Origin of the sequence: Ramlibacter sp. (assembly GCF_028291745.1) — a bacterium.
Lineage (GTDB): Bacteria > Pseudomonadota > Gammaproteobacteria > Burkholderiales > Burkholderiaceae_C > Ramlibacter.
Genome location: NZ_JAQGNQ010000028.1, coordinates 1 through 55,650, shown reverse-complemented (window position 1 = coordinate 55,650; position 55,650 = coordinate 1). Strand labels below are relative to the sequence as shown.

Sequence of the window (55,650 nt, the reverse complement as noted above, 5' to 3'; positions counted from 1 at the left end):
AAGGACCGCCCGAGGCCGAGGCGGTCCAGATACCACCCCAGCGTGGGCGCCTGCACCAGCAGGCTGAACATCACCACCGCATAGGTCCCCATCACCAGCGTGTCGCGCCCGGAGAATTCGGGCAGCGTCAGGGCCAGCGCCACCGAGATGCCGCCGCGCAGGCCGCCCCAGGTCAGCACCTTCACCGCATGGGGCGTGCGGCGTTTCAGCCAGGGACGCAGGGCGAGCGCGGGCACGCCCACGCTCAGGAAGCGCGCAAGCAGCACCACCGGCACGATGAGGGCCGCGGCCAGCCAGGCGACCTCGTCGCTGCTCCACGCGAGCAGTTGCAGGCCGACCAGTCCGAACAGCACCAGGTTCAGTATTTCGTCGACCAGGTCCCAGAAGGAGAACAGGTGCTCGCGCGTGCGCTCGCTCATCGCGCTGCGGGCGCCGTGGTTGCCGATCACCAGGCCGGCAACCACCACGGTGAGCGGCGCCGAGACATGCAGGTGTTCGGCGAGGCTGTAGCCGGCGGTCGCGAGCGCCAGCGTGATGATGATTTCCACCGGATAGCTGTCCACGCCCTTGAGCATGAAAAAGGCGACATAGCCCAGCGCCAGACCCAGCGCCAGGCCGCCCACGATCTGCACCAGCAGCAGCAGGCCGACCGCGGGCAGCGTCGGCTCGGCGCTGCCGGTGGCGATGCCAAGCAGCACCAGGAAGGCGACCACGCCGGTGCCGTCGTTGAACAGGCTCTCGCCGGCGATGTCCATCTCGAGGGCCTTGGGGACGCCGGCGGTCTTGAGCACGCCCAGCACGGCGATCGGGTCGGTCGGCGAGATCAGCGCCCCGAACAGCAGGCAGTGCTCCAGCCGCACGGGGACGTTCAGGGCCTGCAGCAGTGCATACGCGCCGGCGCCGACGAGCGCAGTGGACAGCACCACGCCGACCGTGGACAGCACCAGCACCGGCAGTTTCTGCCGCGCGAGTTCGGCGATGTTCACGTGCAGGCTGCCCGCGAACAGCAGCACGCTGAGCATGCCGTGCAGCACCAGGTCGGGGAAATCGAAGTGGTCGGCCAGTTCGCGCGCCCAGGCCGAAGCACCGGGCACGGCATTGCCGGCAAAGGCCAGCAGCACCGACACCAGCAGGCCCATCGCCGTGATGCCGACGGTGTCCGGCAGGCGCAGCACGCGATGGTTGAAATAGCCGAGGACCGCGACGGCCGTGAGCAGGATGCCGATGAGTTCGAGAAAGGACATGGCGTGCGCAACGAGGCCGCGCTACCTTAGCCGAATCGCGCCGCGGTCGGGGTACGGCAAGCGGCCCCTGTAGGCTGGGCTGCCGAAGGCACCCCAGCATTTGGTTGCGCGATCGCTGGGGTGTCTGCGGCAGCCCAGCCTACGAAAGCGCCCCAACTTCAGCGCGCCCGCAACTCCGCCCACGACACCAACTCCCCCGCCAACGCGCTCGCCATCACCGTCGCCGGGCTTGCCAGCCACACCTGGCCGGGCCCTGAGCGGCCGGGAAAGTTGCGGTTGATCGCGCTCACCGTGACCTGGCCAGCCGCACTCGAAGACCCCGGGCCGCAGTTCGCGCAGGCGCCGCACGAGGGCTGCAGGATGCGCGCGCCGGCCGCGGCGAAGGTGCGGTCGTAGCCCTGCGCGATGCAGTAGTCGCGCACCGCCGTCGTGCCGTACTGCAGGAACAGCTGCACGTGCGCTGGCACCCTCAGCCCCTGCGCCAGGCCCCAGGCCAGCACCGCGTGGTACTGGTCGAAGTCCTCGCGCTTGCCCGCAGTGCACGAGCCCCCGTAGGCGATGTCCACCGGCACGCGCTCGCGCAGCTCGGACAGCGGCACGCCATTGCCCGGGTCGCCGGGGCGGGCGACCATCGGCGACAGCGCCGCGCAATCCACGCGCAGCACTTCGCTGTAGCGGGCGCCGGCATCGCTCTTCATCCACGGCTCCAGCGTGAAGTCGACGCCGCGGCGCTCGCGCAGGAAGCGCACCGTCTCGGCATCGGGTTCGACGATGCCGGTCAGGCCACCGAGTTCCGCCGTCATGTTGGTGAGCGTCGCGCGTTCGTCGGTGGAGAGCGCGGCCAGCGCGCTGCCGGCAAACTCGAACACCTGGCCGACCCCGCCGCCGGCACGGATGGTGGGCAGCTGCAGCAGGTGCAGCGCGATGTCCTTGGCCGCGACCCCCGGCGGCAGCGTGCCATCGAGCTCGACCCGCAGCACGCGCGGCATCGTCAGGCGAACCGCGCCGGTGACGAACGCATTGGCCATGTCGGTGGTGCCCACCCCGAAGGCGACGCAGCCCAGCGCGCCGCTGTGCGGCGTGTGTGAATCGGTGCCGCAGACCAGTTGCCCGGGCAAGGCATAGTGCTCGGCCATCATCGCGTGCGAGATGCCGGCGCTGTTGCGGCCAGCGTCGCTGCGCGCCTCTTCCTCCGTCAGGGTCCGGTGGTGGCGCAGATCGTAATCAGCGACGAAGACGCGCTGCGCCTCGCACATGCGATGCATGTTGGGCAGCAGCGGCGAGCCGGCATGCGCGGGGCTTTCTTCCAGGTACGAGGTGTGGTCCTCGAACACGACGATCGAGTCCTGGTCGCGCAAGGGGATCGCCGGGCCGAAGGTGGCATGGAGCATGTGCACCGCCATGCCCGTGTAGTACTCATGGATGAAGCGCCAGTCGGCGCGCAAGAAACAGCCTTCGCCCGCCTGCGGAACATCGGGCGTCACCGGCGTGCGCAGCATGTGCCGCTGCACGATCTTCTCGAACAGCGTCAAGGGCCGACCCGCTGCCGGCGTGGCGACGGGCTGCGCGTCGCGCAGATGCTGTTGGCCGAAACGCAGCAGCCCGCCGCTGCGCAGGATCGCCGCGGCCAGCGCGTCGCGCCCGGCCACCAGCTCGGCGATGGGGATCGCCTCGCCGCGCTGCAGCCGCTCGACCAGGCCGAAGTCGGTGGTCGTGAACAGGCCGATGTTGTCGGCGTTCTGGCGGTAGATGCGCTCGAAGCTTTCGGCGATCACCAGCCGGATGCCGGCCAGTTTCTCCGCCGCCGGGCTGTGCTCGCGCGAGCTGCCCTTGCCGTAGCGGCGTCCGCTCACCGTGACCTGGAAGCCGGCGGCCGGCACGGCGCCGGCGGCAATCGGCGTCGCGCCATCGGCGGTGGTGAAGCCGGTGTAGGGAAAGCGCGCGAGGCTTTCGTCGTAGTGCGACATGATGCGCACCGGCGTGATCTCGTCGGTGCTGACGTCGTCACGCAGGGCGCCGGCCTGCGCGCGGGTGAGGCGCTCGCCGGCGAGTTGCGCGCGCATCGCCTCGCCGTCTTGCGACAGGAAGAGGATGCGCGGGGTGGCGCCAAGGTCCAGGGTGTCGTTCATGGTGGGGCCAGGGAGGCGAGATGGTCCACCAGCAGCTGCGCCGCCGGCGCCAGCGACTGGGCGTCGCGAAAGCAGAGGATGAAACGCCGCTCGGCCCAGGGCTCGGCCAGCGGCAGCAGGCGCAGCATGGCGAGCGCGGTGGGGGCTACCACCTCGCGCGGTACCACGCTGATGGCGAGGCCGGCGCGCACCACGCGCAGGGCCGCCTCGAAGTTGCTCACGACCACCCGGTGCTTCACGCTGCGCCCGCGCTGCACCGCCTGGCGCTGCAGCATCAGTTGCACGGCGCTGTTCACCGGCAGGCTCACGTGTTCGTAGTCCAACGTATCGGCGAAGCGCACGGCGCTGCGGCGCGCCAGCGGATGGCCCTTGGGCACGACCACGCACAGGGTGTCGCGGCGATAGGGGCGGGTCTGCAGTCCGGCGTGGTCGGTGGCGTCCCAGCACACGCCCAGAGAAGCCAGTCCTTCGCGGATGCCGCGCACGATCTCCGGGCTGACGCGCTCCTCCAGGTCGACGCGGATGCTGCGATGCGGGCCCTGGCGCAGGAACGTGGCCACGTCGTCGGCCAGCGACTCGGTCATGGCCGACACCGAGGCCAGGATGCGCACCTGGCCGCGGCCGCCCGCCACGTAGGCCTGCATGTCGCGCTCGATCCGCGCGGCGCCATCGAGCATGCCCCGCGCGTGTTCCAGCAGCGTCTGCCCGGCGGCAGTTGGCACCACGCCATGGCGCTTGCGCACCAGCAGCGGCGTGCCCACCTGCTCCTCCAGCCGGGCCAGCCGCTTGCTGATGGCGGAGCCGACGATGCTGGCCTTCTCGCCGGCGCGCGCGATGTTGCCCGTCTCGCAGACGGAGACGTACAGGCGCAGCGTGGTGAGGTCGAAATCGCGCAAGATGTTCCCGATCGGAACGCAGTCGTTCCGAATGGGAGGCAACGGCTCGTTCGGGAAATTCTAAACTTGCGGCATGAACGCTACCCCTTCTTCCGCGATGGCAGCCCTGCCGCGCCGCGTGGTCGTGCGCGAAGTGGGCCTGCGCGACGGCCTGCAGAGCGTCGCCACGATCGTGCCCACCGCCGCCAAGATCGAATGGATCCGCGACGCCTATGCCGCCGGCCAACGCGAGATCGAGGTCGGCTCCTTCGTGCCGCCCAGGCTGCTGCCGCAACTGGCCGACACGGCCGATGTGCTGGCCTTCGCGCAGACCCTGCCCGGCCTGCGCGCCACCGTGCTCGTCCCCAACCTCAAGGGCGCGCAGCGCGCGCTGGAAGCCAACGCGGAAATGATGCTGCTGCCGCTGTCGGCTAGCCACGCGCACAGCCTGGCGAACCTGCGCAAGGCACCCGACGACGTGCTGGCCGAGATCGCCAACATCCGCGCCGAGCGCGACGCCTCGGGCCGGCGCACGCAGATCGAGGTCGGCATCAGCACCGCCTTCGGCTGCACGATCCAGGGCGAGGTCAAACCGGAAGAAGTCGTGCGTCTGGTGCAGGCCGCGCTGGATGCCGGCGTCGATGCCGTGAGCCTGGCCGACACCGTGGGCTATGCCGACCCGGCGATGGTCTCGCGCCTGTTCGAGCGCGTGCTGAAGGTGGCCGGCGATCGCCTCGTCTGCGGCCACTTCCACGACACGCGTGGCCTGGGACTCGCCAACGTGTATGCCGCGCTGCAACTCGGGATCAGCCGCTTCGACGCCTGCACGGCGGGGATCGGCGGCTGCCCGCATGCGCCCGGCGCCAGCGGCAACGTGGCCACCGAAGACCTCACCTACATGCTGCACAGCATGGGAATCGAAACCGGCCTGGACTTCGACAGGCTGCTGGCGTTGCGGGCCAAGGTCGCGCACTGGCTGCAAGGCGAAGCCACCCACGGCACGATCTGGAAGACCGGATTGCCCCGGACCATGAAGAAGGAAGTTGCACATGCCTGAGAACCGCCCGGCCACGCTGCCCCTGCAAGGGCTGCGGGTCGTCGAATTCACCCACATGGTCATGGGCCCCACCTGCGGGATGGTGCTGGGCGACCTCGGCGCCGAAGTGATCAAGGTCGAACCGATAGCGGGCGATCGCACCCGCCGCCTGCTCGGTGCCGGCTCCGGTTTCTTCCCCCTGTTCAACCGCAACAAGAAGAGCATCGGCATCGACCTGCACGCGCCCGAAGGCGCGGAGCTCGCCCGCAAGCTGTGCGCCAGCGCCGACGTGGTGGCCGAGAACTTCAAGCCGGGCACGATGGAGAAGTACGGGCTGGACTACGCCTCGCTCAGCGCGGCGAATCCGAAGCTGATCTACGCCACGTGCAAGGGCTTCCTGCCCGGGCCCTACGACCATCGCACCGCGCTCGACGAAGTGGTGCAGATGATGGGCGGCCTGGCCTACATGACGGGCCGCCCCGGTGATCCACTGCGCGCCGGCACCAGCGTCAACGACATCATGGGCGGCATGTTCGCCGCCATCGGCGTGCTGGGCGCGCTGATCCAGCGCGGCATCACCGGCCGCGGCATGGAGGTGCAGTCGGCCCTGTACGAGAACAACGTGTTCCTGGTGGGCCAGCACATGCTGCAGTACGCGATGACCGGCAAGCCCGCCGCGCCCCTGCCGGCGCGCGACAACCCGTGGGCCGTGTACGACGTGTTCACCGTGGCCGAGGGTGAACAGATCTTCCTGGCGGCGGTGAGCGATGCGCAGTGGGAGAAGTTCTGCGACATCCTCGGCTTTGCCGACCTGAAGGGCGAGCCCGAGCTGGCCACCAACAACCTGCGCGTGGTGCAGCGCCCGCGGCTGCTGGCCACGCTGCGCGAACGGCTCGCACACCGCAAGGCGGCCGACCTGGCAGCGCTGATGGAACGCGCGGGTCTGCCCTTCGCGCCGATCCGGCGTCCGGAAGACCTGTTCGACGACGAGCACCTGCTGGCCACCGGCGGCCTCGCCGACGTCACGCTGCCCGACGGGCCCAGGGCGGGCGAGACCGTGAAGACCACGCTGCTGCCCTTCACGATGGCGGGCGAGCGCCTGGGCGTGCGGCTCCATCCGCCGAAGCTCGGGGCGCACACGCGCGAGCTGCTGCGCTCGCTGGGCGTGGCCGAGGCCGACATCGACGGCCTGACTTCGAGGGCCGTCGTGGCCTGAGACAATACGGCTTCCCAGGAGACATCGAAGTGCAATCGCAGCCACCCTTTTTCTCGCGCCGCAGCGTGCTGCTGGCCCTTGCCGCATCCGCCGCCGGCGCCAGCGCCCTGGCACAGTCCGGCACCGTCCGCTTCATCCTGCCCAATGCCACCGGCTCGGGCGTGGATGCCATCACGCGCGCGGCCAGCCCGGCGCTGTCCAAGGCGCTCGGCGCCAACGTCGTGGTCGACAACCAGCCGGGAGCCGGCGGCATCGTCGGCCTGCAGGCACTCGCGCGCTCGGCGCCCGATGGCAACACGCTGGCCGTGGTGTCGAACAACGTGGTGATCTTTCCGAGCGTCATCAAGTCGCTGCCCTTCGACATGCCGGGCGACTTCACGCCGATCGCGCTGGTCGGTTCCACGCCGATGGTGCTGGTGGTCAATCCGAACAAGTTGCCCGCCAGCAATGCGAAGGAATTCTTCGCGCTGCTCAAGGCCAAGCCGGGCCAGTACAACTTCGGCTCGGGTGGCAACGGCACGATCCTGCACCTGGCCAGCGAGATGGTGCTGGAGGCCGGCGGCGCGACCGCGCGCCACATCCCCTACAAGGGCGTGGGCCCGATGGTCACGGACCTGATGGGTGGCCAGATCGACTTCGCCACCGCCGCCCTGCCCAGCGTGCAAGGCCAGATCAAGAGCGGCGCGCTGCGCGCCATCGGCCTGCTGGCGCCGCAGCGCGTTGCGGCGGCGCCCGAGATCCAGCCGTTTTCCGAGCAGGGCCTGAAGGACTTCACGCTGGAAGCGTGGTTCGCGGTGATCGGCCCCAAGGGCATGAGCGCGGCCCACGTCAAGAAGGCGCACGAGGCGGTGGTCGCCGCCTTTGCCGATCCGGCCGTGAAGGAGACGATGGCCAGGCAGGGCAACACGATCCGCATCAGCAGCCCCGAGCAGGCGCAGACGGCCTTCCGCTCGGAAATGCAGAAATACGCGGCGCTGGTGAAGAAGGTGGGACTGGAGCCACAGTAACGCGGTGAAATAAGCCCGGCGACGCCGGGCTTGTTTTTTGGAAGACTGTGGTACGCACTTGCTGCTCGTTCCCACAGTTCCAACACCCGCGTCAATGAGCTACTCCGACCTGACATTCAAGGACAAAAACCCGATCAAGCGCTGGCTGCAGATGAGCCGCCTGCGCACCGCATTGAGGTTGGCAGGCGAGTTGCGATCCGACGCGACGATTTGCGACTTCGGCGCGGGTAGTGGCGAACTGTGCAAGGTCCTCGCCCCGAAATATCCCCAGGCCAGGATCATCTGCTACGAACCCACGCCATCGCTATTGGTGGAGGCGCAGCAGAATTTGCGCGGGCTCACGAACGTGGAGTTCGAGGGCGATCTCTCCTGCGTTCCGGAAGGAAGCATCGATGTCGTGTTCTGCCTGGAAGTTTTCGAGCATCTTCCACCCAGGGAGACGAGCGACGCACTGCGGCAGATCAAGGCTTTGCTGAACGACGGCGGCGTCGGGATCATCGGCGTTCCGAACGAAATCGGACTGCCGGCGCTCTACAAGGGACTGTTCCGCATGACGCGCCGCTATGGCAAGTTCGATGCGACGCCGAGGAACGTTTTCCTTTCCTTCCTCGGCATGCCGCCGACGGACCGTCCGGTCGCGGAAATCGCAAGCGGCATACAGTATCACTTCCATCACATGGGGTTCGACTACCGCCGGCTGCGCAAAAGGCTGGGAACCGAGTTCCACATGCGACACATCGCCGGCAGCCCGGTTCGCTTGCTCGGTTCCCTCTCGAACCCCGAAACCTACTTCGTGGTCAGCAAGGAGCCGTGGCTGGCAGCGGGGCCCTGAGCGGGCCACGCCCCCAATGACATCGGCGCTTATTGCGCCGTCGTGTTGCGGCCGGCAATCAGCGCAGCGCGTTCGGCTTGCGCACGCGCTGCCAAGTATTGCGACCCGCTGTCTTCCCGCGTCAGTGCGGCAACCTGCTGGCGCGAGGCCAGGTAGTCGGCGCGCACTTCCGCACGGGTCTTGCTCGACACGGCATGCGTGTTGTCGATGGTGATGTCGTCGGCGAGGGCGGCGCCGGCAAAGGCGATGGAGGCGACGGCGACGGTGGCGGCGAGGAGGCGGTTCATGGTGAGGTCCTTTCGGTGTTGATGGACTCGTTGTCCATGGCCTGAACTCTAGGCACCGGCCGACCAGCGCGATGTGCGCTTACGCACCTGGAATCGCGGATGTCGCATAGACCTTCAGCCGGCCCCGCCGGCCGCGCACATCGATGTCGTGCGCCACGCATTCCTTCGCCTGCCGCCCGGCGTGGCGCAGCACGTCCTCCGACAGCACCAGGCGGGTGCCGAAGCGCTTGGTCAATTCCTGCAGGCGGCTCGCCGTGTTGACCGCATCGCCGACGGCCGTGAGCGTGCGCGTCTCGCGATAGCCCACGGTGCCCACTGCGGCCATGCCCGCGTGGATGCCGATGCCGAACTCCAGGCGCTTGCCGAACTCCTGCTGCATGGTGTCGTTGAGGGCGTCCATCCGCTGCGCGATGCCCGCGGCCGCGGCCAGCGCCTGGCGCGAGGCAGTCGCCACGTCGGTGTCGGTGCCGAAGAGCGCCATCACGCTGTCGCCGATGAACTGGTTGGGGATGCCGCCCGCCTCGCGCACCGCGTCGCCCACCACCTCGAAGTAGCGATCGAGCATGTAGACCAGGTCGAAGGGCAGCTCCTCCTCCGACAGGCTGGTCCAGCGACGCAGGTCGGTGAACAGCACCACCACCTCGCGCTCCATGGCCGCACCCAGCGGCTCGAAGGCACGCTCGCCGCTGCGCACGCCCAGCAGCACGCGCACCTGCAGGTCACCCGCGGGCCGCAACTGGCACGCAAGCCGCACCGTCGGCAGTGCCGCGATGCGCGTCAGCGTGCGCTGTTCGATGGCCTCGGGTGGCGGCAGGGGCGCATCGCTGGCTTCGACGTCGATGCGGCAGGTGGAGCAGCGCGAGCGGCCGCCGCACACCGACAGGTGCGGGATGCCATTGGCGCGGCTGGCCTCCAGCACCGACCAGCCACGCGGCACATCGACCGTGCGGTCCGGATAGCGGATGCGCAGCAGCCCCTGCGTGCGCCGCACCCACGCGTTGCGTGCCCAGCGCGCCAGCAGCGTGGCGAGCAGCAGCGCGAGCGCCGTGGCGGTGATCGCGCTGGCCAGCGACTGCAGCAACGCAGCCTGCGCGGCGCTCGTGCGCTCCACGTAGGGCGGCAGCGACTGCAGCTCGCGCGCCATGGCGAGATAGCCGTTGGCGGCGAGCATCGGCAGCAGCGTCGCGCTGACGATGAACGAAGTCTGCAACTTGCGATAGGCCGGCCGATGGCGAAATGCGAAGTGCACGCCCAGGCACGCGTGCAGCCAGGCCACCGTGACGAGCGTCATCTGCGCGACGCTGGATCCGTCCGCCCAGATCAGCGAGACGTTGCGCCGGTAGTCGTCCTCGACGCCATACAGCGCATGCACCAGCCGCGTCTGCACGAAGTGCCCCGCCAGCAGGAAAGGGATGAGGAAGCCGAGCACCACGCGCAGCAGCTCGGTGAAGGTCATGAGCAGCGTGCGCCGCCCATACAGCGCCGCGAGCGCGAGCGAGAAATGCAACACGATGGCGCCGTAGAACACCACCGTCATCACGGGGTTGCGCCAGAACGCGACGAACACTTGGCGGCCGGCTTCGGCGGCGGCCAGCGAGACGAGGCCCAGTGCGTGATTCAGCAGGTGGGTGCCGACGTAGAACATCAGCACCATGCCGGAGGCAAGGCGCAGGCGGCGGGCACTAAGATGCGCCGCAGGGGGAGTCGCAAGCGATGGCAACAGTTCAACCGTCGACGTTCGGCCTGAAGAAGGTGCAGCTGCTGCAGGGCCTGTCGCAGGAGCGGCTGGAGCTGCTCGCCGCGCGCTGCAGCTGGCGCCGGGTCGAACCCGGGCAGCTGATTGTGGCCCGGAACAGTCCCGATCGCGACGTGCACTTTGTGGTGAGCGGCCGGGTACGCGTCACCAGCTTTTCGGCCGGTGGGCGGCAGGTGACCTTTCGCGACGAGGAGGCCGGCGACATGATCGGCGACCTCGCCGCCATCGACGGCCAGCCGCGTTCGGCCGACGTGCTGGCGCTGGAGGACGTGCTGGTCGCCTCCCTCACCCCCGAGCATTTCCGCGAGCTGATTGCGACCGAGCCGCTGGTGCGGGAACGCGTGCTGCAGCGGCTGGCGGGCCTGGTGCGCATGCTGTCGCAGCGCGTGATCGACCTGAGCACGCTGGGCGTGCAGAACCGCATCCACGCGGAGCTGCTGCGCCTGGCGCGCCAGAGCGGCGCCCCGGGCAACCGCGTGCGCCTGGAACCCGCGCCCAAGCACGCGGACATCGCGAGCCAGGTGAGCACGTACCGGGAACAGGTGACGCGGGAATTGTCGGCATTGACGCGGCAAGGCTTGCTGCAGAAGGAGGGGACCGGGTTGGTGTTGACGGATGTCGCGCGCCTGGAGCGGATCGTGGCGGAGGTGCGCCTGGAGGCCTGAGGGTTGCTGGGGTGCCTGCGGCAGCCCAGCCTACGAGGGCACCGCGCAGCAGGTAGGCTGGGCTGCCGCAGGCACCCCAGCATGCTGCCTTCCCCGGTGCGCAAACGCACATGCAGCGGGCTCGCCGCTCCCTAAAGTTCGGTCCATGGACAAAGCAGTCCATCCATCAACCGAAGGAAGCACCATGAACCGCAAGACCCTCACCGCCGCCCTCATCCTCGTTGCCGCCGCCGGCTCCGCGCTGGCCGACGACATCACCGTCGACACCACGCCGTTCGTGGGCAGCCGCACCCGCGCCGAAGTGCGGGCGGAACTGCAGCAGTACCAGCAGCAGGGCGTGAACCCGTGGGCGCGCGACTACAACCCGCTGCAGTTCTTCCACAGCGACAAGACCCGCGCGCAGGTCACCGCCGAATTCCTGGGCGACCGCGACGAAGTGGCCGCCAGCAACAGCGAAGACGGCGGTGCCGCCTGGCGCGCTGCCCACGCGGCGCGGCCGGTGAATCCGGTGCTGGCCGGCGAACCGGTCAACGCGCAGTAAGGGGAGCGATGACCTCCAGGAACTGGTCGAAGGCGCGCTGCAGGTGGTCCTGCAGCCGCCGCAGTTCCTCGAAAGGTGCGCTGGTCGCGCCCTCCTCCATCATCGCCGCGATCGCTGCATAGCGGTCCGCGGCGATCATCGAGCCGCCCCCCTTGGCCGAATGGGCGAGCAGCTGCACCTGCTTGCGGTTGCCGTCCTCCACCGCGGCGGCCAGCTTGGCGAGCAGCGGCGGGGTCGACTGCCGGAAGGTGGACAGCGCAATGTCCTTCAGCTCCTGGTCGCCGCCGAAGCGTGCATCCATCGCGTCGCCGTCGAACAGCGGCAGCTCCGCCAGCTGCGAGACCCGCGGCCCGGCCCAGCGCTCCAGCATCGCGCGCAATACCTTCAGGTCGATCGGCTTGGTGAGGTAGTCGTTCATGCCCGCCTCGAGGCAGCGCTCACGGTCCCCCTTAATCGCGTTGGCCGTCATCGCGACGATCGGCGCGGTGCAGCCGGAGGCCCGCAGCCGGCGCGTCGCTTCGTAGCCATCCATCTCCGGCATCTGGCAGTCCATCAGGATCAGGTCGTAGGGCTGCGCCCGCACCATGGCGCAGGCCTCGACGCCGTCGCTGGCGATGCTCACGTCCTGGTAGCCCAGCTTGCGCAGCATCCCGAAGGCCACCACCTGGTTGGTGGTGTTGTCCTCGGCGATCAGGATGCGCGCGCCACCTCTGGGAGCCGGCAGCTCCTGCCACACGGAAGCGGCGGGCGGCTCCTCGGCCGGCAGCACGGGCAGCGTCACCTTGAAGCGCGAGCCGCGCTGCGGCGAGCTGCTGACCGTCACCGCGCCCCCCATCAGGTCGACCAGCTGCAGCACGATGGCCAGGCCGAGGCCGGTGCCACCGAACTTGCGGGAGGTCGATGTGTCCGCCTGCATGAAGCGCGTGAACAGCTGCGGCTGCACGTCCGCGGGAATGCCGATGCCCGTGTCGGCGACGATGAATTCCAGCACGTAGGCCGCCTCTTCGCGCACCGCGCGCACGTGCAGCCCGATCCAGCCGGTGGCCGTGAACTTCAGCGCGTTGCCCAGCAGATTGACCAGCACCTGGCGCAGCCGCGTCGGATCGGCCACCACGTGCTGCGGCACCCCGGGATCGAGGCGGACGCGGAACAGCAGGCTCTTCTCGGTGGCGCGCAGGCGGTACAGCGTGGCGAGGTCCTGCACCAGCTGGTGCAGGTCGAAGGGCATGCGCTCGATGTCCATCTGCCCGGCCTCGATCTTCGAGACGTCGAGGATGTCGTTGACCAGCGAAAGCAGCGACTGCGCGCTGCGATCGATCAGGTCCGCGTTGCGGCGCACCTCCGGCGTCAGCTCCGAGTCCAGCAACAGCTTGGTCATGCCGATGATGCCGTTCAAAGGCGTGCGGATCTCGTGGCTCATGGTCGCCAGGAAATGGCTCTTGGCGCGGCTGGCCGCATCGGCCGCATCGCGCGCCACGCGCAGCTCGTGTTCGGTCGCCTTGGCGTGCGTGATGTCGCGGTTGGTGCCCACCATGCGCAGGGGCACGCCCTGCGGATCGCGCTCGGCCACCCGGCCCTCGCTGTGCAGCCACAGCAAGGTGCCGTCGTGGCGGCGCACGCGGTGCTCCACGCGGTACTGGCCGGCGTCCCCTCGCAGCACGGCGGCCAGCGCCTGCTGGATGTGCCCCAGGTCCTCGGGCGGCACCAGTTGCAGCAGTTCCTGCGCCGTGCACTCGGTCTGCTGGCGCACGCCGCCCATCATCAGCGACCAGGCTTCGGAGAGATAGATCTTCTCGTTGGGCACGTCCAGGTCCCACAAGGCCATGCCCGAGCCTTCCAGGGCGCGGTGCAGGCGCTCTTCGCTGCGCTCCAGCGCCGCGCGCGCGCGGTGGCTTTCGGTCACGTCCTGCAGGGCGCCGACCACCGCGCCGGGCTTGCCGTCGCGGCGCTCCACTTCGCCGATGGAGCGCAGCCACACGGAGCGGCCCTTGGCCGTGGTCATGGGCACCTGCACGTCCCACGGCTCGCCGTGCTCCATCGAGACGAGCGCGGTCTGGCGCATGCGCTCGCGGACGTCGGGCGCGAAGTAGCGCTCGTGCTCGTCGCCCACTGGCTGGTAGTCGGGCGGCAAGTCGAAGATGCGGCGGGTCTGGCTGGTCCAGCGCACCTCGCGCGTCTCCAGGTCGTAGCGCCAGCCGCCGACGCCGGCAATCTGCTCGGCGCGATCGAGGAAGTCGTTGGTGGCCCGAAGCTCGCGGTGCACCGCGACTTCCTGCGTGACGTCCTCGACCGTGCCCACGTAGCCGGCGGCGGACCCGTCGGGCAGCAGCACGGCCTGGCCACGCACCCGCACATGCGCTTCGGTGGCGTCGCCGCGCCGCACGCGGTGGGTGCGGTCGAACACCCGGCCGGCCGCGACGGCTTGCTGCCAGCTGCCGACGATCTCGGCGCGCTCCGACTCGTGCACGGACTCGACCCACTGGTCTCCCAGCAGCAGCGCGCGCGGCCGGCCATAGATGCGTGCGAGCTCGGGGTTGACGTAGATGACCTTCGCCTGCGCGTCGGAGTGGAAGATCCCCACCGGGCAGCTCTCGGAGAGCTCACGGAACATGCGCTCGCTCGACGACTGCAGCGTGCGGTGCGCAGCCTGGCGCAGCAGCAGCGCGTGCATCGCCGCACGCGCCAGCTCCTGCAGCGCCTGGCGCTGCGAGTCGGCCAGGCCGGCCCGCACCTGCGCGTCCAGCACGCACAGGGTGCCGACGATGTGCCCGTCGGGTGTGGCCAGTGGCGCACCGGCATAGAACGCCAGCGGGGGGGTGCCCGGCGGGGCCGACCGGCCCGCGAAGCGCGGGTCGGCCGTGATGTCCGGGATCTCGACATAGCTCCCGCTTGCCAGCACCGCGCTGCATGGCGAGTCAGCGCGTGGGAGCGACACCAGTCCGGGCAGGCCGACCTGCGCCTTGACCCACTGCCGGTCGCGGTCGATCAGGGTCAGCATCGCCATGGGTGCGGCACAGGCCGCCGCGGCGCTGCGGGTCAGGCTGTCGAGAAGCACTTCGGCGGGAGTGTGGAGGATGCCCAGGCCATGCACGGCGGCCAGGCGTCGCGCCTCATCGGTCTCGCTGCCGGTGTTGCGGGTCGGACGATTCACGCCCCCGACTCTACCGTGTTACCGGGACTACCGCGCCAGCGTGGACGCCCCGAACAGGCTCTGGATGAAATCGACGGCCAGTTCCGCCGTCCGGTTGCGCACGTCCAGCGCCGGGTTGATCTCCACCACGTCCAGCGAGCGCAGGCGGCCGGTGTCCGCGATCATCTCCATGCACAGCTGCATCTCGCGGTAGGTGGGGCCGCCGCGCACGCCCGTGCCCACGCCCGGCGCGTCGGCGGGATCGAGGCAGTCCAGGTCGAAGCTCACGTGGATGTGCGTGTCGTCACCCACGTCCTGCAGCACCTCGGTCATGGTGTTGCGCATGCCGTGCTCGTCGATGTGGCGCATGTCGAAGACCTGCAGGCCGAGTTGCCGGATCGCCTGCTTCTCGTCCGCGTCCACGCTGCGGATGCCGATGAAGTCGATGCTGCCCGCATGCAGGGCGGCGCGCTCGCCGCTCCAGCCCACCAGCTCCGACGGCCCATGCCCGAGCAGGCATGCCACCGGCATGCCGTGCAGGTTGCCGCTCGGACTGATAGCCGCCGTGTTGACGTCGGTGTGCGCGTCGAGCCAGATGACGCGCAGGTTGCGCCGCTCCTCGCGGCATTGCCGGGCCACCGCGCTGATCGAGCCGATGGCCAGGCAGTGGTCACCGCCCATGAGAAGCGGGACCTGGTTCATGGCCAGCGAGGTCTGTACCGCGTCGAACACGACGCGGTTCCAGGCGATCACTTCGTGCAGGTGGCGGATGCCGCTCTCGGCCGGATGCCAGGGGTTCGGTGGACCGGAGAGATTGCCGCGATCGATGACCTGCAGCTTGTGGGCCCGCAGGCACTCGGCAATGCCGGCCACGCGCAGCGCATCGGGCCCCATCCCGGCGCCGCGCACGCTGGCACCGACGTCGGTCGGCGCACCGATGAGACTCACTGTCGTCGTTTCCTGCACCAGGCATTGTGGCCGCGCAAATCGCTTCACCGGGGATCATTGATACAGGATGCATCCGCGATGACTAAGGCTCAGATCGCGTCGGGAGAATGATTCGCATCAACTCCAAGGAACAACGAAATGCTTGCGATGCAATACCGCGGACCTTACCGTGTCCGCGCCACGCACAAGTCCGAGCCGCACATCGAACATCCCAATGACGCGATCGTTCGCGTCACCCGCTCCTGCATCTGCGGATCGGACCTGCACCTCTATCACGGCATCGTTCCCGACACCCGCATCGGCCACACCTTCGGCCACGAATTCACCGGCATCGTCGAGGAGGTGGGCTCCTCCGTGCAGTCGCTGAAGAAGGGCGACCACGTGCTGGTGCCCTTCAACATCTTCTGCGGCTCCTGCTTCTTCTGCCGCAAGGAGCTCTACTCCAACTGCCACAACGTCAACCCCGAGGCCACGGCGGTCGGCGGCATCTACGGCTACTCGCACACCACCGGCGGCTACGACGGCGGCCAGGCCGAGTACGTGCGCGTGCCGATGGCCGACGTCGGCCCGCTCGTGCTGCCGCCGGACCTGAGCCTGGACGACGCCGTGCTGCTGACCGACGCCTGCCCCACCGGCTACCACGCCGCGGAGATGGGCGACATCGCCGAGGGCGACACGGTCGTCGTGTTCGGCTGCGGCCCGGTCGGCCTGTTCGCCGCCAAGTCCGCGTGGCTGATGGGTGCGGGGCGGGTCATCATGGTCGACCACATCGAGTACCGGCTGGAGTTCGCCAGGAAGTTCGCGCAGTGCGAGGTCGTCAACTTCAAGGAAGTGGGCGACATGGCGATCCACATCAAGAAGATGACCGACTGGCTGGGCGCCGACGTGTGCATCGATGCGGTCGGTTGCGAAGCGGCCGGCAACACGATGCAGCGCCTGACCGGCCTCAAGCTGAAGCTGCAGGCCGGCGCCGCCACGGTGCTGCACTGGGCGATCAACTCGGCGCGCAAAGGCGGCAACATCTCGGTGGTCGGCGTCTACGGGCCCACCTTCAATTTCGTGCCGATTGGCAATCTGGTCAACAAGGGGCTGACGATGCGCGGCAACCAGGCCGCCGTGAAGCGGCACCTGCCGCGCCTGATAGAACATATCCAGGCCGGGCGCCTGAAGCCCAGCGAGGTGATCACCCACCGCATTCCGCTGGAAGACGTGGCCGATGCGTATCACATCTTCTCGAGCAAGCTCGACAACTGCATCAAGCCGGTGCTGATCCCGCCCTCGGCGCGGCAACTGGAGCCGGCGCGGCCCGCGGTGGCGCAGTCGCAGTCGCAATCGCAGAACCACGTGCATTGAGCGGAGGCCCCATGAGCAACCACCCCGAAGACATGACCATCTACGTCGAGAAGACGGAGCCGCAGGACCACCTGCGCAAGCCGCCTCCCGGCATCCAGGGCTGGGGCGCGGACCTCGATCCTGCCGTGCGTCCGGCGTATCCGAAGGAGCGCACGCCACCGCGCTTCATCAACGTGCACTGGGACGATCTCGAGCACCAGCACGTGCATCCGGACGTGAAGGTCTTCCACTCCACCGAACGGCCCGGCCTCACCCCCGTCTTCGGCACCGTGCAGCCGCCCTCGGGCGTGTCCGGAATGATCCGCGCCGGCGCCTTCCACTTCAGCGAGAACGACATCCGCCACTGGCTGATGCTGCTGTTCGCCGACCGCGTGAACATGGTCGAGGGCATCCTCGACGACCTCGCCCACGGGCACGTGCCCAACCTGTTCAAGGAGATGGGTGGCCCGGCCGAATGGAAGCACAACCGCCACGGCTTCATGCGCAAGGCGTTCATCGCCGGCGGCATGGTCGGCGTGCTCCTGATCATGAACAGCCGGCGCAAGCGGCGGCGGTAACCCTGCGGCGCGGTTATGCCGTTGCGGCGCACTGATGCCGATGCGGGGTACTGATGCCATTGCGGGGTACTGGATGTCATTGCGGGCTTGACCCGCAATCCATGCGGCGGTGGATCAGGCGCCGCATGGATCCCGGGTCAAGCCCGGGATCACATCCATGGATGACATGCAACGGGCTCGCGGCCTGCGGGGAACGCATTTGGTTAGCATGCGTCCTTCGCCCACGCGCCCTTGCCCATGCTGGAAATCCTGAGCGTCCTCGCCGCCCTGCTCCTCGCCCTCCTGTACGTCAACCTGAATGCCGGCGAGCGGCGCGTCACCCACGAGATCCAGCACCTCTATCCGGTCGACGACCCGCAGTTCTTCCGCGCGATGGGGATGATGCTGGGGCCGGACATCGTCGGCGGCAATCGCGTCACGGCCCTGGACAACGGCGACCAGATCTTTCCGGCGATGCTCGAGGCGATCCGCGGCGCGCGCACGACGGTGCTGTTCGAGACCTTCATCTACTGGTCCGGCGAAATCGGCGAGGAATTCGCGCAGGCCCTGTCCGAGCGCGCCCGCGCCGGCTGCAAGGTCCACGTGCTGCTCGACTGGCTGGGATGCCTCAAGGTGGACGAGCACATGGTGGACACCATGAAGCGCGCCGGCGTGGAGGTGTTCCGCTTCCATCCGCTGCGCTGGTACAACCTGGGCCGCATCAACAACCGCACGCACCGCAAGCTGCTGATCGTGGATGGCCGCATCGGCTTCACCGGCGGCGTCGGCATCGCGCCGCCCTGGACCGGCCATGCGCAGGACGCGGACCACTGGCGCGATTCGCACTATCGCGTCGAGGGGCCCGTCGTCGCGCAGATGCAGAGCGTCATGCTCTCCAACTGGGGCAAGGCCAGCGGCCGTGTCCTGCATGGCGAGGATTATTTTCCGACACCCGTGGCAGCCGGCACCCAGCACGCGCAGATGTTCCACAGCTCGCCAAGCGGCGGCAGCGAAAGCATGGAGCTGATGTACCTGGTGGCGATCACCGCCGCCGTGAAGACCATCGACATCGCCAGCGCCTACTTCGTGCCCGATGCGATGGCGCGGCTGGCACTGGTGAAGGCGCTGCAGCGCGGCGTGCGCGTGCGCGTGATCACCCCCGGCCGCAAGATCGACACGCAGACCGTGCGCCACGCCTCGCGCGCGCTCTGGGGCGAGTTGCTGGAGGCAGGCCTGGAGATGTACGTCTACCACCCCACCATGTACCACTGCAAGATCGTGATCGTCGACAGCCTGCTGTCGTCGGTGGGCTCGACCAACTTCGACCCGCGTTCCTTCCACCTGAACGACGAGGCGAACCTGAACGTCTACGAGCCGGAGTTCGCCGCGCAGCTGACGCGCGGCTTCGAGGACGACCTGCGGCGCTGCCGGCGCTACACGCTGCAGGAGTGGCAGCGGCGACCGGCCTGGGAGAAGCTGTGCGAGCGCGTCACGGCCTGGCTGGCGCCCCTGTTGTAGCCAGCGTTCACTTGCTGGCCGCTGCCCGCGCCTTGCGCTGGAACAGCAGCGCCAGCATGAACAGCAGCAGTCCGAGTGCCAGCAGCGTGGGCGGTCGCGGCAGATGGCCGAACGCGCGGCTGTGCGCATAGCCAGCGAGGATCACGTAGACCTCCCAGCCGGCGGCGGCGACCCCGAGCCACCACGCCCAGACCTGCCGGTTCCACAAGCCCCAGGCGACCACGATGGCCACCAGCAGCAGCAGCCACAGCGACGGCCGGGCGAGTCCGTGCACGAAGGCAGGCAGGCTGCCGCTGCGTTGCAGGTGGTGCACGGTGCCGCTGACGGCAAGCGCCGCATAGGCAGCGGCGGAGAGGGAGGCCAGGCGAAGCTGAGTGGGTCCGGACATGCAAGGGAGGAAAGCGAGACGGTGCTCGATGCGGCGGACTCTAGCGGCGCGGCATGGCTTTGCAAGGGCGGGCGTTGGACAAAGGGGACAGCGCTGCCGTCGGTCCTGCCGCGGGATGCGCTTGTCCATGTCATACCGGCCTGGACGGCCCTCGTAGGCTGGGCTGCGGACGGCACCCCAGCGACCGCGCGATGTCGTGCTGGGGTGCCTGCGGCAGCCCAGCCTACTATTCCAGCAGCGCCACCGCCGCCGAAAACGTCACGAACGCCGCTGCCGTCGTCAGCAGGATGATCCGCGCGATGCGGCCGGTGTCCGCGCCGAAACGCTCGGCCAGCAGTGACACGTTGCTGGCGCTTGGCAAGGCCGCGACCAGCACCATCACCTTCAGCGTGAACGCATCCAGCGGCAAGCCGAGGGCGCGCACGCCCTGCCCCGCGCTCCACACGAGCAGCGGATGCAGCAGCAGCTTGGCCAGCGATACGGGCACGAAGTCGCGCGCCGGCAGCGGCCCGTGTTCGCCTCGCGCGCCCACGAACTGCGAGCGCGCCAGCACCGCGCCGATGGTGAACAGCGCCACCGGCGAGGCCGCGTCCGCCAGCAGCCCGATCGTGTTCAAGATCGGCCCCACCGGCTTCACCTGCAGCGCCGACGAGAAGCCCCCGAGCAGGATGGCCCACGGCATCGGATTGAGCGCCATGCCCTGCAGCGCCTTCTTCGCGGCCAGCGCGGCGCCGTGTTCGTCGGCGCCATCGAGCCGCGACAGCGCGATGCACAGTGAGCTGGTGACCACCAGGTCGATCAGGATGGTGAGGATCGCGGGCCCGGCGGCCTTGGCCCCGAGCAGTGCCACCACCAGCGGCACGCCCATGAAGCCGGTGTTGGGAAAGGCCGCGACCAGCGCGCCGAAGGAAGCGTCGTTCCAGCGGATGCGCGCGTTCAGGCTGCATTTCACGGTGCCCGCCACCATCAGCAGCGCGCAAGCGACCCACGTCAGGAGCGCACTCGGATCCAGCAACTGCGCGATCGGCGTGCCGGCGCCGAAGCGGTACAACAGGCAGGGCAGCGCGAAGAACAGCACGAAGGTGTTCAGCCCGGCGATCGCCTCGAAGGGCAGCAGGCGGCGGCGCGCCGCCAGGTAGCCGGCCAGCACCAGCGCGAAGAACGGGAAGGTGACGGCCAGGACGCTTAGCACGGGGCGTATTGTCGGCGCAAGCGATGGCAGGCACCGCGCGCGGGTTCCAGCGCGAAGCTGTCGCCCCCGCGGCCCGGCCCGTATGATGCGACGCTGTTCCCCCGCAGTACCCCCCCACCGATGTCCGGCCTGAACCTCGCCCAGCAAGAAGCCGTCAATTTCATGCATGGGCCCTGCCTGGTGCTGGCTGGCGCCGGCTCGGGCAAGACGCGCGTCATCACGCACAAGATCGCCCGCCTGATGCAAGGCGGCCTGGAGGCCAAGCGCATCGCCGCCATCACCTTCACCAACAAGGCCGCCGCCGAAATGCGCGAGCGCGCCAAGTCGCTGGTGGGGCGCCAGGCCAAGGACGTGCTGGTCTGCACCTTCCATGCGCTGGGCGTGCGCATGATGCGGCAGGACGGCAGCGTGCTGGGCTTGAAGCCGCAGTTCTCCATCCTCGACTCCGACGACGTGACCGGCATCCTCAAGGACGCCGGCGGCACCACCGACGCCGCCACGGCGCGCCAGTGGCAGTGGACGATCAGCGGCTGGAAGAACGGCGGCCTGAACGCGGCGCAGGCACTGGCCCAGGCGAAGGACGAGAACGAGCGCGTGATCGCCACCGTGATGGCGCGCTACGAGGAGCGCCTGACCGCCTACCAGAGCGTCGACTTCGACGACCTGATCGGCCTGCCCCTGAAGCTGCTGCGCGACTTTCCGGAAGTCCGCGAGAAGTGGCAGAAGGCCGTGGGCCACGTGCTGATCGACGAATACCAGGACACCAACGCCACGCAGTACGAGCTGCTCAAGCTGCTGGTGGGCGAGCACGGGCGCTTCACCGCGGTGGGTGACGACGACCAGTCGATCTACGGCTGGCGCGGCGCCACGCTGGACAACCTGCGCAGGCTCCCGGTCGACTATCCGACCCTGAAGGTCATCAAGCTGGAGCAGAACTACCGCTCCACCAGCGCCATCCTGCGCGCGGCCAACAACGTCATCCAGCCGAACCCCAAGCTGTTCCCCAAGACGCTGTTCTCGGAGCTCGGCGAAGGCGAGCCGGTGCGCGTGGTCGATTGCGACAGCGAGGAGCACGAGGCCGAGCGCATGGCCGCGCGCATCTTGTCGATCCGCGGCGGATCGGCAGCCGTCGCCAGCGGCGCGGGCGTGCACAAGGACTGGAAGGACTTCGCGATCCTGTACCGCGCCAACCACCAGTCCCGGACGATCGAACAGGCCATGCGCAAGGCGCAGATCCCGTACAAGGTCTCGGGCGGCCAGAGCTTCTTCGACCGCGCCGAGATCCGCGACCTGTGCGCGTGGCTGCGCCTGTGGGTGAACAACGACGACGACCCGGCCTTCCTGCGCTGCGTGACCACGCCCAAGCGCGGCATCGGCCACCAGACGCTGGGCTCGCTGGGCAGCTTCGCCAGCCAGTACAAGCTGTCGCTGTTCGAGGCGCTGTTCTCGCCCTCGCTGCCCAGCGTGCTGAATGCGCGGGCCCTGGGCAGCCTGCAGGAGTTCGGCCGCTACGTGAACGACCTGGAGTTCCGGGCGCGCCACACCGTCGGCGCCGAGGATGCCAGGACTTTCCTGGGCGAGTGGCTCAAGGAGATCGGCTACGAGAAGCACCTGTACGACGGCGAGGACAACGAGAAGGTGGCGGCCGCGCGCTGGACCAACGTGCTCGACTTCTGCGACTGGATGGCCAAGCGCTGCGGCGGCGAGATCGACGATGCCGCCGGCGTCGCGACCCAGAACGAGCGCAAGAACGTGCTGGAAGTGGCGCAGACCATCGCCCTGCTCTCCACCATCAGCGACCGCGAGAAGGACCGGGATGTCGTCACGCTGTCCACGCTGCATGCGTCCAAGGGCCTGGAGTGGCCGCACGTGGTGCTGGCCGGCTGCGTCGAGGGCATGCTGCCCTTCAAGCCGGAGGATGCCGAGGGCGGCGTGGTGAGCGAATCGTTCGCGCAGCGGCTGCAGGAGGAGCGGCGCCTGATGTACGTGGGCATCACGCGGGCGCAGCGCTCGCTGGTGGTGTCGTGGAGCAAGAAGCGCAAGAAGGGCCGCGAGCTGGTGCCCGCGATGCCGAGCCGCTTCATCGCCGAGATGGCGCTCGACACCAGGACGGCCAGGGAAGATCCGCGCGAAAAGCTCAAGGCCCTGCGCGCGGAATTCGCGCAGAAGAGCGCCGAGGCCGCAGCTGCGGCCGCCGCCGCCGCGACCCCGGGCGCGGCATGAAACGGATCGTCGCCTTGCTGCTGGCCGCGCTGGCGACCGCGGCGTTCGCCGAGCCCTGCCTGCGTGCCAGCGACGTGCAGCAGGCCGACATGCTCGGCCTGTGGCGCGCGGAGCTGGACGGCGTGGGCCACGTGGGAACGCTGCTGCTGCAAAAGCATGCGGAGTACCCCGAGAGCTTCAGCGGCTGGATCGACCGCAACGGCGAACGCCGCGAGCTGGCCGGCGACGTCGAGGACGGCGAGTTCACCCTGGAGGAATCCGCCGACGGCGTGCACATCGCCGCCAACTGGGTGGGCGAGCTGGTGGAGGGCTCGTGCGGCCGCGAAGCGCGCGGAGTCTGGACGATCGACGGGGCCAGGAGCGGCAAGCCGTTCGTATTGCGCAAGGATTAGGGCCTGTTCACAGGCTCCAGGGGCCCCACATCCCCGCTGCCCGGCTAGCATTCCGGCATGACAAGGACATCCGCCCGCCTGCTCGCGGCCGCCGCAACGCTGCTGACCTGGGGCGCGCACGCGCAAGCGCTGGACGCCCCCAACTGCGCCGGCATGGCCGACGACTCCCAGCGCCTGGCTTGCTACGACCGCTGGAGCGCGAGCCGCACCACCCCGGTTGCGCCCGCAACCATCCCGGCCACTATCCCTGCGGTGCCGGCGCCGGTGGTGCCCGCCGCTGCCGGCGGCGGCGGCGGCGGCCTGCGCTTCACCGAGAAGGAGGGCTGCCACGACCTCGCTTATTCCGAGCTCTCGCGCTTCTGGGAGCTGGAACCCGGCGCCGATTGCGGCACCTTCGGCCTGCGCGTGTTCCACCCGATGTCGGCGGATGTCGTGCACGCGAACACCGTGAACCGCGAGCCGACCTCCGGCAATCCGCTGAACAACGCCACCACCAGCCAGGACTTTCGCACGACCGAGGTGCGACTGCAGGTTTCGGTGCGCACGAAGATCGCCCAGAACCTGCTGCTGCGCAACCGGCCCGACGCGAGCGACTCGCTGTGGTTCGCGTATACCCAGCAGTCCTATTGGCAGATCTTCACCGCCGACCTGTCGCGCCCCTTCCGCAGCACCGACCACGAACCGGAATTCATCTACGTGCTGCCGCTGCAGTCGGCCGACCCGAGCCAGTGGCGCGTGCGCTTCGGCGGGCTGGGCGTCGTGCACCAGTCGAACGGCCAATCGCTGCCGCTGTCGCGCAGCTGGAACCGGGTGTACCTGATGGGCGGCGCCGAGAAGGGCCGGCTGCAGGTGCAGGCGCGCGTCTGGCAACGGCTGCACGAAAACCCGGCCACCGACGACAACCCGGACATCAGCGACTTCATCGGCCGGGGCGAGGCGCGCGTGATCTGGCACCAGAACCGCGCCAACCTGCTTGCCGTCACCGGCCGCAGCTCGCTGCACAGCAACAGCCGCGGCTCCGTGCGGCTGGAGTGGTTCCGCACGCTCGGCAACCAGGACGTGCACCCCACCGGCGGGCTGCAGTTGCACACGCAACTGTTCACCGGTTACGGCGACACGCTGCTGGACTTCAATCGCCGCCGCACGGTCTTCAGCGTCGGTCTCAGCTTGGTGGACTGGTAGCAGGCTGCCTGGTGGGGTGCGCTCCGCGCAACCCACCCTATAAGCGACTCCGTACGGTGGGATGCCGAAGGCACACCACCTTTCGGCCCTCATCAAGACAGCCGCGCGTCCACCGGCTCCAGCGGGGGTGGCAACTCGGTCTCGCCCAGGGCCTCCCGCAGGTTGATCTCGATCTCGCGACACAAGGCATCGAGCGCCAGGTGGTTCTCCGCGGTGCCGAAGGGCTCCTCGATCTCGTCGCCCAGCGCGTCCAGGCCGAAGAAGGTATAGGCCACGATCGCCACCACGAACGGGGTCATGAAGCGCACCGTATCCACCAGGCCGAAGGGCAGCAGGAAGCAATAGAGCCAGGCGGTGCGGTGCAGCAGCAGCGTGTAGGGGAAGGGGATGGGCGTGTTCCTGATGCGCTCGCAGCCGGCCGCCACCGCCGCCATGCCGGACAGGCTCTGGTCCATTTCGGCGGCCACGGGCGCGTCCACCCGCCCCGCGCGCAGGAGCGCGCCCAGCTCTTCGCCGTTGCGCCTGAGCAGCCAGTCGACCGGGCGGCGCGCGGCGGCGCAGGCCTGCGCCTCGTCGTGCGGCAGCAGGCGGGCGAGATCGGCGGCCGCATCGCTGCCGCGCAACTGGTGGCGCAGGCACGAGGAGAACGCCACCGTGCGCAGGATCATCAGGCGCCGCGGGTCACGCGCGTCGCCCGGCCCGACCGCGGCGTCGAAGCGCAGCAGCGTCTGCACCTGCCGCGCGAAACTGCGCGAGCGGTGCACCAGGTCGCCCCACAGCCGGCGCCCCTCCCAGTAGCGGTCATAGGCGGTGCTGTTGCGGAATCCCAGGAAGATCGCCAGCGCCAGGCCCATGAGCGAGAAGGGCACGGCGGTCAGCGTGATCTTCCACTGGTAGACGAACCCGTGCGTCAGCGTCACGAGCAGGGCGACCCCGGTGCAGGTGGCCAGTTCCGCGGCGATGCGCGGCAGGATCGAGCCGCGCAGGATGTAGAACAGCTGGAGGCCGCGCGGGCGGTCACGGACGATCACGCTGGCAGGCCTCGCTTCACCATGGCAGTACCATCGGTAGGTTTGAACAAATGCACCGGCAGGCCGACATGCACCCCGCGGAAGAAGTACACCCCCGGCAGCCCGATGTGCTGGCGGCCATCCGCGGCGACCTGGCCGATACCCGCGGCTGGCTGGCACGCGTGGTCGTGCTTGCTTTTGCCGCGCTGGCCGGGGCCAGCGTGGTGGCATTCACCGCCCTGTGCAACCTGGCGCTCGGCGGGTTCACCGGCGCGAGCCAGCGCTGGCCCTGGTTGCCCTTCCTGGCAACGCCGCTGCTCTGCGCGTCCATCGTCTGGTGCACCGTGCGATTCTTTCCCGGCGCCGCCGGTTCGGGGATCCCGCAAGTCATGGTCGCGCTACAGGACGGCGTCAGTCCCGCCGCGCGTCGAAGGTTCGTGTCGCTGCGATTGTCGCTCGCCAAGATCGTCCTGACGGCGGCCGGCCTGCTGGGCGGGCTGGCCATCGGCCGCGAGGGGCCGTCCGTGCAGGTTGCCGCGGGCGTGATGATGCATGCCCGGCGCTGGTTGCCGCGCAAGGCGGGCATCAACCCGAACGCGCTGCTCGTGGCGGGCGGTGCCGCCGGCATCGCGGCCGCCTTCAATGCGCCGCTCGCGGGCATCATGTTCGCGATCGAGGAACTGACGCGGCGCATCGAGACGCGCAGCAGCGGGCTGGTGATCGCGGCCATCGTGCTCGCTGGCGTGGTCGGCATCTCGGTCTTCGGCAACTCCGCGTATTTCGGCGTGATCCGGGTGCCGGCGCTGGAGGCGTCCTTCATTGGCCCGGCGCTGCTGGTGGTGCTGGCCAGCGGGCTGCTGGGCGGCTTCTTCTCGCGCCTGCTGTACGCCTCGCTGGCGGGCCGGGCGGATGCGGTGAGCCGCTGGCGGGCGCGTCATCCGGTGGCGTTCGCAGCCGCTTGCGGACTGGGCATCGCCGTGGTGGGTGCGGTCAGCGGCGGCACCACCTTCGGCAGCGGCTATGCCTCCACGCGCAGCCTGCTGGAGGGCCACGCGGACGTGCCCTTCCTGTACGTGACGCTGCGCCTGGTCGCCACCTGGCTGGCCCTCTGGTCGGGCGTGCCCGGCGGGCTGTTCGCTCCTTCGCTGGCGATCGGAGCCGGCATCGGCGCCGACATCGGCCTCTTCATGGGCTGGGATGCGCGCACGCCGGCGCTGATCGCGCTGGGCATGGCCGGATTCCTGGCGGCGGTGACGCAGGCGCCGATGACCGCCTTCATCATCGTCATGGAGATGGTGGACGGCCACGCGATGGTCCTGAGCCTGATGGCCGGCTCGCTCGGTGCCAGCGTGCTGGCGCGCTGGCTGGCGCATCCCCTGTATGGCGCGCTGGCCGCGGCGCAGCGCGCGCGGCTGGCGCAGCAGCCGCAACCGGCCGGCGCACCGGTCGCTGCCGGCGCGGCGCCGGCGCTTACAGCCCCAGGTCGTATTCCACCGTGATCGGGGCGTGGTCGGAAAAGCGCTGCTCCCGGTAGATCGCTTCGCTGCGGGCCAGGTGCGCGATGCCGGGGGTGGCCAGGTGGTAGTCCAGCCGCCAACCCACGTTCTTGGCATAGGCCTGGCCGCGGTTGCTCCACCACGTGTAGCAGGCCTCGGTGGTCTCGGGCTGCAGGTGACGATAAACGTCGACCAGGCCCGTTTCGGTCAACAGTTTTGTCATCCAGGCCCGCTCTTCGGGCAGGAAACCGCTGTTCTTGCGGTTGCCTTTCCAGTTCTTCAGGTCCTTTTCGTGGTGGGCGATGTTGATGTCGCCGCACAGGATGAACTCGCGCTGCGCCTTCAGCGCCACCAGGTGCGGATCGAGCGCGTCGAGGAAGCGGAACTTGGCCTGCTGGCGCTCCTCGCCGGAAGAGCCCGAGGGGAAATAGCAGCTGACGATCGACAGCTTGCGCTGTGGCGTGTCGAAGCGCAGCTCCACATAGCGGCCCTCGGCGTCGAATTCCGCGCAGCCGAAGCCGGCGACCACGTCGCTCGGTTCGTGCCGGCTGAAGGCGCCGACGCCCGAATAACCCTTTTTCTCGGCAAAGTGGAAGTGACCCTTGAGCCCCGCCAGGGCGTCGTATTTACCGTGGACGTCGGCGTGCTGGGCCTTGACTTCCTGCACGCAAATACAATCCGGACTGTGCCGGGCAAGCCAGGCTTCCACGCCCTTGCCGGCGGCGGAGCGGATCCCGTTGAGGTTGAGGCTGGTCAGTTTGAACAAGGACTTTCCCATGGCTACGAGCGACCCGCTGGCGCAGGACTTCGTGGAATTCGCGGTGCAATCCGGCGTGCTGCGCTTCGGCGAGTTCAAGACCAAGGCCGGGCGGCTGTCGCCGTATTTCTTCAATGCCGGCCTGTTCGACGATGGCGCGAAACTCGGGCGGCTGGCGCAATTCTATGCACAGCGCATCCTGGCCTCCGGCATCGCCTTCGACATGCTGTTCGGGCCGGCCTACAAGGGCATCCCGCTCGCGGCGGCGGTGGCCATCGAATTGGCGCGCCTGGGCCGCAACGTGCCTTATGCCTACAACCGCAAGGAAGCCAAGGATCACGGCGAAGGCGGCACGCTGGTGGGCGCGCCGGTGCGCGGGCGCGTGCTGATCGTCGACGACGTGATGTCGGCGGGCACCGCGGCCCGCGAATCGATCGCGCTGATCCAGGCCGCGGGGGCGACGCCGCAGGCGGTGGCCATCGCTCTGGACCGGCAGGAGAAGGCCACCGAGGGCGGGCAGGACGTCGCGTGGAGCGCCGTGCAATTTGTCCGTGACAAAGTGGGCCTGCAGGTGTGCGCGATCGCGCAGTTGGCAGACCTCTTGCTGTACCTTGGCGAGCATGCCGGCGACGAGCTCGGTCGGCACCACTCCAAGGTGCTGGCCTATCGCGATCGCTACGGCGCCGGCTGAAAGGAAAGAGCTTCGATGTTGCGTGTCCTGCATTGCCTGGCCCTCGCCGCGCTGGTGGCTGCGGCGGTGGGCGCGCGCGCGCAGATGGCACCCGGCGGGATCTACGCCTGCGTGGATGCGCAGGGGCGGCACATCACCGCGGACCGGCCGATCGCCGAATGCATGGACCGCGAGCAGAAGCTGCTGAATGGCAGCGGCACGGTGCGCCGCACGGTGCCGCCGTCGCTGACGGCCAGCGAGCGGGCCGAGCGGGACGAGCGCGAGCGCCGCCGCGCCGAGGAAGAGCTGCGCCGCATCGAGGAGCGCCGGCTCGACCGCGCGCTGCTGGGGCGCTATCCCGGCCAGGAGGCGCACGATGCCGAACGCGCCAAGGCGCTGCAGGCGGTGCAGAACGCCATCGACAGCGGCCACCGGCGCACCGCGGAGTTGCGGGAGCAGCGCCGCCGGCTGGACCAGGAGACCGAGTTCTACAAGAGCCCGGCGAAGTGGCCGGCGGGGCTGAAGCACCGGGTCGAGGAAAACCAGCAGCAGATCGAAGCGCAGGAGCGCTTCATCGCTGGGCAGGACGAGGAGCGCCGGCGCGTGAACGCGCGCTTCGACGAGGAGCTCGCGCGGCTGAAGTCGCTGTGGGCGCAGCGGGCGGCGGCAGCTGCGGCGGCGGGAGGGCCGGCGGCTCCTTCGAGGTGAGAAAGCGGGTCCGGCGGCGCGGCAGGGTGGCCTGCCGCCTCGCCCCGGATCACACCCCCAGCTTCTTGCGCAACAAGTCGCCCACCTGCTGCGGGTTCGCCTTGCCCTTGCTCGCCTTCATCGCCTGGCCCACCAGCGCGTTGAAGGCCTTGTCCTTGCCGGCGCGGATCTGTTCGACGTTCGCCGGGTTGGCGGCGATCACCTCGTCGACGATGCCTTCCAGCGCGCCGGCGTCGTTCATCTGCTTGAAGCCCTTGGCCTCGATCACCGCATCCACCTCGCGGCCTTCGCCCGTCCACAGCACGTCGAACACCTGCCGCGCCGCATTGTTGGAAACCGTGCCGTCCTGGATCCGCTTGATCAGCGCAGCCAGCGTGCCTGCGGCCACCGGTGCCTGATCGATCGCGATCTCCTGCGCATTCAACCGCCGTGAGACCTCGCCCATGATCCAGTTGCTGGCCAGTTTCGGCTGGCCGCTTGCCTTGGCCGCTTGCTCGAAGTAGGCCGCCATCGCCTTGCTTTGCGTGACCGTGGTCGCGTCGTACTCCGGCAGCCCGTAGTCGGCCACGAAGCGCGCCGCCATCACGCGCGGCAGCTCGGGCAGCTCGCTCTTCACGCGCTCGACCCACTCCGGCGCGATCACCAGGGGCGGCAGGTCCGGGTCGGGGAAGTAGCGATAGTCCGCCGCGTCTTCCTTGGTGCGCATGGACCGCGTCTCGCCGGTGTCCGGGTCGAACAGCACGGTGGCCTGCTGGATCGCCAGGCCGTCTTCGATCTGCTCGATCTGCCAGCGCACCTCGAAGTCGATCGCCTCCTTCATGAACTTGAAGGAGTTCAGGTTCTTGATCTCGCGGCGCGTGCCCAGGGGCTGCCCCGGCTTGCGCACCGACACGTTGGCGTCGCAGCGGAAGCTGCCTTCCTGCATGTTGCCGTCGCAGATGCCGATCCAGGTGACGATCTTGTGCAGCTCCTTGGCATAGGCCACCGCCTCGTCGGAAGAGCGCATGTCCGGCTCGGTGACGATCTCCAGCAGCGGCGTGCCCGCGCGATTGAGGTCGATGCCCGATTGCCCGACAAAGTCTTCGTGCAGCGACTTGCCCGCGTCTTCCTCGAGGTGGGCGCGCACCAGGCGCACCGACTTCTTCTCTTCGCCCAGATAGAACTCGATGTTGCCCCCCTGCACCACCGGGATCTCGAATTGCGAAATCTGGTAGCCCTTGGGCAGGTCCGGATAGAAGTAGTTCTTGCGCGCGAAGATGCTGCGCGGCGCCACCTGCGCACCGATGGCGAGGGCGAAGCGGATCGCGCGTTCGACGGCGCCCACGTTCATCACCGGCAAGGTGCCGGGCAGCGCCAGGTCCACCGGCGAGGCCTGCGTGTTGGGCTCGGCGCCGAAGCGCGTCGGGCTGCGGCTGAAGATCTTGCTTTCGGTGGAAAGCTGGCTGTGGGTCTCGAAGCCGATGACGACTTCGTAGCCTTGAATGAGCTTGCTCATTTCAAAACCCCTCCGGCTTGCGCAGATGGAAATCGGTCGCCTGCTGGAACCGGTGCGCCGCATTCAGCAGCTTCGCCTCGCCGAAGTAGTTGCCGATCAACTGCAGTCCCACCGGCATGCCGCCCGCGCCGAAGCCCGCCGGGATGCTCATGCCGGGCAGGCCCGCCAGCGAGCCGGGGAGCGTGAAGATGTCGGCCAGGTAATCGGCCACCGGGTCGCCACCGTGTTCGCCGAGCTTCCACGCCACGCTGGGCGCCACCGGCCCGGCGATCACGTCGCATTGCCTGAAGGCCTGCTGGAAGTCGTCGGCGATCATGCGGCGGATCTTCTGGGCCTGCAGGTAATAGGCGTCGTAGTAGCCGTGCGAGAGCACGTAGGTGCCGATCATGATGCGCGCCTTGACCTCGTCGCCGAAGCCCTCGGCGCGCGTGCGCTTGTACATCTCCAGCAGGTCGCCGTAGTGCTGTGCGCGATGCCCGAACTTCACGCCATCGAAGCGCGAGAGATTGGAGCTCGCCTCCGCCGGCGCGATGATGTAGTACACCGGGATGGCCAGCTCGGTGCGCGGCAGCGAGATCTCCACGCGCTTGGCACCCAGCTTCTCGTACTGCTGCAGCGCCGCGTCGATCGCCGCGCGCACGTCGGCCGTCACGCCCTCGGCAAAGAACTCCTTCGGCACGCCGATGCGCAGGCCCTCCAGCGATCCGTTCAGCGAACGCGTGAAGTCTTCGGCCGGCACGTCGAGCGAGGTCGAATCGCGGTCGGGGTCGGGCCCGCACAGCGCCGACAGCAGCAGCGCGCAATCTTCGGCCGTGCGCGCCATCGGGCCCGCCTGGTCGAGGCTCGATGCGTAGGCGATCATTCCGTAGCGCGAGGCGCGGCCGTACGTGGGCTTGATCCCCGTGATGCCGCAAAAGGACGCGGGCTGGCGGATCGAGCCGCCGGTGTCGGTGCCCGTGGCCGCCGGCGCCAGGCGCGCCGCGACAGCGACCGCACTGCCGCCCGACGAACCACCCGGAATGCGGCTCGTGTCCCACGGGTTCTTCGCCACGCCGTAGGCGGAGTTTTCGTTGGACGAACCCATGGCGAATTCGTCGCAATTCAGTTTGCCCAGCGTGACCATGCCGGCCTCGGCCAGCTTGCGCACCACGGTGGCGTCGAAGGGCGAGCGATAGCCTTCCAGCATCTTGGAGCCGGCCGTGCTCGGGAAGTCCTGGGTGACGAAGATGTCCTTGTGCGCGATCGGCACGCCCAGCAGCGGCGCGCTCTCGCCAGCGGCGATGCGTGCATCGGCGGCACGCGCCTGCGCCAGCGTCACGGCTTCGTCGGTCGCCAGGTACGCACCAAGCGATGCGTGCTTGCTGCCGCGGGCGAGAAAGTGTTGCGCCGCCTCCACCGCGGACACTTCCCTGGCCTTGAGTCTTTTCCCTAGCTCGGCGACCGAGAGTTCGTGCAATGCCCCGCTCATTCGATCACCTTGGGAACCAGGAACAGGCCGCGCTCCACCGCCGGCGCGCTCTGCTGGTTGGCTTCGCGCCGGTTCGGCTCGCTGGCGACGTCCTCGCGCAGGCGCAATGCCACGTCCTGCACCGCGGCCACCGGGTGGGTCAGCGGCGCCACGCCGGAGGTATCGACCGCGCGCATCTTCTCCACGATGGCGAAGAAGCCGTTGATCTGTGCGAGCATGCGCTCGCTCTCTTGCGGCTGCAGTTCGAGCCGGGCCAGGTTGGCGATGCGCGCTATGTCTTGGGCGTTGAGGGACATGGTGGAAATCGGTGTCGTGCCATAACGAGATGTAACCTTCGCGGGCTGGCGCAGGGGCGGGGCGGCACAGGGGATCGGGTATTATCCCGCCTTCGGCGTGCGGGCCTCCGCCGCCCGGTGCAGCGGCCGCGGAAAGCGGCCGCTTTCGCAGAAGAAACGAGGATTTCCCCCATGTTCGGAGCTTTCCGACGCTACCTGTCCACCGACCTGGCCATCGACCTGGGCACCGCCAACACCCTGATCTTCGTGCGCGACAAGGGTATCGTCCTCGACGAGCCGTCCGTGGTGGCAATCCGCCATGAAGGCGGCCCGCAAGGCAAGAAGTCGATCCAGGCCGTCGGCCACGAAGCCAAGGCAATGCTGGGCAAGGTGCCGGGCAACATCGAAGCCATCCGCCCGATGAAGGACGGCGTGATCGCGGACTTCACGGTGACCGAGCAGATGCTCAAGCAGTTCATCAAGATGGTCCATCCGCGGTCCGTCCTGAAGCCCAGCCCCCGCATCATCATCTGCGTGCCCTGCGGCTCCACCCAGGTGGAGCGCCGCGCCATTCGCGAGTCGGCCCTGGGTGCCGGCGCGAGCGAGGTGTACCTGATCGAGGAGCCCATGGCCGCGGCCATCGGCGCCGGCCTGCCGGTCTCCGAAGCCTCCGGCTCCATGGTCGTCGACATCGGCGGCGGCACCACCGAGGTGGGCGTGATCTCGCTCGGCGGCATGGTCTACAAGGGCAGCGTGCGGGTGGGCGGCGACAAGTTCGACGAAGCCATCATCAGCTACATCCGCCGCAACTACGGCATGCTGATCGGCGAGCCCACCGCCGAAAGCATCAAGAAGCAGATCGGTTCCGCCTTCCCCGGCAGCGAGGTGAAGGAGATGGAAGTCAAGGGCCGCAACCTCTCCGAGGGCGTGCCGCGCAGTTTCACCATCAGCTCCAACGAAATCCTCGAGGCACTGACCGACCCGCTCAACAACATCGTCTCGGCCGTGAAGAACGCGCTGGAACAGACGCCCCCCGAACTGGGCGCCGACATTGCCGAGCGCGGCATGATGCTCACCGGCGGCGGTGCGCTGCTGCGCGACCTCGACCGCCTGCTGGCCGAGGAAACGGGCCTGCCCGTGCTGGTCGCCGAAGACCCGCTGACCTGCGTCGTCCGCGGCTGTGGCATTGCGCTGGAACGGATGGAACGGCTGGGCTCGATCTTCACCAGCGAATGACGAATGCCGAATGATCAGGGCCGCGCCTGGCGCGCGGCTCTGGACGACACGCCTGCCGCGTCAGGCATGACAATATCCGGGCCTTTGTCATTTCGTCAGCGCGCGAAGCGAAGTCACTTGTCATGCCCTTAGGCACCCTCGACCGCACCCCGCCACCCTTCTTCAAGCAAGGACCGTCGGCGCTCTCCAAGCTCATGGTCTGCAGCGCGCTGGCGCTGTTCCTGATGGTGGCCGACTCGCGTTTTCGCATCACGCAGCCGGTGCGCGCCGCGGTGGCGACCGTGCTGTTCCCGATCCAGTGGATCGCCCTCTGGCCCGTCAAGGGCGTGCAGGGAGTGCAGACGTACCTCACCTCGCTGAACACCGCCTTGCACAACGAAGAGATCGCGCACCAGAAGCTGTTGCTGATGTCGCAGCGCGCCAACCAGGTGGAGCAGCTGGCCAACGAGAACGCGCAGCTGCGCAAGCTGCTCGGCCTGCGCGAACGCCTCAATTCCCCCTCGCTGGCCGCCGAAGTTCTCTACGACGCGGCCGACCCGTACACCCGCAAGGTGGTGATCGACAAGGGGCTGGCGCAGGGCGTCGAAGCCGGCTCGCCGGTGATCGACGAATCGGGCGTGCTCGGCCAGGTCACGCGCGTGCACCCGCTGATTGCCGAGGTGACGCTGGTCACCGATTCGGACCAGGCCATTCCCGTGGTGAACACCCGCACCGGCACCCGCGGCATCGTTTACGGCGACGCCGGCCGCTTCGGCAGCGGCGGGCTCGAATTGCGCTACATGGCCGCCAATGCCGACGTGCAGGTCAACGACCTGCTGACCACCAGCGGGGTCGACGGGGTGTACCCGGCGGGCATCCCGGTGGCGAAGGTCGCCAAGGTCGAGCGGCGGCCCGATTCGGCCTTTGCCAAGATCGTCTGCTACCCGCAGTCGCACGTGGATGGCGCGCGGCACGTGATGGTGCTCAGGTCGCTGCTGGCGCAGATGCCGCCGCGGCCGGCCCCTGAAGACCCCGCTCCGCTGCAAAAGCGCGGCCGCAAGTGAGGAGCCCGACTAATCAGTTGGGGTCAGAGCACAATTTGCTTGCGCAAATTCGTGATCTGACCCCAAGGAACTAGCATGATCATGCGCCCCGGGCAGCCGCTGCTGCTGCCCGCCAATCCGTTCTTCATCTGGTTCACGCTGATCCTGGCGCTGATGGTGAACATGCTGCCGTTCGGCCGGGTGCCCTGGATGCCCGACGTGCTGGCGATCGCCCTGGTGTTCTGGAGCGTGCACCAGCCCCAGCGCATCGGCGTGGTGGCCGCCTTCCTGTTCGGGCTGGCCGTCGACGTGCACCAGACCTCATTGCTGGGCCAGCACGCGCTGGCGTACACGACGCTGAGCTACTTCGCGATCACCATCCACCGCCGGCTGCTGTGGTTCAAGGTGCCCTCGCAGGCGATGCAAGTGCTGCCGCTGTTCCTGGCCGCGCACGGGATCGAACTCGTCATCCGGCTGCTGGCCGGCGGCGCCTTTCCCGGCCCCAGCTTCCTGCTGGCCCCCGTGCTGGAAGCCGCACTTTGGCCGGTCGTGAGCGTCTTGTTGCTGATGCCGCAACGCAGGGCGCCGGATCCGGACGAGAATAGGCCCCTCTGACACCTTGTGGGTCAGATCACGAATTTGCGCAGCAACGCGACAAAGACCTTGCGGGTCAGATCACGAATTTGCGCAGCAAATTGTGCTCTGACCCCAACTGACTAGTGTGTTGGGGAGTCATGACCGAACTACGCAACGTCGAACAGGAACTCTCCCGCTTCCGCGGCCGCGTGCTCGCCGCGTGTGTCGCCGTGCTGGTGTGTTTCATGCTGCTGTCCGCGCGGCTGGTCTACCTGCAGATCGTGCGCCACGAGGACCTGGACGAACAGGCCGAGGCCAACCGCACGGCCATCGTGCCAATCGTGCCGAACCGCGGCCTGATCCTCGACCGCAACGGCATCGTGCTGGCCAGCAACTACTCGGCCTACACGCTCGAGATCACGCCCTCGCGCCTGACGCGCCCGCTCGAAGCCGAGATCGACGACCTGTCCAAGGTCATCGAGATCCAGAGCCGCGACCGCCGCCGCTTCAAGAAGCTGCAGGAGGAGGGCAAGAGCATCGACTCGATCCCGATCCGCACCAAGCTGACCGACGAAGAGGTGGCGCGCTTCACCGTGCAGCGCTTCCGCTTCCCCGGGGTCGAAATCAAGGCGCGCCTGTTCCGCAACTACCCGTGGGGCGAACTCGCCAGCCACGCGATCGGCTATATCGGCCGCATCAACCAGCCCGAGAAGAAGCAGATCGAGGACTGGGACGAGGACGAGCAGGCCAACTACCGCGGCACCGAATACATCGGCAAGCTGGGGGTGGAGCAAAGCTTCGAGAAGACGCTGCACGGCATCACCGGGGTCGAACAGGTCGAGACTTCCGCCGGCGGCCACGCGGTGCGCAAGCTGGCGTCGACGCCGGCGACGCCCGGCAACACCGTCAAGCTGTCGATCGACATCAAGCTGCAGAAGCTGGTGGAAGATCTGTATGGGGACCGGCGCGGCGCCCTGGTGGCGATCGATCCGCGCAACGGCGAGATCCTCGCCTTCGTCAGCAAGCCCACCTTCGACCCGAACCTGTTCGTCGACGGCATCGACCAGGAGAACTGGGCGACGCTGAACGAGTCGATCGACAAGCCGCTGCTCAATCGCGCCTTGCGCGGCACCTATCCGCCCGGCTCCACCTACAAGCCCTTCATGGCGCTCGCGGCGCTGGAGACCGGCAAGCGCCGGCCCGAGCAGGCGATCAACGACCCCGGCTACTTCTGGTTCGGCAACCACCAGTTCCGCGACGACAAGCCGGGCGGCCACGGTGTGATCGACATGTACCGCTCGATCGTGCTGTCCTGCGACACCTACTACTACATGGTGGCCAACGACATGGGCGTGGACCTGATCCACGAGCAGTTGTCCAAGTTCGGCTTCGGCGATCTCACCGGCATCGACATCCAGGGCGAGTCCAAGGGCCTGCTGCCGTCGACGGAGTGGAAGCGCAAGGCCTACAAGCGGCCCGAGCAGCAGAAGTGGTATGCCGGCGAGACCATCTCGCTGGGCATCGGCCAGGGCTACAACAACTTCACGATGCTGCAGATCGCCAGTGCGGTGGGCACCATCGCCAACCAGGGCGCGCGCATGAAGCCGCACCTGGTCAAGGAAGTGGTGGACGTGGTCACCAAGGAGAGCAAGCCGGTCGCGCCGCAGCAGCTGGGCCAGCTCACCGCCAAGCCGGAGAACCTGGCGGTGATCCGGCGCGCGATGCAGGGCGTGAACATCGAGGGCACGTCCGCGGCGGCCTTCAAGGGCGCTGGCTATACCAGCGGCGGCAAGACCGGCACCGCGCAGGTGCTGACCATCGCCCAGGGGGCCAAGTACAACGCCTCGCAGACCGAGGAACGCCATCGCGACCACGCGCTGTACGAGGCCTATGCGCCGGCCGAGGAGCCGAGGATCGCGCTGGCCATGATCGTCGAGAACGCCGGCTGGGGCGCCTCGGTGGCCGCACCGATCGCCCGCCGGGTGTTCGACTATTACCTGCAGGGCATCTACCCCAGCGAGGAAGACATCGCCCAGGTGCAGCAGGGCAAGGCGACCACGCCGGTCGGTACTCCGCGTTCCGCCGAAGCGGCCTGGCCGCCGTCCAACGGCGGCGGCACGGCGCCGGGCGCGATGCCCTCCGCCAGTGCCGCGATGCAGATGGCGTCCGTGCCGCAGCAGCAGACGGTGGCCGCCGCCTTCACGCCGAACAACAGCGGCATCGCCGCGGCCTTCGCACCGGGCACGGTCGGCACGCCCACGGCGGGCACGACCTGGGTGCCACGCTGGCGTCCCGAGCTGGCCGGGATCCCGGTCGCTGCTGCGCCATCGGCGACGCCTGCCATGGCGGCAGCCTCGGCGGCCAGGCTGCGGGTGGCGGCCGGTGCGCGGCATCCGTCACCCCAGCGTCCGGTGCCGCAGCAGCCCGTGGCGGCCAACAGCATGCCGGTGGCCTTCAAGGCGCCGCCGGAACCGTCCCCGGAAACTCCGGCCACTCCTGCGGCACCGAACGAGTGATCCCGGCGGCTTGCAGCAGCCAGCCGCTCACCGCCTCCGGCATCGCCAGCACATGGGCCGGGAAGCGTCCGGCCGGAAAGCCGACATGGCCCCCTTGCGCCGGCTGCCATAGCGTCACGCAAGGCCCGACCTCCTCCACGCGCGGCAGGCTGGCCGCCGGCACGAAGGGATCGTTGCCGGCGTTGAGCGCAAGCGCCGGAATGCGGATGCGGTGCAGGTGCGGCTTGGCCGAGCCCCGCGACCAGTAGTCCTCGGTGCTGGTGAAGCCGTGCACGGGCGCGGTGAAGATGCGATCGAACTCGTAGAGGTCGCGGGCCTGCAGCAGGGCCTCGCGATCGAACAGGCCCGGGTGCTGCGCCCACTTGCCCAGCGCCTTCGGTTTCATCGTGCGCAGGAACATGGTCGTGTAGACGGCGCGATTGAAGCCGCGGCCGATGGCCTGGCCGCCCGCCGTGAGATCCAGCGGCGAGCACACCGCCGCCACCGCCGCCACGTTCTGCGAAGCCGCAGCGCCCGCCTCCGCCGCCCAGCGCAGCAACGCATTGCCGCCAAGCGACACGCCGACCGCGACGACCGGACCGGCATGGCGCGCGCGCAGCTGCGCCATGATCCAGCCGATCTCCTCGTGGTCACCGGAGTGGTAGGCCCGGGGCGCCAGGTTGATCTCGCCGCTGCAGCCGCGGAAATGCGGCACCGCGTAGCCGAGCTTGCCGCGCCGGGCGACGTCCGCGAAGGCCTCGGCATAGTGGCTGCGCGAGGAGCCCTCGAGGCCGTGGAACAGCACCAGGAGAGGCCGCTGCGCGGACACCTCGCTGGCCAGGAAATCGACGTCGACGAAATCGCCGTCCGGCGTGGTCCAGCGTTCGCGCCGATAGGCCGGCACCGGGCCGCGCGTGCGCCTGGCCATGAGGGCCGGCCAGATCGTCTGCAGGTTGCCGCCCGGCAGCCACCACGGGGCGCCGTAGGCTTGAATGAAGTTGCTAGTGGAGGATTGCTGGCGCATCCGATACTTCCTGGATCTCGCTCGTCGTTCCCGGGCTGGCATGGTGGGCCACCAGCCGCCAGCCCTGGGCCGTGCGGTGGTAGACATTGGTGGCAATCACCCACGCATTGGCGGGGCCGGTGCTGCCGAGCACCTCGACGCGTTCCAGCACGTTGTGCACGCTGCTGCCCACCGCGACCGTCTTGCGCACCCGCTCGGGCCAGGCGCGCACCGAGCCGCCCTCGACGAACATCGCCTCGAAGGTGGCGCGGATGGCGGTGGCGCCCACCACCCGCGGGCCGCCGGGGTGGATGCAGAAGATGTCGTCCTCGTCGGCCCAGCAGGCCATGAGCCGGTCGATGTCGCCGCGCTGCAGGGCATCGTAGAAGGCCGCCTCGATTTCGTCGGCGTCGCCCTCGAGGTGGGCCTGCTGGAGTTTGGACTTGCGCATGGTGGCTGCCGCCATTGTGCCGAAGGCGCCTCAGCCGAGCCAGCCTCGCGCGACCGCGCGCACGTCCTGATGGCCTGCTTGCCACACCAGCTCGGGCCCGGCGACGTGGATGCCCGGCGGCGCGATCTGCAGCGCGACGGCCAGCAGCTCGGCCACCTTCACGGCGCGCACCGGCTGCTCGCTGGATGGAATCATGTACCTGAAGATCGACAGCATCCAGTGCGCGAGCACGCTGCCCACGTTGCCATGGCGCTGCCCCCGCGGTTTCTGCGCCGAGCGCAGGACCAGCAGGCGCTCGAATCCCAGCGCGGCGATCGCCTGCTCGTCGACCGTGGCCAGGCCGCGCTTGAGCGCGTCCGGCAGCTTGCCCGGCGCATGCGGCAGCACGATCGCCAGCGTGCGCACGCCGCCTGCGCGCATCCATCGCGCGAGCGGCAGCACACCCTGCGGCGTCGGCGTCCACAAGGCGCGTTCGCGCTGGTAGTACATGCGCGGCGGATCGAACAGCACCACGCCGGTATCGGCCGCGGCGGGCGGCCACTCCGCGGGCAGATCCGAAGGCACCAGCGTGGCCTGCACGCCGCGCAGGCCGGCGGTGATCGGTTCGCGCGCCAGCACCTGGGTGTGCGCGAAGGCGCTGGAGCCGGCCAGCCGCCGCAGCACTTCGTTGCCGAGCGCGCCCGTGGCACCGGCGATCAGCAGGCGCGGCTTGCCGGCGGTGGCCGGCGGATTGCGGGTGGCGGCGCGCAGCGCTTGCAGGGGGTCTTGCGTCATTGCCGGATGCTAGGGCTGTTCAGCCCCTGAGCGCTCGCCGCCCCGCTGCTGCCGGGCCGGCATATCATGCGGCGCAAGTTTGCGAGCGGATGGCGAAGGACCCGAGATGAAGAAATGGCTGGCGATGCTGGTGCTGCTGTGCGGCCTCAGTGGTTGCGGATACAACGACTTCCAGCGGCTGGACGAACAGACCAAGTCCGCCTGGAGCGAGGTGCTCAACCAGTACCAGAGGCGCGCCGACCTGGTGCCGAACCTGGTGGCCACCGTCAAGGGCGAGGCGAACTTCGAGCAGGACACGCTCACCCGGGTGGTCGAGGCGCGCGCCAAGGCCACCTCGGTGCAGGTCACGCCCGAGACGCTGAACAATCCGGAAGCCTTCCAGAAGTTCCAGCAGGCGCAGGGCGAACTCTCCGGTGCGCTGTCGCGGCTGCTGGTGGTGAGCGAGCGCTATCCCGACCTGAAGGCCAACCAGTCCTTCCGCGACCTGCGCGTGCAGCTGGAAGGCACGGAGAACCGCATCACGGTGGCGCGCAACCGCTACATCCAGGCGGTGCAGGAGTACAACGTGCTGGCGCGCAGCTTCCCCAACAACCTCACGGCGATGGTGTTCCACTACCAGCCGAAGCCGAACTTCTCGGTGCAGAACGAGGCGCAGATCTCGCTGCCGCCCGCGGTGGATTTCAGCAAGCCGGCGGCGTCGCGCTGACCATGGAGGTCTCGAATGTCGTTGCGGCCTCGGCCCGCAATCCACGCGGCGCCGTGTTGGATGTCATTGCGGGCTTGACCCGCAATCCACGCGGCGCTTGCACCACGGCATGGATCCCGGGTCGAGCCCGGGATGACATCCGGTGAGACGACTGTTCGCTTTTGCGGTGGCGGCGCTCTGGTGCCTTCTGGCCGCGGCCCAGGCCGTCCTCCCCATCCCCGCCCTCACCGCCCGGGTGATCGACCAGACCGACACCCTCGACGCGGTCCAGATCAAGGGCCTGGACGATAAGCTCGCGGCCTTCGAGCAGAAGAAAGGCACGCAGATCGCCATCCTGCTGGTGCCCACCACGCAGCCGGAAGACATCGCCAGCTACGCCAACCGCGTGGGCAATGCCTGGAAGATCGGCCGCAAGCAGGTCGGCGACGGCATCCTCGTCGTCGTCGCCAAGAACGACCGCAAGGTCCGCATCGAGGTCGCCAAGACGCTCGAAGGCGCGGTGCCGGACCTCGCGGCCAGCCGCATCATCGACGAGACGATCACCCCGCGCTTCCGGCAGGGCGACTTCGCAGGCGGGCTGCAGGCCGGTGTCGACCAGCTGATCGCCCGCATCTCCGGCGAGCCGCTGCCCGCGCCCGCGCAAGCAGCGCCGGCGCAGAACCAGCCGCCCGGCAAGCCCGGCTTCGACTGGTTCAATCTGGCCATCCTCCTGTTCATCGCGGTGCCCATCGCGGGCCGCGTGCTGCGCGGCATGCTCGGAAGCAAGCTCGGCTCGCTGGTCACTGGCGCCGGCGTGGGCGTGATCGCGATGCTGGTCACCTCCAGCCTGGTGGTGGCCGCGATCGCCGCCATCGTGGCGCTGCTGTTCGCGCTGTTGTCGGGCGGCGGTCCGCTGGGGGGTGGCCGGCGCGGCTTCGGCGGCCCGGTGATCTTCCCCGGTGGCTGGGGCGGTGGCGGCGGCGGCTTCGGTGGTGGTGGGGGCGGCGGCGGCTTCCGCTCCGGGGGCGGCGGCGATTTCGGGGGCGGCGGCGCCTCGGGAGGCTGGTGATGGGACGTTTGCAACGCCTCCTGCGCCATCGCTGGCTCGATGAATCGGACACGCGCCGGGCGATCCCTGCCGACGTGGCGCAGCGCCTGGCGCAGCGGGTCGCCGCCAGCGAGCAGCGGCACAGCGGCGAGTTGCGCATCTACGTCGAGGCGGGGCTGCCCTTCGACGATCTCTGGCACGATGCCACCCCGCGCGAACGGGCCATCGCGATGTTCGGCAAGCTGGGCGTGTGGGACACCGAGCACAACAACGGCGTGCTGATCTACCTGCTGCTGGCCGAGCGCGCCATCGAAATCGTGGCGGACCGCGGCCTCGATCGGCATGTCAGCGCGGCGCAGTGGCAGCAGCTGGTCGAGCGGATGGCCGGGGCCTTTCGGGCCGGCCGCTACGAGGAAGGCCTGACGCAGGCCATCGACGCAGTGACGGCGCTGTTGCTGCAGCACTTTCCGCTGCGCGAGGGCGAGGCCAATCCCAACGAGCTGCCGGACGAACCGGTGCTCGGCTGACCCTAGTCCCGCACTTCGCCTCCGGGCTTGAGCAGGCCCATGCCGACGTAGCTGCCGCCGTGGTGGAAGCCCGGCTTGAAATCCACCACGTAGCCGCCGGCGTCATACCGGCCCAGCGCCGCCAGCGAGCGGTGCAGCGAGGCCCGCGTGAGATCGTGCCCCGCGCGCTTCATGCCTTCGACCAGCACCTTGGCCGCGATGCACGACTCCAGCGCCGTGACGGACATCGCGTCCTTCTGGCCGGCCGCCGTCCAGGCCTGGCTGCACTCCTTGACCACCGGCACGTTGCGCGCATGCACCGTCGGCACCGTGAGCGCCACCGAGACGCCGCTGGCGTCCGGCCCCAGCGCCTTGGCCAGCTGGCTGGCGCCGGCGAAGGAGAGGCTCGTCACCATCGTGGCGCGATTGGCGGCCTTGAGCTTGCGGATCATCTGCGCCGCCGGTGCGTACAGCGTGGTGACCACCAGCACGTTGGGGTCGGAGGCGATCACGTCGTGCACGTTCTTGTCGGTGATCGCGGCATTGCGCTGGACAGGCACCGACACGGGCGTGCGGCCGTACTTCTTGAGCACCGCGGCGACCGTCTCGAAGTTCTGCTTGCCGACAGCGTCGTCGTAATGCAGGACCGTAACTTTCGTGCTACCCAGGTTGCCCCAGAAGTTGACGATCTTGGCGATCTCGTCGGCATAGGTGGCGCGGACCGTGTAGACGTACTCGTTCTGCTGGCGGATCGTGTCGGCGCCGGTGAAAGGCGCGAAGAAGGGCACCTTGTGCTCCACCACCGCCGGCATCGCCGGGATGCTGAGGGTGGACGACGCATAGCCGAACAGCGCCACCGCGTTGTATTTGTCCAAAAGTTCCTGGGTGTTCTGCGCCGCCAGCTTGGTGTCGTTGCGATCGTCCAGGGTTACGAGCTTCAGCTTGCCTTGCGGCAGCCCGCCCGCGTCGTTGATCTTCTGGAAGTACGCGAGTGCCCCATTGCGGATGTCGTTGCCCAGTTCGGCGTTGCCGCCGGTGAGCGGGGCTGACTGGCCGACGACGATCTCCTGGGCCAGGACGGGGGCTGCGGCAAGCAGCAGCGTGCAGGCAAGAAAGCGCATGCCTCCCAGCGTACGCCGGCTCAGCGGTGTTGCATCTCCGGTGTGACCCGCACTGCAGCCGATGAGGTGGATGCGCGCGCTGCCTGCCTACACGTTGCGCCAAATTCGGTGCACAGGCCGACGGCAGCGAACCGCCGACACTGGCGGGCGTACCCAACGAGAACGAAACCATGAAGGAGCACTGGCCCCAGACCCTCTGGATCGCCCGCCACGGGCAGAGCGCGGGCAACGTCGCGCGCGATGCGGCCGAGGCGGCGGGCCTGGCGCTGATCGACGTGCAGTTCCGCGACATCGACACGCCGCTGTCGGACCTGGGCCGCGAACAGGCGACGGCGCTGGGCCACTGGTTCGGCGATCTGCCGCGCGCGGAGCGGCCGGAAGTCGTGCTCTGCTCTCCCTATGTGCGCGCCCGCGAGACCGCCCGCCTCCTCATGGAAGCGGCGGGTTGGCGCGCGGGCGAGCACGTGCGCCTGCGCATCGACGAACGCCTGCGCGAAAAGGAATTCGGGATCCTCGACCGGCTGACCGTCCACGGCATCCGGCAGAAGTATCCCGAGCTGAACGAGCAGCGCGGGCATGTCGGCAAGTTCTACTTCCGCCCGCCGGGTGGCGAGAGCTGGTGCGACGTGATCCTGCGCCTGCGCAGCCTGACCGAGATGGTCACGCGCGAGTACGGCGGCGAGCGCGTGCTGGTCGTCGCGCACCAGGTGATCGTGAACTGCATGCGTTACCTGATCGAGAACATGGACGAAGAGCAGATCCTGGGCATAGACCGCCTGGGCGACGTGCCGAACTGCGCCGTCACGTCGTACCGCCTCGACCCGGTGTCGGGGTGCCTGCGGCCGGACCTGGTCAACTTCGTCGCGCCGCTGCTGGCGGCCGGTGCGCCGGTCACGGTCGAAGCCGACGCGCCCGCCGCGGCCAAGCCGTGAAGAGCGGCACCGTCGATGACGCGCTGCTGCGCGGGTGGGCGCTGCCCCGGGTCGAAGAGGACGGCGACAAGGAAAGCCGCGGCCGCGTCGTCGTGCTGGCGGGCAGCCGCGAGATGCCGGGTGCCGCGGTGCTGGCCGGCACGGCGGCCCTGCGCGCGGGTGCCGGCAAGCTGGTGATCGCCACGCCGCAATCGGCCGCGCAGACGGTGGCGGCGGGCGTACCGGAAGCCCGCGTCATTGCGCTGCCCGAAGGATCCGACGGCGCGCCCACCTTCTTCGGCCTGCCCCTGCTGCAAGCCATCGCCCGCAGCACGGACTGCCTGCTGGTGGGCCCGGGAATGATCGGCCCCGAGTCGACGCTCACCCTGGTGCAGGCGCTGCTGCCGCTGTTCCGCCACGCCACGGTGCTGCTGGATGCGCTGGCGATGGATCTGGTGAAGTCCCTGCACCGCTTCGAGCAGCCGGTGATCCTGACCCCGCACGCCGGCGAGATGGCGCACCTCACCGGCGCCGCCAAGGAGCACCTGCAGGAGCTGCCCGCGGACGTCGCGCAGCGGCAGGCGCGGCAATGGAACGCGGTGGTGGCGCTCAAGGGCGCGACCACTTGCATTGCGGCGCCCGCTGGCGGCGTGTGGACGCATCGCTCGCAGGCGCCGGGGCTGGGCACATCGGGCTCAGGCGACGTGCTGGCGGGCCTCATCGCCGGCCTCGCCGCGCGCGGAGCGACGCCGGAGCAGGCCGCAGTGTGGGGTGTGGCGCTGCATGCACGGGCGGGCGAGACGCTGGCGCGAAGGCAGGGGACGCTGGGCTTCCTGGCGCGTGAGCTCTCGGCGGAAGTGCCGGCCTTGCTGCAGTCACTGGCGCCCATCCCCTGACTTGCCCCCTGACTTGCTCCTTCCCCTTCGGGGGAAGGCTGGGATGGGGGCGCTGGGGGCGCTGGGGAATTACTCCCTCTCCCGCCTGCGGGAGAGGGCAGGGGTGAGGGCAACGGCGCTCATTCAGGGCAATCCCTCACCCCAACCCTCTCCCGCCCTGCGGGAGAGGGAGCAAGTCCGCCCCCACCCCAGCCCTCCCCCGGAAGGGGAGGGAGCAAGTCCGGCCCACCCCAACCCTCCCCGGAAGTGGAGCGAGCAACGCCAGTCAGCGACCCAGGTCCGCGAGCAGCTCCGCCTGCACGATCTCGATCCAGTACCCGTCCGGATCCTTGATGAAGGCCACGTTCTTCATCTTGCCCTGGTCCGGCCGCTTGACGAAGGCGACGCCGTTCTCGTCGAACCAGCGCACCGCCGCCGCCAGGTCGGGCACCGAAAAGCAGATGTGCCCGAAGCCCTGCGGCTGCGCGTTGCCGTCGTGGTACCTGAACTCCGCCTGGTCCTCGCTGCCCCAGTTGTGCGTGAGCTCCAGGATGCCTTGCTGGCGGAAGGTCCACGTCGTGCGCTCGCCCGCGTCGGACGGCACGGCGCTTTCCTCGGGCAACTTCGCAAGGAAGTACAAGGAGAACTTCATCTCCGCAAAATCGAGCTTGCGCAGCACGCGCATGCCCAGCACGTGCGTGTAGAACGCGAGCGCGATCCGCGGGTCCTTCACCCGCAGCATCGAATGATTGAAAACGAAGCCGCGCGTGGCGTCGGGGACTTGCGCAGCCACGCCGGGGTGGGTTTCGGTGGCGGAGGTCATGGCCGCAAGATACGCCGATCGCGGCGGCCGGCGTGCTACTTCTTGCGCAGATATCGGCGCAGCGCCGCCATCTCGGCCACCGCGACCGCGAGTTCCGATTGCGCCCTGGCCAGGTCGATTTCGCTCTTGGCGTTCTTCAGCGCCTCTTCGGCCTCGGCCCGCGCCTCGCTCGCCTTGCGCTCGTCGAGGTCCTTGCCGCGAATGGCGGTGTCCGAGAGCACCGTGACGCGGTTCGGCTGCACTTCGAGAATGCCGCCCGCGATGAACACGAACTCCTCGGCGCCATCGGGCTTCTCGATCCGCACGGAGCCGGGCTTCACGCGGGTGATCAGCGGAGTGTGGCGCGGATAGATGCCCAGTTCGCCCGACTCGCCGGGCAGGACGACAAAGCGCGCCTCGCCGGAGTAGATGGACTCATGCGCGCTGACCACGTCGACCTGGAAGGTGTGCTGGGCTTCTGCCATGCGCGCGTTTGTACGCGAGGCGCGGGCCGGCGTCACGCGGGAAGTTGAAATCGGACTGCCAGACGCAGAAGTCGCAAAAGCTGCGCGGAAGTCGCAAAAGGGGCAGAAGACCCAGGAAGGTGTCTTTTGCGTGTTTTTTGTCCGGCCATTCGGATGTCCGCATCCAGGACGAAAAAAGCCCCCGGACTTGCGGCCGGGGGCTCAGTGCGCGGGTTTTTAGCGCGTTCTTATTTCGGTTGCGGACCAGGCCGTCGGCCTGCCCGCAGGGTTCTTACCTGGCCTGGCGATACCTGCGCAGCGCCGCGAGCTGGGCCGCCATGACGGCCAGCTCCGATTGTGCCTTGGCCAGGTCGATGTCGTCCTTGGCATTCTTCAAGGCCTCTTCGGCAGCGGCCTTTGCCTCGTTGGCCTTTTCCTCGTCCAGGTCCTTGCCGCGGATCGCGGTGTCGGACAGCACGGTCACGCGGTTGGGCTGCACTTCGAGAATGCCGCCGGCGACGAAGACGAACTCCTCGCCGCCGTCGGCGCGCTCGATGCGCACCGAGCCCGGCTTCACACGCGTGATCAGCGGCGTGTGGCGCGGATAGATGCCCAGCTCGCCGGCTTCACCCGGCAGCGCGACGAAGCGAGCTTCACCGGAGAAGATCGACTCCTCCGCGCTCACCACGTCGACGTGGATGGTGTGGGTAGCGTCCGGCATGGCTTACGCGGCAATCTTCTTGGCTTTCTCGAAAGCCTCGTCGATGGTGCCGACCATGTAGAACGCCTGCTCGGGCAGGTGGTCGCACTCGCCGGCCGTGATCATCTTGAAGCCGCGGATCGTCTCGGCCAGCGGCACGTACTTGCCGGGCGAGCCGGTGAACACTTCGGCCACGTGGAAAGGCTGCGACAGGAAGCGCTGGATCTTGCGGGCGCGGGCCACGGCCAGCTTGTCTTCCGGCGCCAGTTCGTCCATGCCCAGGATGGCGATGATGTCGCGCAGTTCCTTGTAGCGCTGCAGCGTGGCCTGCACCGAACGCGTCGTGGCGTAGTGGTCTTCGCCGACGACGTTGGGGTCGACCTGGCGCGAGGTGGAGTCCAGCGGGTCCACGGCGGGGTAGATGCCCAGCGAGGCGATGTCGCGCGACAGCACCACGGTGGCGTCAAGGTGGGCGAAGGTGGTGGCGGGCGACGGATCGGTCAGGTCGTCCGCCGGCACATACACGGCCTGGATCGAGGTGATCGAGCCGACCTTGGTCGACGTGATGCGCTCTTGCAGGCGGCCCATCTCCTCGGCCAGCGTCGGCTGGTAGCCCACGGCGGACGGCATGCGGCCCAGCAGCGCGGACACCTCGGTGCCGGCCAGCGTGTAGCGGTAGATGTTGTCCACGAAGAACAGCACGTCGCGGCCTTCGTCGCGGAAGGACTCGGCGATGGTCAGGCCGGTCAGCGCCACGCGCAGCCGGTTACCCGGGGGCTCGTTCATCTGGCCGTACACCATGGCCACTTTCGACTCGGCCAGGTTGTCGAGGTTGACGACGCCGGAGTCCGCCATCTCGTGATAGAAGTCGTTGCCTTCGCGGGTGCGCTCACCCACGCCGGCAAACACCGACAGGCCCGAGTGCGCCTTGGCGATGTTGTTGATCAACTCCATCATGTTCACGGTCTTGCCCACGCCGGCGCCGCCGAACAGGCCGACCTTGCCGCCCTTGGAGAACGGGCACATCAGGTCGATCACCTTGATGCCGGTTTCCAGCAGTTCCTGCGAGGGCGACAGTTCGTCGTACGCGGGCGCCTTGCGGTGGATCGCGGCGGTGAGGGTCTGGTCGACCGGACCGCGCTCGTCGATGGGCCTGCCCAGCACGTCCATGATGCGCCCCAGCGTGGCCTTGCCCACCGGCACCGTGATCGGCGCGCCGGTGTTGTAGACCATCGAGCCGCGCCGCAGGCCGTCGGACGAACCCAGCGCAATGGTGCGCACCACCCCGTCACCCAGCTGCTGTTGCACTTCCAGCGTGAGCGCGGAGCCTTCCATCTTCAGCGCGTCGTATACGCGCGGCATGTGCTCGCGCGGGAACTCGACGTCGACGACGGCGCCGATGCACTGGACAATCTTTCCTTGGACTTGAGCCATCTTCTAACGCTCCAATTATTTAAACAGCGGCGGCACCCGACACGATCTCCGAAAGCTCTTTCGTGATCGCCGCCTGGCGCGTCTTGTTGTAGACCAGCTTCAGCTCGCCAATGAGGTTGCCGGCGTTGTCCGTGGCGGCCTTCATGGCCACCATGCGGGCCGACTGCTCGGAGGCCATGTTCTCGGCGACGGCCTGGTAGACCAGCGCCTCGACGTAGCGCAGCAGCAGGTCGTCGATCACCGTCCTGGCATCGGGCTCGTAGATGTAATCCCAGCCCGGCTCGCCACCGGCCGCCTTGTTCTCGGCTTCCATCTTGGAGGCCGACAGGGGCAGCAACTGTTCGAGCACCGGCTCCTGCCGCATCGTGTTGATGAAACGCGTGTACGACAGATACACCGCGCCCAGCTTGCCTTCGGCGTACTGGTCCAGCAGCACCTTCACCGGGCCGATCAGGCGCTCGAGGTGCGGCGTGTCACCCAGCTGGGTGACGTGCGACACCACCTGCGCGCCGATGCGGTTCAGGAAGCCGAAGCCCTTGTTGCCGATGGCCACGGTCTGCACGCTGGTGCCCGCCGCCTGCAGCTCGCGCAGCTTCTGCGTCACCGCGCGCAGCACGTTGGTGTTCAAGCCGCCGCACAGGCCCTTGTCGGTGGAGATCACGATGATGCCCGCGGCCTTCACGTCGTTCGTCTTCATGAACGCGTGCGTGTACTCGGGGTTGGCCTTGCCGAGGTTGGCCGCGATGTTGCGGACCTTCTCGCTGTAGGGCCGGGCCGAACGCATGCGTTCCTGCGCCTTGCGCATCTTGGAGGCGGCGACCATTTCCATGGCCTTGGTGATCTTCCTGGTGTTCTCCACCGATTTGATCTTGCCGCGAATTTCCTTGCCTGCAGCCATTCATTTTCCTTTGCGGGACAGACCAGCGAGCCAAGCGGCTGCCCTGTCCCCAACTGACTGGGTTAGGTTTAAGCGAAGGTCTTCTTGAACGCTTCGATGGCGGCGGCCAGCTCGGACTCGGAGTCCTTGTCCAGGGCCTTGTTGACTTCCAGCTTGTTCAGCAGCGCAGCGTTCTTGTCCTTGAGCCAGCCATGCAGGCCCGATTCGAAGGCCAGCACCCGCTTGACGTCGAGGTCGTCGAAGTAGCCCTTGTTCACCGCGAACAGCGATGCGGCCATCAGCGAGATCGGCAGCGGGCTGTACTGGGCCTGCTTGAGCAGTTCCGTCACGCGGGCACCGCGATCGAGCTGCTTGCGGGTGGCGGCGTCGAGGTCCGAAGCGAACTGCGCGAACGCAGCCAGTTCACGGTACTGCGCCAGGTCGGTACGGATACCGCCGGACAGGCCCTTGATCAGCTTGGTCTGGGCGGCACCGCCCACGCGCGACACCGAGATACCCGCGTTGATGGCGGGCCGGATGCCGGCGTTGAACAGGCTGGTTTCCAGGAAGATCTGGCCGTCGGTGATCGAGATCACGTTGGTCGGCACGAACGCGGACACGTCGCCGGCTTGCGTCTCGATGATCGGCAGTGCGGTCAGCGAACCTGTCTTGCCCGTCACGGCGCCCTTGGTGAACGCTTCGACGTAGTCGGCGTTCACGCGCGCGGCGCGCTCCAGCAGGCGGCTGTGCAGATAGAACACGTCGCCGGGATACGCTTCGCGGCCCGGGGGGCGGCGCAGCAGCAGCGAGACCTGGCGGTAGGCGACGGCCTGCTTGGACAGGTCGTCATAGATGATCAGCGCGTCTTGCCCGCGGTCGCGGAAGTACTCGCCCATCGTGCAGCCGGAGTACGCGGAGACGTACTGCATGGCGGCCGATTCCGAGGCGGAAGCGGCAACGACGATCGTGTATTCCATCGCGCCGTTCTGCTCCAGGGCGCGCACGATGTTCTTGATCGTGGACGCCTTCTGGCCGATGGCGACGTACACGCAGGTCATGTTCTGGCCGCGCTGGTTGATGATCGTGTCGACCGCGACGGCGGACTTGCCGGTCTGGCGGTCGCCGATGATCAGCTCGCGCTGGCCGCGGCCGATCGGGATCAGGGTGTCGATGGCCTTCAGGCCGGTCTGCACCGGTTCGTGCACCGACTTGCGGGGAATGATGCCCGGGGCCTTCACGTCCACCCGGCGGCGTTCGGCGACGTTGGTCAGCGGGCCCTTGCCGTCGATCGGCTCGCCCAGCGGATTGACGACGCGGCCCAGCAGGCCCTTGCCGACCGGCACGTCCACGATCTCGCCCAGGCGCCGCACCTCGTCGCCTTCGGAGATGGAGCGGTCTTCGCCGAAGATCACCACGCCGACGTTGTCGCGCTCGAGGTTCAGGGCCATGCCCTTTACGCCGGCCTTGGGGAACTCCACCATCTCGCCGGCCTGAACGCTGTCGAGGCCGAACACGCGGGCGATGCCGTCGCCCACCGACAGCACCTGGCCGACGTCCGAGACGTCGGCTTCCTGGCCGAAGTTCGCGATCTGCGACTTGAGGATGGCCGAGATTTCGGCGGCGCGGATATCCATGGATCTTACGCTCTCTTGAGGGCGAATTTCAGGGAGTCGAGCTTCGACTTGAGCGAAGCGTCGAACAGACGGGAGCCGACCTGCACCTTGATCCCGCCCAGGATGGCAGGGTCGACGCGGGTCTCGATTTCGGGGTCCTTGCCGAGCGCCTGGCGCAGCGCGCCGGCGACGCCCTTGGACTGGGCGGGGCTGAGCGGCACGGCGGTCGTGACCTGGGCGGAGACGGCGCCGCGGGCCTTGGCCGACAGCGCCTCGAAGCCGGTGATCACCGAGGCCAGCAAACCCGCCCGGCCGTTGGCGGCCAGGAGGCCCAGGAACTTCCTGGTCGTGGCGGCGAACTTCGCCTTGTCGGCGATGGCCGCCAGGCCCTTGCCCTTGTCTGCGGCGCCGAAGGCCGGCGAGCTCACCAGGACCCGCAGATCGTGGCTCTCCTTCAGCGCGCTTTTCAGGGATTTCAGGTCGGCCTCGACCGCCGCGACCTGGTTCTGTTCGCTCGCCAGATCGAACAGGGCCCGCGCGTACCGGCCGCCCACATTCGATGCCTTTGAATCGTCCGCCACTTAAGTGTCCGCCCGGTGCGTCTAGGGAGCCGCCGCGGTAATTCCGCTGCAGCCTTAAAGGCTTGAAAGCGCTTGGAAAAAGCACATCGAGCGCAAAGGCCTCAATGACCCCTGGCCCAAAGCCGCGCGCCTGATAGCACGCGATCTTTGGCGCCGCAACACGGCGGGACCCGTAGGGACCTGACGAATAGTCACGGGCTTCGCGCCTTGCGCTGCGGCGGCGCTCGCCGCCGCAGCGCACAAAAGAAGAGGGCGCCGCCCCGAAGGCGGCGCCCCATAGTTCAGAAGCTCGACAACAGAGCCGCTGGGAGATCGATAGGCCGGCCCTACTGCTTGGCCATCTGCGCGCCGACGCCGCGGGCGACGGCGACGCTGTTGCAGGCGCCGAGGCGCGCTTCGTCCATGGCCTTGCCGCCGGTGAAGGCGGCGATCGGGCCGACCTTGGCCGCAACCGCCTTGCAGGTGCCGCTCGAGAAGGTCTCGGACGTCGTCGCGGTGGCGACGCAGGCGTCGGCCTCGCAGTTGAACATCGCGCCGCCGGCGATGAACTTGGTCGGTTGCGCGACCGGTTGCTGCAGCTTGGCGACCACCGGTTCGGCCGCGAAGGCGGGGGCGGCGGACAGGGTGGCGACGGCGGCGCAGACGGCCGCAAGGGTAAGGAGCTTCATATGAGCCCTCCAACGGGTTCGGGGAGTGGCGGCGCCCCTGCTCAAGGCGCCGGCCCGGTTCGCCGCGTTGGACCGCTTCGGGTATCCCCACCCTCGGCGCGCTGCTAACTGAGCAACGCTAAGATAACAGTGTTAAGATCAGCCGCAACCGCTATTTTCGCACAGCCGCTATGCATGAATGTCGCAGAGGGGGTCGGATCGCTCGCCGTTCCTGGTCTTCCCCCGGTGCGGGGGAAGTGGCCCAAGACGCTCTTGCGTCGCGGGTCGATGGGGGAAGTCAAACGCAAGTATATACTTCCCCCATTGTCGGCCGGCCTTCGCCCATTGCCGACATTTCCCCCGTACCGGGGGAAAGCCCGCCTAACCGCCCGCCGCCTTGATCGCCGCGTCGATCTCGTCGAGCGTGTGGTAGCCCGGCTCCATGGACTTGCCATTGATCACGAAGGTCGGCGTGGAGTTGACGTGATCGACGCGGTTGTGGCGCTCGACGCGGTCGTTCAGCGCCTTCAACGCCGTCTCGTCGTTGATGCACTTGTTGAAGCTATCCTCGGTCATGCCGACCGACTTGGCGATATCGACCAGGGTCTCGCGCGGCGCCTGGAAGGCCTGCTCCTGGTTCTTGAAGATGGCGTCGTTGACCGCGAAATACTTGTCCTTGCCGGCGCAGCGGGCGAGCAGGAAGCCGGAGGCGGCGACCGCGAGCTCCGGGCCCTGGCCGACCAGCATCTCGCGGAACACGTAATGGATCTTGCCGGTGTCGATGTATTTGGCCTTGAACGCCGGATAGACCTCGCGCTGCCACTTGGCGCAGACCGGGCAGCCGACCGAGGCGTATTCCACCACCGTGACCTTGGCCTGCGGATTGCCCAGGTCCATGTCGTCGGGCAGGGCGCCGGCCGCGCCGCCGGTCTTCGGGGAGCAGGCGGCTGCGCCGAACACCATGAGCGCCACCAGCAGCGCAACCTTCATCCGCAACATCTTGATTGCCCCTCCAGGGAACGCCGGCCCGACACTTGAGGCTCGGCGGGGAATGTGACTGAAGCTTGGCCTCGAAGGAAGCCTTGAGGATGCCTCTTTGCCCCCTCAAACCCTGCCGTTCATGTCTCGTCAATCTTGTCGCGTGCTTGTCTGCCTTCAGTTATGGGTCGCCTCGGGGTTGGGCGGCCTCAAGACCGTAGGACGACGAGCAGATGGCTAACGCGCAGCCGCCGGGCGGCGGAGCTAGCGATCCCCGCCCGGGCCGCTCGCCCTTCCAGGCGTTGATCTACTGGACCCTGGTCCTGAGCGTCTGGGCGCTGATCTTCGTCGTCGCCTTCTTCGCCGTGTTTTCGGTCGACCTGCCCGACACCTCCAAGCTCTACGAGGTGAAGCGCCAGCCGTCGGTCTCCTACCTCGACCGCTCCGGCGGCCTGGTGGCGGTCCGCGGCAGCCAGTACGCCCCGCCGGTCGACCTCGACAAGCTGCCGCCCTATGTGCCCAAGGCGTTCGTGGCCATCGAGGACCGCTGGTTCTACTGGCACCTCGGGTTCAACCCGTGGGGCATCGCCCGTAGCCAGATGTACGACTGGACGCACCGCGGCGGAGGACCTTTGCGCGGCGGCTCGACGATCACCCAGCAGCTGGCGCGCAACCTCTTCCTGACGCCCAACCAGACCTACCGGCGCAAGGCCCAGGAGCTGATCCTGGCCGTCTGGCTGGAGGCCAAGTTCTCCAAGAAGCAGATCCTCGAACTCTATCTGAACCGGGTCTACTTCGGCGCCGGCGCCTACGGCATCGAGGCCGCGTCGCAGCGCTATTTCGGCAAGCCGGCCTCGCAGCTCACCCTGGGCGAGAGCGCGCTGCTGGCCGGGCTGATGAAGGGACCGTCGCGCTATTCGCCCGTCGCGGCCACCGACCGGGCCGCGCGCCGCGCCACCATCGTGCTCGACGAGATGGTCCGCATCCACGCCATCACGCCCGCACAGCGCGAGCAGGCCTTCGCCACCAAGGTGCGGGTCAATCCGGTGCTGGCCAACCAGCGGGCGCAGTACTTCACCGACTGGGTGGACGACCAAGTCCGACAGCTGGTTGGCGAGCCCACCGAGGACCTGGTGGTCGAGACCACGCTCGACCTGCCGCTGCAGGCCTCGGCCGAGCAGGCGGTGCAGGCCGGCGTCGCAGGCGCGAAGGCGCAAGGCGTGCAGCAGGCGGCGCTGGTCTCCCTCGACGGCGAGGGCCGCATCCGCGCCTACGTGGGCGGCATCAACTACCTGCAGAGCCAGTTCGACCGGGTGACCCAGGCCAGGCGCCAGGCGGGCTCCTCCTTCAAGCCCTTCGTCTACCTGACCGCCATGGAGGCCGGGCGCACGCCTGACACCCCGGTGGTCGACGAGCCGATCACCATCGGCAAGTGGACACCGCGCAACTACACCGGCAAGTACCTCGGCCCGATCACCCTGGAGATCGGCCTCAAGGAATCGATCAACACCGTGGCCGCGCGCCTGGCCAACGAGGTCGGGACCGCCAACGTGGCGGCGACGGCGCGGCGCCTCGGCATCTCCTCGCCCATCCAGGTGGATCCCTCCATGGCGCTGGGCGCCGTCGAGGTGAGTCCGCTGGAGATGGCCCAGGCCTATGCGCCGTTCTCCAACGGCGGGGTGTTCGCCAAGGGCTACGGCATCGAGCGCATCCGCACGGCCAGCGGCCGGGTGCTCTACGACCACGGGGTCGGGCCGGCCCAGCGCCGCGCGGTGATCGGCCAGCCGGCGCTCTCCTACATGATCCGCATGATGCGCCAGGTGATCGCGTCGGGCACCGGCACGCGGGCGGCGGTGAAGGGCTACGACCTGGCCGGCAAGACCGGCACCACCAGCGACTACCGCGACGCCTGGTTCATCGGCTACACCGGCGGCTTCACCACCGCCGTCTGGGTCGGCAAGGACGACAACACCCCTATGAGGAAGGTCACCGGCGGCGGCCCGCCTGCGGCGATCTGGCACGACTACATGACCCAGGCCCTGCCGCGGCTGAACGTGCAGCCGATCCCCGGCGCCGACTTCGCCCCGCCGCCGGCGGAGCCCGCCGACGCGCTCGGGGCCCTGATCAGCGGCGTGAACGACCTGCTGCACGGCGACCACGAGACCGACGCCCCGCCGCCCTCGGCCGACGAAGCGCCGCACTGATTTTCCTTTCCCGCGAAGCGGGAGAGGGGGACCGCTCGCTGAAAAGCGAGAGGTGGAGAGGGCAAGCCTCAGGCTCTGAGCCATGGGGCGGATGAAGCGAGCGCGACGCTCCCGGCCTGCCCTTCCCACCATCGGCTCTTCGCTTCGCTTGGCCGACGGTCCCCCCTTCCCATGAATGGGAAGGGAAGCTACCGCCCGAAGGCGTGCAGCCTTGCGCCCTCGGCGCGGAGCCAGGCGCGGTGCGGCTTGGCTTCGCCGACCAGAGCGCGGACGTGGGCCCAGAAGCGCGGGCCGTGGTTGAGCTCCAGCAGGTGGGCG

General features: G+C 68.6%; 53 protein-coding genes (1 of these 53 only partly in view). 25 read left to right on the top strand and 28 right to left on the bottom strand.

Annotation, left to right across the window (positions count from 1 at the left end):
- From JWP60_RS04565 to JWP60_RS04555, 3 genes are all read right to left on the bottom strand, one after another.
- Positions 1 to 1,244, bottom strand: the 5' portion of a protein-coding gene (locus JWP60_RS04565) for a sodium:proton antiporter (protein ID WP_299786932.1). It extends 10 nt beyond the left edge of the window; the window shows 1,244 of its 1,254 coding nt (coding positions 1–1,244); it begins with the start codon at positions 1,242 to 1,244; its stop codon lies off the left edge, out of view.
- Positions 1,245 to 1,402: 158 nt separating this feature from the next.
- Entirely contained in the window at positions 1,403 to 3,373 is a 1,971-nt protein-coding gene (locus tag JWP60_RS04560) for an aconitase family protein (protein WP_299786929.1), read from the bottom strand.
- Positions 3,370 to 4,269 (bottom strand): LysR family transcriptional regulator, encoded by a 900-nt coding sequence (locus JWP60_RS04555; RefSeq protein ID WP_299786926.1) that lies wholly within the window; start codon positions 4,267 to 4,269, stop codon positions 3,370 to 3,372. Before JWP60_RS04555 ends, JWP60_RS04560 begins: the two co-directional genes overlap by 4 nt.
- 73 nt (positions 4,270 to 4,342) lie before the next feature.
- Here JWP60_RS04555 and JWP60_RS04550 point away from each other — a divergent pair, with 73 nt between their 5' ends.
- The 4 genes from JWP60_RS04550 to JWP60_RS04535 all read left to right on the top strand — a co-directional run bounded on the left by JWP60_RS04550 (position 4,343) and on the right by JWP60_RS04535 (position 8,339).
- Positions 4,343 to 5,305, top strand: a complete 963-nt coding sequence (locus JWP60_RS04550; protein WP_299786923.1) for a hydroxymethylglutaryl-CoA lyase — start codon at positions 4,343 to 4,345, stop codon at positions 5,303 to 5,305.
- Complete coding sequence (locus JWP60_RS04545) at positions 5,298 to 6,500, top strand: CaiB/BaiF CoA-transferase family protein (RefSeq protein WP_299786920.1); 1,203 nt, start codon at positions 5,298 to 5,300, stop codon at positions 6,498 to 6,500. The genes JWP60_RS04550 and JWP60_RS04545 overlap by 8 nt, the downstream gene beginning before the upstream one ends.
- 29 nt (positions 6,501 to 6,529) lie before the next feature.
- Positions 6,530 to 7,507, top strand: coding sequence for a tripartite tricarboxylate transporter substrate binding protein (locus JWP60_RS04540; protein WP_299786917.1), 978 nt, complete (start codon positions 6,530 to 6,532; stop codon positions 7,505 to 7,507).
- A gap of 94 nt (positions 7,508 to 7,601) precedes the next feature.
- Positions 7,602 to 8,339: a class I SAM-dependent methyltransferase gene (locus JWP60_RS04535; RefSeq protein ID WP_299786914.1), complete on the top strand. Its 738-nt coding sequence runs from the start codon at positions 7,602 to 7,604 to the stop codon at positions 8,337 to 8,339.
- Between the two features lie 29 nt (positions 8,340 to 8,368).
- Here JWP60_RS04535 and JWP60_RS04530 read toward each other — a convergent pair whose 3' ends face one another.
- Complete coding sequence (locus tag JWP60_RS04530; RefSeq protein ID WP_299786912.1) at positions 8,369 to 8,626, bottom strand: hypothetical protein; 258 nt, start codon at positions 8,624 to 8,626, stop codon at positions 8,369 to 8,371.
- A gap of 79 nt (positions 8,627 to 8,705) precedes the next feature.
- Positions 8,706 to 10,280 carry an adenylate/guanylate cyclase domain-containing protein gene (locus JWP60_RS04525; RefSeq protein WP_299786910.1) on the bottom strand — a complete coding sequence of 525 codons (1,575 nt, stop codon included), beginning with the start codon at positions 10,278 to 10,280 and terminating at the stop codon, positions 8,706 to 8,708.
- A 59-nt stretch (positions 10,281 to 10,339) separates the two neighbouring features.
- On the opposite strand from JWP60_RS04525, the gene JWP60_RS04520 reads away from it, so the two are divergent.
- Entirely contained in the window at positions 10,340 to 11,047 is a 708-nt protein-coding gene (locus JWP60_RS04520; protein ID WP_299786908.1) for a Crp/Fnr family transcriptional regulator, read from the top strand.
- A gap of 184 nt (positions 11,048 to 11,231) precedes the next feature.
- Positions 11,232 to 11,588, top strand: a complete 357-nt coding sequence (locus JWP60_RS04515) for a DUF4148 domain-containing protein (RefSeq protein WP_299786906.1) — start codon at positions 11,232 to 11,234, stop codon at positions 11,586 to 11,588.
- Here the strand turns inward: JWP60_RS04515 and JWP60_RS04510 are convergent.
- Both JWP60_RS04510 and rocF read right to left on the bottom strand, forming a co-directional pair.
- The gene (locus JWP60_RS04510) at positions 11,575 to 14,739 is read right to left on the bottom strand and encodes a PAS domain-containing protein (RefSeq protein ID WP_299786904.1); all 3,165 of its coding nucleotides are present in this window, start codon (positions 14,737 to 14,739) and stop codon (positions 11,575 to 11,577) included. The two genes, JWP60_RS04515 and JWP60_RS04510, sit on opposite strands and share 14 nt — an antisense overlap.
- Positions 14,740 to 14,766: 27 nt before the next feature.
- Positions 14,767 to 15,666, bottom strand: coding sequence for an arginase (gene rocF, locus JWP60_RS04505; RefSeq protein ID WP_299786902.1), 900 nt, complete (start codon positions 15,664 to 15,666; stop codon positions 14,767 to 14,769).
- A gap of 138 nt (positions 15,667 to 15,804) precedes the next feature.
- Between rocF and JWP60_RS04500 the strand changes: the two genes are divergently transcribed.
- The 3 genes from JWP60_RS04500 (at position 15,805) to JWP60_RS04490 (ending at position 19,073) form a co-directional block, all read left to right on the top strand.
- The gene (locus JWP60_RS04500; protein WP_299786900.1) at positions 15,805 to 17,019 is read left to right on the top strand and encodes a zinc-dependent alcohol dehydrogenase; all 1,215 of its coding nucleotides are present in this window, start codon (positions 15,805 to 15,807) and stop codon (positions 17,017 to 17,019) included.
- Between the two features lie 11 nt (positions 17,020 to 17,030).
- On the top strand, positions 17,031 to 17,576 hold the full coding sequence (locus JWP60_RS04495; RefSeq protein ID WP_299786897.1) for a hypothetical protein: 546 nt from the start codon (positions 17,031 to 17,033) through the stop codon (positions 17,574 to 17,576).
- 237 nt (positions 17,577 to 17,813) lie between these two features.
- On the top strand, positions 17,814 to 19,073 hold the full coding sequence (locus JWP60_RS04490) for a phospholipase D-like domain-containing protein (protein WP_299786894.1): 1,260 nt from the start codon (positions 17,814 to 17,816) through the stop codon (positions 19,071 to 19,073).
- A 7-nt stretch (positions 19,074 to 19,080) separates the two neighbouring features.
- Here JWP60_RS04490 and JWP60_RS04485 read toward each other — a convergent pair whose 3' ends face one another.
- Both JWP60_RS04485 and JWP60_RS04480 read right to left on the bottom strand, forming a co-directional pair.
- Complete coding sequence (locus JWP60_RS04485; RefSeq protein WP_299786891.1) at positions 19,081 to 19,461, bottom strand: hypothetical protein; 381 nt, start codon at positions 19,459 to 19,461, stop codon at positions 19,081 to 19,083.
- Between the two features lie 226 nt (positions 19,462 to 19,687).
- Positions 19,688 to 20,653, bottom strand: coding sequence for an AEC family transporter (locus JWP60_RS04480; protein ID WP_299786888.1), 966 nt, complete (start codon positions 20,651 to 20,653; stop codon positions 19,688 to 19,690).
- 120 nt (positions 20,654 to 20,773) lie between these two features.
- On the opposite strand from JWP60_RS04480, the gene JWP60_RS04475 reads away from it, so the two are divergent.
- Genes JWP60_RS04475 through JWP60_RS04465 form a run of 3 tightly spaced genes read left to right on the top strand, consistent with a single transcriptional unit; the run spans position 20,774 to position 24,450 of the window.
- Complete coding sequence (locus tag JWP60_RS04475; protein WP_299786885.1) at positions 20,774 to 22,876, top strand: UvrD-helicase domain-containing protein; 2,103 nt, start codon at positions 20,774 to 20,776, stop codon at positions 22,874 to 22,876.
- On the top strand, positions 22,873 to 23,268 hold the full coding sequence (locus tag JWP60_RS04470) for a hypothetical protein (RefSeq protein WP_299786882.1): 396 nt from the start codon (positions 22,873 to 22,875) through the stop codon (positions 23,266 to 23,268). Before JWP60_RS04475 ends, JWP60_RS04470 begins: the two co-directional genes overlap by 4 nt.
- Positions 23,269 to 23,325: 57 nt before the next feature.
- Positions 23,326 to 24,450: a phospholipase A gene (locus JWP60_RS04465; RefSeq protein WP_299786879.1), complete on the top strand. Its 1,125-nt coding sequence runs from the start codon at positions 23,326 to 23,328 to the stop codon at positions 24,448 to 24,450.
- A gap of 92 nt (positions 24,451 to 24,542) precedes the next feature.
- Here JWP60_RS04465 and JWP60_RS04460 read toward each other — a convergent pair whose 3' ends face one another.
- The gene (locus tag JWP60_RS04460) at positions 24,543 to 25,481 is read right to left on the bottom strand and encodes a bestrophin family protein (protein WP_299786876.1); all 939 of its coding nucleotides are present in this window, start codon (positions 25,479 to 25,481) and stop codon (positions 24,543 to 24,545) included.
- A 50-nt stretch (positions 25,482 to 25,531) separates the two neighbouring features.
- Between JWP60_RS04460 and JWP60_RS04455 the strand changes: the two genes are divergently transcribed.
- Entirely contained in the window at positions 25,532 to 26,959 is a 1,428-nt protein-coding gene (locus JWP60_RS04455) for a chloride channel protein (protein WP_299786873.1), read from the top strand.
- Here JWP60_RS04455 and JWP60_RS04450 read toward each other — a convergent pair.
- Entirely contained in the window at positions 26,931 to 27,722 is a 792-nt protein-coding gene (locus tag JWP60_RS04450; RefSeq protein WP_299786870.1) for an exodeoxyribonuclease III, read from the bottom strand. The genes JWP60_RS04455 and JWP60_RS04450 overlap by 29 nt on opposite strands.
- A gap of 10 nt (positions 27,723 to 27,732) precedes the next feature.
- On the opposite strand from JWP60_RS04450, the gene pyrE reads away from it, so the two are divergent.
- Positions 27,733 to 28,404 (top strand): orotate phosphoribosyltransferase, encoded by a 672-nt coding sequence (gene pyrE, locus JWP60_RS04445; protein WP_299786867.1) that lies wholly within the window; start codon positions 27,733 to 27,735, stop codon positions 28,402 to 28,404.
- Positions 28,405 to 28,419: 15 nt separating this feature from the next.
- A complete protein-coding gene (locus JWP60_RS04440) occupies positions 28,420 to 29,091 on the top strand; it encodes a DUF4124 domain-containing protein (protein WP_299786864.1) in 672 nt (223 codons plus the stop codon).
- Between the two features lie 49 nt (positions 29,092 to 29,140).
- On the opposite strand, the gene gatB is transcribed toward JWP60_RS04440, so the two are convergent.
- From gatB to gatC, 3 genes are read right to left on the bottom strand one after another with little or no spacing between them, the layout of a single operon-like run.
- Positions 29,141 to 30,586, bottom strand: a complete 1,446-nt coding sequence (gene gatB, locus JWP60_RS04435; RefSeq protein WP_299786861.1) for an Asp-tRNA(Asn)/Glu-tRNA(Gln) amidotransferase subunit GatB — start codon at positions 30,584 to 30,586, stop codon at positions 29,141 to 29,143.
- Position 30,587: 1 nt separating this feature from the next.
- Complete coding sequence (gene gatA / locus JWP60_RS04430) at positions 30,588 to 32,054, bottom strand: Asp-tRNA(Asn)/Glu-tRNA(Gln) amidotransferase subunit GatA (RefSeq protein ID WP_299786858.1); 1,467 nt, start codon at positions 32,052 to 32,054, stop codon at positions 30,588 to 30,590.
- A complete protein-coding gene (gatC, locus tag JWP60_RS04425; protein WP_299786855.1) occupies positions 32,051 to 32,350 on the bottom strand; it encodes an Asp-tRNA(Asn)/Glu-tRNA(Gln) amidotransferase subunit GatC in 300 nt (99 codons plus the stop codon). The genes gatA and gatC overlap by 4 nt, the downstream gene beginning before the upstream one ends.
- 171 nt (positions 32,351 to 32,521) lie before the next feature.
- Here gatC and JWP60_RS04420 point away from each other — a divergent pair, with 171 nt between their 5' ends.
- From JWP60_RS04420 to mrdA, 4 genes are all read left to right on the top strand, one after another.
- Positions 32,522 to 33,565, top strand: coding sequence for a rod shape-determining protein (locus tag JWP60_RS04420; protein WP_169422959.1), 1,044 nt, complete (start codon positions 32,522 to 32,524; stop codon positions 33,563 to 33,565).
- A 122-nt stretch (positions 33,566 to 33,687) separates the two neighbouring features.
- Positions 33,688 to 34,608, top strand: coding sequence for a rod shape-determining protein MreC (gene mreC / locus JWP60_RS04415; protein ID WP_299786847.1), 921 nt, complete (start codon positions 33,688 to 33,690; stop codon positions 34,606 to 34,608).
- 75 nt (positions 34,609 to 34,683) lie between these two features.
- Positions 34,684 to 35,202: a rod shape-determining protein MreD gene (gene mreD / locus JWP60_RS04410; RefSeq protein WP_299786844.1), complete on the top strand. Its 519-nt coding sequence runs from the start codon at positions 34,684 to 34,686 to the stop codon at positions 35,200 to 35,202.
- Positions 35,203 to 35,321: 119 nt separating this feature from the next.
- Positions 35,322 to 37,679, top strand: a complete 2,358-nt coding sequence (mrdA, locus tag JWP60_RS04405; protein WP_299786841.1) for a penicillin-binding protein 2 — start codon at positions 35,322 to 35,324, stop codon at positions 37,677 to 37,679.
- On the opposite strand, the gene JWP60_RS04400 is transcribed toward mrdA, so the two are convergent.
- Genes JWP60_RS04400 through JWP60_RS04390 form a run of 3 tightly spaced genes read right to left on the bottom strand, consistent with a single transcriptional unit; the run spans position 37,618 to position 39,886 of the window.
- Positions 37,618 to 38,682: an alpha/beta fold hydrolase gene (locus tag JWP60_RS04400; RefSeq protein ID WP_299786838.1), complete on the bottom strand. Its 1,065-nt coding sequence runs from the start codon at positions 38,680 to 38,682 to the stop codon at positions 37,618 to 37,620. The genes mrdA and JWP60_RS04400 overlap by 62 nt on opposite strands.
- The gene (locus JWP60_RS04395; RefSeq protein WP_299786835.1) at positions 38,660 to 39,112 is read right to left on the bottom strand and encodes a nuclear transport factor 2 family protein; all 453 of its coding nucleotides are present in this window, start codon (positions 39,110 to 39,112) and stop codon (positions 38,660 to 38,662) included. The genes JWP60_RS04400 and JWP60_RS04395 overlap by 23 nt, the downstream gene beginning before the upstream one ends.
- A 30-nt stretch (positions 39,113 to 39,142) precedes the next feature.
- Entirely contained in the window at positions 39,143 to 39,886 is a 744-nt protein-coding gene (locus JWP60_RS04390) for a hypothetical protein (RefSeq protein ID WP_299786832.1), read from the bottom strand.
- A 106-nt stretch (positions 39,887 to 39,992) separates the two neighbouring features.
- On the opposite strand from JWP60_RS04390, the gene JWP60_RS04385 reads away from it, so the two are divergent.
- The 3 genes from JWP60_RS04385 (at position 39,993) to JWP60_RS04375 (ending at position 42,146) form a co-directional block, all read left to right on the top strand.
- Positions 39,993 to 40,592: a LemA family protein gene (locus JWP60_RS04385; protein ID WP_299786829.1), complete on the top strand. Its 600-nt coding sequence runs from the start codon at positions 39,993 to 39,995 to the stop codon at positions 40,590 to 40,592.
- A gap of 142 nt (positions 40,593 to 40,734) precedes the next feature.
- Positions 40,735 to 41,640, top strand: a complete 906-nt coding sequence (locus tag JWP60_RS04380) for a TPM domain-containing protein (RefSeq protein WP_299786826.1) — start codon at positions 40,735 to 40,737, stop codon at positions 41,638 to 41,640.
- Positions 41,640 to 42,146: a TPM domain-containing protein gene (locus JWP60_RS04375; protein ID WP_299786823.1), complete on the top strand. Its 507-nt coding sequence runs from the start codon at positions 41,640 to 41,642 to the stop codon at positions 42,144 to 42,146. The genes JWP60_RS04380 and JWP60_RS04375 overlap by 1 nt, the downstream gene beginning before the upstream one ends.
- Positions 42,147 to 42,148: 2 nt before the next feature.
- Here the strand turns inward: JWP60_RS04375 and JWP60_RS04370 are convergent, their stop codons facing one another.
- The gene (locus JWP60_RS04370; protein ID WP_299786820.1) at positions 42,149 to 43,246 is read right to left on the bottom strand and encodes an ABC transporter substrate-binding protein; all 1,098 of its coding nucleotides are present in this window, start codon (positions 43,244 to 43,246) and stop codon (positions 42,149 to 42,151) included.
- 170 nt (positions 43,247 to 43,416) lie between these two features.
- Here JWP60_RS04370 and JWP60_RS04365 point away from each other — a divergent pair, with 170 nt between their 5' ends.
- Both JWP60_RS04365 and JWP60_RS04360 read left to right on the top strand, forming a co-directional pair.
- A complete protein-coding gene (locus JWP60_RS04365; RefSeq protein ID WP_299786817.1) occupies positions 43,417 to 44,178 on the top strand; it encodes a histidine phosphatase family protein in 762 nt (253 codons plus the stop codon).
- Positions 44,175 to 45,053 carry an NAD(P)H-hydrate dehydratase gene (locus JWP60_RS04360; RefSeq protein ID WP_299786814.1) on the top strand — a complete coding sequence of 293 codons (879 nt, stop codon included), beginning with the start codon at positions 44,175 to 44,177 and terminating at the stop codon, positions 45,051 to 45,053. The genes JWP60_RS04365 and JWP60_RS04360 overlap by 4 nt, the downstream gene beginning before the upstream one ends.
- 265 nt (positions 45,054 to 45,318) lie before the next feature.
- Here JWP60_RS04360 and gloA read toward each other — a convergent pair whose 3' ends face one another.
- The 9 genes from gloA to JWP60_RS04315 all read right to left on the bottom strand — a co-directional run bounded on the left by gloA (position 45,319) and on the right by JWP60_RS04315 (position 53,140).
- Positions 45,319 to 45,855: a lactoylglutathione lyase gene (gene gloA / locus JWP60_RS04355; RefSeq protein ID WP_299786811.1), complete on the bottom strand. Its 537-nt coding sequence runs from the start codon at positions 45,853 to 45,855 to the stop codon at positions 45,319 to 45,321.
- A gap of 35 nt (positions 45,856 to 45,890) precedes the next feature.
- On the bottom strand, positions 45,891 to 46,319 hold the full coding sequence (locus JWP60_RS04350) for a F0F1 ATP synthase subunit epsilon (protein WP_299786808.1): 429 nt from the start codon (positions 46,317 to 46,319) through the stop codon (positions 45,891 to 45,893).
- 271 nt (positions 46,320 to 46,590) lie between these two features.
- Positions 46,591 to 47,019 (bottom strand): F0F1 ATP synthase subunit epsilon, encoded by a 429-nt coding sequence (locus tag JWP60_RS04345; protein ID WP_299786805.1) that lies wholly within the window; start codon positions 47,017 to 47,019, stop codon positions 46,591 to 46,593.
- A 3-nt stretch (positions 47,020 to 47,022) separates the two neighbouring features.
- On the bottom strand, positions 47,023 to 48,432 hold the full coding sequence (gene atpD / locus JWP60_RS04340; RefSeq protein WP_299786803.1) for a F0F1 ATP synthase subunit beta: 1,410 nt from the start codon (positions 48,430 to 48,432) through the stop codon (positions 47,023 to 47,025).
- Between the two features lie 19 nt (positions 48,433 to 48,451).
- Positions 48,452 to 49,330, bottom strand: coding sequence for a F0F1 ATP synthase subunit gamma (gene atpG / locus JWP60_RS04335; RefSeq protein WP_299786800.1), 879 nt, complete (start codon positions 49,328 to 49,330; stop codon positions 48,452 to 48,454).
- Between the two features lie 68 nt (positions 49,331 to 49,398).
- On the bottom strand, positions 49,399 to 50,943 hold the full coding sequence (atpA, locus tag JWP60_RS04330) for a F0F1 ATP synthase subunit alpha (RefSeq protein ID WP_299786797.1): 1,545 nt from the start codon (positions 50,941 to 50,943) through the stop codon (positions 49,399 to 49,401).
- A gap of 5 nt (positions 50,944 to 50,948) precedes the next feature.
- Positions 50,949 to 51,503 carry a F0F1 ATP synthase subunit delta gene (locus tag JWP60_RS04325; RefSeq protein ID WP_299786794.1) on the bottom strand — a complete coding sequence of 185 codons (555 nt, stop codon included), beginning with the start codon at positions 51,501 to 51,503 and terminating at the stop codon, positions 50,949 to 50,951.
- A gap of 326 nt (positions 51,504 to 51,829) precedes the next feature.
- Complete coding sequence (locus JWP60_RS04320; RefSeq protein WP_299786791.1) at positions 51,830 to 52,171, bottom strand: hypothetical protein; 342 nt, start codon at positions 52,169 to 52,171, stop codon at positions 51,830 to 51,832.
- Positions 52,172 to 52,531: 360 nt separating this feature from the next.
- On the bottom strand, positions 52,532 to 53,140 hold the full coding sequence (locus JWP60_RS04315) for a DsbA family protein (RefSeq protein WP_299786788.1): 609 nt from the start codon (positions 53,138 to 53,140) through the stop codon (positions 52,532 to 52,534).
- Between the two features lie 221 nt (positions 53,141 to 53,361).
- Between JWP60_RS04315 and JWP60_RS04310 the strand changes: the two genes are divergently transcribed.
- Positions 53,362 to 55,332 (top strand): penicillin-binding protein 1A, encoded by a 1,971-nt coding sequence (locus tag JWP60_RS04310; RefSeq protein ID WP_299786785.1) that lies wholly within the window; start codon positions 53,362 to 53,364, stop codon positions 55,330 to 55,332.
- A gap of 188 nt (positions 55,333 to 55,520) precedes the next feature.
- Here JWP60_RS04310 and JWP60_RS04305 read toward each other — a convergent pair whose 3' ends face one another.
- Entirely contained in the window at positions 55,521 to 55,640 is a 120-nt protein-coding gene (locus tag JWP60_RS04305) for a DUF45 domain-containing protein (protein WP_299787007.1), read from the bottom strand.
- Positions 55,641 to 55,650: the final 10 nt, after the last annotated feature.

Bases quoted from the DNA above. Each gene is read 5' to 3' on its own strand.
- JWP60_RS04560 (WP_299786929.1), bottom strand. From the start codon at position 3,373: ATGAACGACACCCTGGACCTTGGCGCCACCCCGCGCATCCTCTTCCTG.
- JWP60_RS04550 (WP_299786923.1), top strand. From the start codon at position 4,343: ATGAACGCTACCCCTTCTTCCGCGATGGCAGCCCTGCCGCGCCGCGTG.
- JWP60_RS04545 (WP_299786920.1), top strand. From the start codon at position 5,298: ATGCCTGAGAACCGCCCGGCCACGCTGCCCCTGCAAGGGCTGCGGGTC.
- JWP60_RS04535 (WP_299786914.1), top strand. From the start codon at position 7,602: ATGAGCTACTCCGACCTGACATTCAAGGACAAAAACCCGATCAAGCGC.
- JWP60_RS04530 (WP_299786912.1), bottom strand. From the start codon at position 8,626: ATGAACCGCCTCCTCGCCGCCACCGTCGCCGTCGCCTCCATCGCCTTT.
- JWP60_RS04525 (WP_299786910.1), bottom strand. From the start codon at position 10,280: ATGGTGCTGATGTTCTACGTCGGCACCCACCTGCTGAATCACGCACTG.
- JWP60_RS04520 (WP_299786908.1), top strand. From the start codon at position 10,340: ATGGCAACAGTTCAACCGTCGACGTTCGGCCTGAAGAAGGTGCAGCTG.
- JWP60_RS04515 (WP_299786906.1), top strand. From the start codon at position 11,232: ATGAACCGCAAGACCCTCACCGCCGCCCTCATCCTCGTTGCCGCCGCC.
- JWP60_RS04500 (WP_299786900.1), top strand. From the start codon at position 15,805: ATGCTTGCGATGCAATACCGCGGACCTTACCGTGTCCGCGCCACGCAC.
- JWP60_RS04495 (WP_299786897.1), top strand. From the start codon at position 17,031: ATGAGCAACCACCCCGAAGACATGACCATCTACGTCGAGAAGACGGAG.
- JWP60_RS04490 (WP_299786894.1), top strand. From the start codon at position 17,814: ATGCTGGAAATCCTGAGCGTCCTCGCCGCCCTGCTCCTCGCCCTCCTG.
- JWP60_RS04485 (WP_299786891.1), bottom strand. From the start codon at position 19,461: ATGTCCGGACCCACTCAGCTTCGCCTGGCCTCCCTCTCCGCCGCTGCC.
- JWP60_RS04475 (WP_299786885.1), top strand. From the start codon at position 20,774: ATGTCCGGCCTGAACCTCGCCCAGCAAGAAGCCGTCAATTTCATGCAT.
- JWP60_RS04470 (WP_299786882.1), top strand. From the start codon at position 22,873: ATGAAACGGATCGTCGCCTTGCTGCTGGCCGCGCTGGCGACCGCGGCG.
- JWP60_RS04465 (WP_299786879.1), top strand. From the start codon at position 23,326: ATGACAAGGACATCCGCCCGCCTGCTCGCGGCCGCCGCAACGCTGCTG.
- JWP60_RS04455 (WP_299786873.1), top strand. From the start codon at position 25,532: ATGCACCGGCAGGCCGACATGCACCCCGCGGAAGAAGTACACCCCCGG.
- pyrE (WP_299786867.1), top strand. From the start codon at position 27,733: ATGGCTACGAGCGACCCGCTGGCGCAGGACTTCGTGGAATTCGCGGTG.
- JWP60_RS04440 (WP_299786864.1), top strand. From the start codon at position 28,420: ATGTTGCGTGTCCTGCATTGCCTGGCCCTCGCCGCGCTGGTGGCTGCG.
- gatB (WP_299786861.1), bottom strand. From the start codon at position 30,586: ATGAGCAAGCTCATTCAAGGCTACGAAGTCGTCATCGGCTTCGAGACC.
- gatA (WP_299786858.1), bottom strand. From the start codon at position 32,054: ATGAGCGGGGCATTGCACGAACTCTCGGTCGCCGAGCTAGGGAAAAGA.
- gatC (WP_299786855.1), bottom strand. From the start codon at position 32,350: ATGTCCCTCAACGCCCAAGACATAGCGCGCATCGCCAACCTGGCCCGG.
- JWP60_RS04420 (WP_169422959.1), top strand. From the start codon at position 32,522: ATGTTCGGAGCTTTCCGACGCTACCTGTCCACCGACCTGGCCATCGAC.
- mreC (WP_299786847.1), top strand. From the start codon at position 33,688: ATGCCCTTAGGCACCCTCGACCGCACCCCGCCACCCTTCTTCAAGCAA.
- mreD (WP_299786844.1), top strand. From the start codon at position 34,684: ATGATCATGCGCCCCGGGCAGCCGCTGCTGCTGCCCGCCAATCCGTTC.
- mrdA (WP_299786841.1), top strand. From the start codon at position 35,322: ATGACCGAACTACGCAACGTCGAACAGGAACTCTCCCGCTTCCGCGGC.
- JWP60_RS04400 (WP_299786838.1), bottom strand. From the start codon at position 38,682: ATGCGCCAGCAATCCTCCACTAGCAACTTCATTCAAGCCTACGGCGCC.
- JWP60_RS04395 (WP_299786835.1), bottom strand. From the start codon at position 39,112: ATGCGCAAGTCCAAACTCCAGCAGGCCCACCTCGAGGGCGACGCCGAC.
- JWP60_RS04390 (WP_299786832.1), bottom strand. From the start codon at position 39,886: ATGACGCAAGACCCCCTGCAAGCGCTGCGCGCCGCCACCCGCAATCCG.
- JWP60_RS04385 (WP_299786829.1), top strand. From the start codon at position 39,993: ATGAAGAAATGGCTGGCGATGCTGGTGCTGCTGTGCGGCCTCAGTGGT.
- JWP60_RS04375 (WP_299786823.1), top strand. From the start codon at position 41,640: ATGGGACGTTTGCAACGCCTCCTGCGCCATCGCTGGCTCGATGAATCG.
- JWP60_RS04370 (WP_299786820.1), bottom strand. From the start codon at position 43,246: ATGCGCTTTCTTGCCTGCACGCTGCTGCTTGCCGCAGCCCCCGTCCTG.
- JWP60_RS04365 (WP_299786817.1), top strand. From the start codon at position 43,417: ATGAAGGAGCACTGGCCCCAGACCCTCTGGATCGCCCGCCACGGGCAG.
- gloA (WP_299786811.1), bottom strand. From the start codon at position 45,855: ATGACCTCCGCCACCGAAACCCACCCCGGCGTGGCTGCGCAAGTCCCC.
- JWP60_RS04350 (WP_299786808.1), bottom strand. From the start codon at position 46,319: ATGGCAGAAGCCCAGCACACCTTCCAGGTCGACGTGGTCAGCGCGCAT.
- JWP60_RS04345 (WP_299786805.1), bottom strand. From the start codon at position 47,019: ATGCCGGACGCTACCCACACCATCCACGTCGACGTGGTGAGCGCGGAG.
- atpD (WP_299786803.1), bottom strand. From the start codon at position 48,432: ATGGCTCAAGTCCAAGGAAAGATTGTCCAGTGCATCGGCGCCGTCGTC.
- atpG (WP_299786800.1), bottom strand. From the start codon at position 49,330: ATGGCTGCAGGCAAGGAAATTCGCGGCAAGATCAAATCGGTGGAGAAC.
- atpA (WP_299786797.1), bottom strand. From the start codon at position 50,943: ATGGATATCCGCGCCGCCGAAATCTCGGCCATCCTCAAGTCGCAGATC.
- JWP60_RS04320 (WP_299786791.1), bottom strand. From the start codon at position 52,171: ATGAAGCTCCTTACCCTTGCGGCCGTCTGCGCCGCCGTCGCCACCCTG.
- JWP60_RS04315 (WP_299786788.1), bottom strand. From the start codon at position 53,140: ATGAAGGTTGCGCTGCTGGTGGCGCTCATGGTGTTCGGCGCAGCCGCC.
- JWP60_RS04310 (WP_299786785.1), top strand. From the start codon at position 53,362: ATGGCTAACGCGCAGCCGCCGGGCGGCGGAGCTAGCGATCCCCGCCCG.